59 protein-coding genes (1 of these 59 running past the window's edge) are annotated in these 57,671 nt (G+C 68.6%); 28 read left to right on the top strand and 31 right to left on the bottom strand.

All coding sequences use genetic code 11. The features are described 5' to 3' along the window. The 3 genes from A5688_RS26570 to rimP form a co-directional block, all read right to left on the bottom strand. On the bottom strand, positions 1–235 hold a 235-nt coding region (locus tag A5688_RS26570), incomplete at its 3' end, for a YlxR family protein (protein WP_431768072.1). Between the two features lie 72 nt (positions 236–307). Further along, positions 308–1,360, bottom strand: a complete 1,053-nt coding sequence (gene nusA, locus A5688_RS01245; protein WP_067912896.1) for a transcription termination factor NusA — start codon at positions 1,358–1,360, stop codon at positions 308–310. Then, a complete protein-coding gene (gene rimP / locus A5688_RS01250) occupies positions 1,360–1,893 on the bottom strand; it encodes a ribosome maturation factor RimP (RefSeq protein ID WP_067912893.1) in 534 nt (177 codons plus the stop codon). The genes nusA and rimP overlap by 1 nt, the downstream gene beginning before the upstream one ends. Positions 1,894–2,121: 228 nt before the next feature. Here rimP and A5688_RS01255 point away from each other — a divergent pair, with 228 nt between their 5' ends. Beyond that, a complete protein-coding gene (locus tag A5688_RS01255; RefSeq protein WP_067838522.1) occupies positions 2,122–2,652 on the top strand; it encodes a hypothetical protein in 531 nt (176 codons plus the stop codon). Then, entirely contained in the window at positions 2,649–3,095 is a 447-nt protein-coding gene (locus A5688_RS01260; protein ID WP_067838533.1) for a ferritin-like domain-containing protein, read from the top strand. The genes A5688_RS01255 and A5688_RS01260 overlap by 4 nt, the downstream gene beginning before the upstream one ends. Here A5688_RS01260 and A5688_RS01265 read toward each other — a convergent pair. The 8 genes from A5688_RS01265 to mqo all read right to left on the bottom strand — a co-directional run bounded on the left by A5688_RS01265 (position 3,092) and on the right by mqo (position 13,856). Further along, positions 3,092–4,849 carry a proline--tRNA ligase gene (locus A5688_RS01265; RefSeq protein WP_067912890.1) on the bottom strand — a complete coding sequence of 586 codons (1,758 nt, stop codon included), beginning with the start codon at positions 4,847–4,849 and terminating at the stop codon, positions 3,092–3,094. The two genes, A5688_RS01260 and A5688_RS01265, sit on opposite strands and share 4 nt — an antisense overlap. 171 nt (positions 4,850–5,020) lie before the next feature. Continuing rightward, a complete protein-coding gene (locus tag A5688_RS01270; RefSeq protein ID WP_067838535.1) occupies positions 5,021–6,613 on the bottom strand; it encodes an MFS transporter in 1,593 nt (530 codons plus the stop codon). 33 nt (positions 6,614–6,646) lie between these two features. Next, a complete protein-coding gene (cobA, locus tag A5688_RS01275) occupies positions 6,647–7,852 on the bottom strand; it encodes a uroporphyrinogen-III C-methyltransferase (protein ID WP_067912887.1) in 1,206 nt (401 codons plus the stop codon). 81 nt (positions 7,853–7,933) lie between these two features. Then, positions 7,934–9,325, bottom strand: a complete 1,392-nt coding sequence (locus A5688_RS01280) for a cobyrinate a,c-diamide synthase (RefSeq protein ID WP_165607444.1) — start codon at positions 9,323–9,325, stop codon at positions 7,934–7,936. Beyond that, positions 9,322–9,936 (bottom strand): cob(I)yrinic acid a,c-diamide adenosyltransferase, encoded by a 615-nt coding sequence (gene cobO / locus A5688_RS01285; RefSeq protein ID WP_067838540.1) that lies wholly within the window; start codon positions 9,934–9,936, stop codon positions 9,322–9,324. The genes A5688_RS01280 and cobO overlap by 4 nt, the downstream gene beginning before the upstream one ends. 19 nt (positions 9,937–9,955) lie before the next feature. Then, on the bottom strand, positions 9,956–11,809 hold the full coding sequence (locus tag A5688_RS01290) for a magnesium chelatase subunit D family protein (RefSeq protein ID WP_067912881.1): 1,854 nt from the start codon (positions 11,807–11,809) through the stop codon (positions 9,956–9,958). Then, positions 11,806–12,276 (bottom strand): GNAT family N-acetyltransferase, encoded by a 471-nt coding sequence (locus A5688_RS01295; protein ID WP_067912878.1) that lies wholly within the window; start codon positions 12,274–12,276, stop codon positions 11,806–11,808. Before A5688_RS01295 ends, A5688_RS01290 begins: the two co-directional genes overlap by 4 nt. A gap of 92 nt (positions 12,277–12,368) precedes the next feature. Beyond that, on the bottom strand, positions 12,369–13,856 hold the full coding sequence (mqo, locus tag A5688_RS01300; protein WP_082955158.1) for a malate dehydrogenase (quinone): 1,488 nt from the start codon (positions 13,854–13,856) through the stop codon (positions 12,369–12,371). Positions 13,857–14,003: 147 nt separating this feature from the next. Between mqo and A5688_RS01305 the strand changes: the two genes are divergently transcribed. Together A5688_RS01305 and mtr are read left to right on the top strand one after the other, a co-directional pair. Beyond that, positions 14,004–15,044, top strand: coding sequence for an alpha/beta hydrolase (locus A5688_RS01305; RefSeq protein ID WP_082951349.1), 1,041 nt, complete (start codon positions 14,004–14,006; stop codon positions 15,042–15,044). Positions 15,045–15,048: 4 nt separating this feature from the next. Beyond that, entirely contained in the window at positions 15,049–16,428 is a 1,380-nt protein-coding gene (gene mtr / locus A5688_RS01310) for a mycothione reductase (RefSeq protein WP_067912875.1), read from the top strand. Positions 16,429–16,430: 2 nt separating this feature from the next. Here mtr and A5688_RS01315 read toward each other — a convergent pair whose 3' ends face one another. Continuing rightward, positions 16,431–16,922 carry a Fur family transcriptional regulator gene (locus tag A5688_RS01315; RefSeq protein WP_067912872.1) on the bottom strand — a complete coding sequence of 164 codons (492 nt, stop codon included), beginning with the start codon at positions 16,920–16,922 and terminating at the stop codon, positions 16,431–16,433. A 157-nt stretch (positions 16,923–17,079) separates the two neighbouring features. Between A5688_RS01315 and A5688_RS01320 the strand changes: the two genes are divergently transcribed. The 22 genes from A5688_RS01320 (at position 17,080) to A5688_RS01420 (ending at position 37,072) form a co-directional block, all read left to right on the top strand. Then, positions 17,080–18,192: a HoxN/HupN/NixA family nickel/cobalt transporter gene (locus A5688_RS01320; protein WP_067912869.1), complete on the top strand. Its 1,113-nt coding sequence runs from the start codon at positions 17,080–17,082 to the stop codon at positions 18,190–18,192. A gap of 103 nt (positions 18,193–18,295) precedes the next feature. Next, on the top strand, positions 18,296–18,631 hold the full coding sequence (locus A5688_RS01325; protein ID WP_067838568.1) for a hydrogenase maturation nickel metallochaperone HypA: 336 nt from the start codon (positions 18,296–18,298) through the stop codon (positions 18,629–18,631). Positions 18,632–18,659: 28 nt separating this feature from the next. Then, positions 18,660–19,439, top strand: coding sequence for a hydrogenase nickel incorporation protein HypB (gene hypB / locus A5688_RS01330; protein ID WP_067838570.1), 780 nt, complete (start codon positions 18,660–18,662; stop codon positions 19,437–19,439). A 256-nt stretch (positions 19,440–19,695) separates the two neighbouring features. Beyond that, the gene (locus A5688_RS01335; RefSeq protein ID WP_067838573.1) at positions 19,696–20,751 is read left to right on the top strand and encodes a hydrogenase expression protein HypE; all 1,056 of its coding nucleotides are present in this window, start codon (positions 19,696–19,698) and stop codon (positions 20,749–20,751) included. Between the two features lie 95 nt (positions 20,752–20,846). Continuing rightward, the gene (locus tag A5688_RS01340) at positions 20,847–22,646 is read left to right on the top strand and encodes a nickel-dependent hydrogenase large subunit (protein ID WP_067838577.1); all 1,800 of its coding nucleotides are present in this window, start codon (positions 20,847–20,849) and stop codon (positions 22,644–22,646) included. A gap of 3 nt (positions 22,647–22,649) precedes the next feature. Beyond that, positions 22,650–23,588, top strand: coding sequence for a NifU family protein (locus A5688_RS01345; protein ID WP_067838580.1), 939 nt, complete (start codon positions 22,650–22,652; stop codon positions 23,586–23,588). Further along, positions 23,585–24,223 (top strand): DUF5947 family protein, encoded by a 639-nt coding sequence (locus A5688_RS01350; RefSeq protein WP_067838582.1) that lies wholly within the window; start codon positions 23,585–23,587, stop codon positions 24,221–24,223. The genes A5688_RS01345 and A5688_RS01350 overlap by 4 nt, the downstream gene beginning before the upstream one ends. Further along, positions 24,220–24,879, top strand: a complete 660-nt coding sequence (locus A5688_RS01355) for a DUF6084 family protein (protein ID WP_067912866.1) — start codon at positions 24,220–24,222, stop codon at positions 24,877–24,879. Before A5688_RS01350 ends, A5688_RS01355 begins: the two co-directional genes overlap by 4 nt. Beyond that, positions 24,876–26,207 (top strand): hypothetical protein, encoded by a 1,332-nt coding sequence (locus A5688_RS01360; RefSeq protein WP_067838585.1) that lies wholly within the window; start codon positions 24,876–24,878, stop codon positions 26,205–26,207. The genes A5688_RS01355 and A5688_RS01360 overlap by 4 nt, the downstream gene beginning before the upstream one ends. Before the next feature lie 12 nt (positions 26,208–26,219). After that, positions 26,220–26,339, top strand: coding sequence for a DUF6893 family small protein (locus A5688_RS28480; protein ID WP_372509891.1), 120 nt, complete (start codon positions 26,220–26,222; stop codon positions 26,337–26,339). Positions 26,340–26,354: 15 nt separating this feature from the next. After that, positions 26,355–26,852, top strand: a complete 498-nt coding sequence (locus A5688_RS01365; RefSeq protein WP_067838587.1) for a hydrogenase maturation protease — start codon at positions 26,355–26,357, stop codon at positions 26,850–26,852. Between the two features lie 3 nt (positions 26,853–26,855). Continuing rightward, positions 26,856–27,119: a HypC/HybG/HupF family hydrogenase formation chaperone gene (locus A5688_RS01370; protein ID WP_067838590.1), complete on the top strand. Its 264-nt coding sequence runs from the start codon at positions 26,856–26,858 to the stop codon at positions 27,117–27,119. Position 27,120: 1 nt separating this feature from the next. After that, entirely contained in the window at positions 27,121–29,508 is a 2,388-nt protein-coding gene (gene hypF / locus A5688_RS01375; RefSeq protein WP_067912863.1) for a carbamoyltransferase HypF, read from the top strand. Continuing rightward, positions 29,505–30,239: a HypC/HybG/HupF family hydrogenase formation chaperone gene (locus A5688_RS01380; protein WP_067838596.1), complete on the top strand. Its 735-nt coding sequence runs from the start codon at positions 29,505–29,507 to the stop codon at positions 30,237–30,239. The genes hypF and A5688_RS01380 overlap by 4 nt, the downstream gene beginning before the upstream one ends. Beyond that, positions 30,236–30,907, top strand: a complete 672-nt coding sequence (locus tag A5688_RS01385) for a D-sedoheptulose-7-phosphate isomerase (protein WP_067838599.1) — start codon at positions 30,236–30,238, stop codon at positions 30,905–30,907. Before A5688_RS01380 ends, A5688_RS01385 begins: the two co-directional genes overlap by 4 nt. Continuing rightward, positions 30,904–32,004 carry a hydrogenase expression/formation protein HypE gene (gene hypE, locus A5688_RS01390; protein ID WP_067838600.1) on the top strand — a complete coding sequence of 367 codons (1,101 nt, stop codon included), beginning with the start codon at positions 30,904–30,906 and terminating at the stop codon, positions 32,002–32,004. Before A5688_RS01385 ends, hypE begins: the two co-directional genes overlap by 4 nt. Before the next feature lie 66 nt (positions 32,005–32,070). Beyond that, a complete protein-coding gene (locus A5688_RS01395) occupies positions 32,071–32,343 on the top strand; it encodes a HypC/HybG/HupF family hydrogenase formation chaperone (protein WP_067838602.1) in 273 nt (90 codons plus the stop codon). 11 nt (positions 32,344–32,354) lie between these two features. Further along, positions 32,355–33,506, top strand: coding sequence for a hydrogenase formation protein HypD (gene hypD, locus A5688_RS01400; RefSeq protein ID WP_067912860.1), 1,152 nt, complete (start codon positions 32,355–32,357; stop codon positions 33,504–33,506). Between the two features lie 3 nt (positions 33,507–33,509). Beyond that, positions 33,510–34,250, top strand: a complete 741-nt coding sequence (locus tag A5688_RS01405) for a DUF6390 family protein (RefSeq protein ID WP_278184219.1) — start codon at positions 33,510–33,512, stop codon at positions 34,248–34,250. Positions 34,251–34,271: 21 nt separating this feature from the next. Beyond that, a complete protein-coding gene (locus A5688_RS01410) occupies positions 34,272–35,405 on the top strand; it encodes an alkaline phosphatase family protein (RefSeq protein ID WP_067912855.1) in 1,134 nt (377 codons plus the stop codon). An 85-nt stretch (positions 35,406–35,490) separates the two neighbouring features. Beyond that, positions 35,491–35,955 carry a hypothetical protein gene (locus A5688_RS01415; protein ID WP_242661544.1) on the top strand — a complete coding sequence of 155 codons (465 nt, stop codon included), beginning with the start codon at positions 35,491–35,493 and terminating at the stop codon, positions 35,953–35,955. Positions 35,956–36,106: 151 nt separating this feature from the next. Beyond that, positions 36,107–37,072 (top strand): PPE family protein, encoded by a 966-nt coding sequence (locus tag A5688_RS01420; RefSeq protein ID WP_067912852.1) that lies wholly within the window; start codon positions 36,107–36,109, stop codon positions 37,070–37,072. Here the strand turns inward: A5688_RS01420 and A5688_RS01425 are convergent. The 13 genes from A5688_RS01425 to dxr form a co-directional block, all read right to left on the bottom strand. Next, positions 37,069–37,848, bottom strand: a complete 780-nt coding sequence (locus A5688_RS01425; protein WP_067913039.1) for a 3-oxoacyl-ACP reductase — start codon at positions 37,846–37,848, stop codon at positions 37,069–37,071. The two genes, A5688_RS01420 and A5688_RS01425, sit on opposite strands and share 4 nt — an antisense overlap. 3 nt (positions 37,849–37,851) lie before the next feature. Next, positions 37,852–39,216, bottom strand: a complete 1,365-nt coding sequence (locus A5688_RS01430; RefSeq protein ID WP_067912848.1) for an aldehyde dehydrogenase family protein — start codon at positions 39,214–39,216, stop codon at positions 37,852–37,854. Next, entirely contained in the window at positions 39,213–39,971 is a 759-nt protein-coding gene (locus A5688_RS01435) for a gamma-glutamyl-gamma-aminobutyrate hydrolase family protein (protein WP_082951347.1), read from the bottom strand. Before A5688_RS01435 ends, A5688_RS01430 begins: the two co-directional genes overlap by 4 nt. Next, entirely contained in the window at positions 39,937–41,331 is a 1,395-nt protein-coding gene (locus A5688_RS01440; RefSeq protein ID WP_067912845.1) for a glutamine synthetase family protein, read from the bottom strand. The genes A5688_RS01435 and A5688_RS01440 overlap by 35 nt, the downstream gene beginning before the upstream one ends. A gap of 20 nt (positions 41,332–41,351) precedes the next feature. Then, positions 41,352–41,903, bottom strand: coding sequence for an alpha/beta hydrolase (locus A5688_RS01445; protein ID WP_067838630.1), 552 nt, complete (start codon positions 41,901–41,903; stop codon positions 41,352–41,354). A gap of 129 nt (positions 41,904–42,032) precedes the next feature. Continuing rightward, a complete protein-coding gene (locus tag A5688_RS01450) occupies positions 42,033–43,532 on the bottom strand; it encodes a cobyric acid synthase (protein WP_067912842.1) in 1,500 nt (499 codons plus the stop codon). A 10-nt stretch (positions 43,533–43,542) separates the two neighbouring features. Then, entirely contained in the window at positions 43,543–44,400 is an 858-nt protein-coding gene (gene map, locus A5688_RS01455; protein WP_067912839.1) for a type I methionyl aminopeptidase, read from the bottom strand. A gap of 32 nt (positions 44,401–44,432) precedes the next feature. Further along, positions 44,433–45,026, bottom strand: coding sequence for a DUF1707 SHOCT-like domain-containing protein (locus tag A5688_RS01460; protein WP_067838640.1), 594 nt, complete (start codon positions 45,024–45,026; stop codon positions 44,433–44,435). A gap of 152 nt (positions 45,027–45,178) precedes the next feature. Beyond that, positions 45,179–46,996, bottom strand: a complete 1,818-nt coding sequence (locus tag A5688_RS01465) for a penicillin-binding transpeptidase domain-containing protein (protein WP_067912836.1) — start codon at positions 46,994–46,996, stop codon at positions 45,179–45,181. 164 nt (positions 46,997–47,160) lie between these two features. Further along, on the bottom strand, positions 47,161–48,015 hold the full coding sequence (locus A5688_RS01470) for a GNAT family N-acetyltransferase (protein WP_067912833.1): 855 nt from the start codon (positions 48,013–48,015) through the stop codon (positions 47,161–47,163). A 54-nt stretch (positions 48,016–48,069) separates the two neighbouring features. Beyond that, a complete protein-coding gene (ispG, locus tag A5688_RS01475; RefSeq protein ID WP_067838650.1) occupies positions 48,070–49,236 on the bottom strand; it encodes a flavodoxin-dependent (E)-4-hydroxy-3-methylbut-2-enyl-diphosphate synthase in 1,167 nt (388 codons plus the stop codon). A gap of 17 nt (positions 49,237–49,253) precedes the next feature. Next, the gene (locus A5688_RS01480; RefSeq protein ID WP_067912830.1) at positions 49,254–50,477 is read right to left on the bottom strand and encodes a M50 family metallopeptidase; all 1,224 of its coding nucleotides are present in this window, start codon (positions 50,475–50,477) and stop codon (positions 49,254–49,256) included. A 19-nt stretch (positions 50,478–50,496) separates the two neighbouring features. Further along, the gene (gene dxr / locus A5688_RS01485) at positions 50,497–51,720 is read right to left on the bottom strand and encodes a 1-deoxy-D-xylulose-5-phosphate reductoisomerase (protein ID WP_165606977.1); all 1,224 of its coding nucleotides are present in this window, start codon (positions 51,718–51,720) and stop codon (positions 50,497–50,499) included. A 121-nt stretch (positions 51,721–51,841) separates the two neighbouring features. Between dxr and A5688_RS01490 the strand changes: the two genes are divergently transcribed. Beyond that, positions 51,842–52,096 carry a DUF2631 domain-containing protein gene (locus A5688_RS01490; protein WP_067838655.1) on the top strand — a complete coding sequence of 85 codons (255 nt, stop codon included), beginning with the start codon at positions 51,842–51,844 and terminating at the stop codon, positions 52,094–52,096. Between the two features lie 11 nt (positions 52,097–52,107). Here the strand turns inward: A5688_RS01490 and A5688_RS01495 are convergent, their stop codons facing one another. From A5688_RS01495 to pyrH, 6 genes are all read right to left on the bottom strand, one after another. Continuing rightward, positions 52,108–52,962, bottom strand: a complete 855-nt coding sequence (locus A5688_RS01495) for a cytochrome c biogenesis CcdA family protein (RefSeq protein WP_067912827.1) — start codon at positions 52,960–52,962, stop codon at positions 52,108–52,110. Positions 52,963–52,966: 4 nt separating this feature from the next. After that, on the bottom strand, positions 52,967–53,476 hold the full coding sequence (locus A5688_RS01500; RefSeq protein WP_067835330.1) for a protein disulfide oxidoreductase: 510 nt from the start codon (positions 53,474–53,476) through the stop codon (positions 52,967–52,969). Between the two features lie 115 nt (positions 53,477–53,591). Further along, a complete protein-coding gene (gene rlmN, locus A5688_RS01505) occupies positions 53,592–54,686 on the bottom strand; it encodes a 23S rRNA (adenine(2503)-C(2))-methyltransferase RlmN (RefSeq protein ID WP_067912825.1) in 1,095 nt (364 codons plus the stop codon). Positions 54,687–54,719: 33 nt separating this feature from the next. Then, on the bottom strand, positions 54,720–55,649 hold the full coding sequence (locus A5688_RS01510) for a phosphatidate cytidylyltransferase (protein WP_067835334.1): 930 nt from the start codon (positions 55,647–55,649) through the stop codon (positions 54,720–54,722). A 33-nt stretch (positions 55,650–55,682) separates the two neighbouring features. Continuing rightward, the gene (frr, locus tag A5688_RS01515; RefSeq protein WP_007775283.1) at positions 55,683–56,240 is read right to left on the bottom strand and encodes a ribosome recycling factor; all 558 of its coding nucleotides are present in this window, start codon (positions 56,238–56,240) and stop codon (positions 55,683–55,685) included. A 115-nt stretch (positions 56,241–56,355) separates the two neighbouring features. Further along, the gene (pyrH, locus tag A5688_RS01520) at positions 56,356–57,183 is read right to left on the bottom strand and encodes a UMP kinase (protein ID WP_067835336.1); all 828 of its coding nucleotides are present in this window, start codon (positions 57,181–57,183) and stop codon (positions 56,356–56,358) included. Positions 57,184–57,528: 345 nt separating this feature from the next. On the opposite strand from pyrH, the gene mbp1 reads away from it, so the two are divergent. Continuing rightward, positions 57,529–57,671, top strand: the 5' portion of a protein-coding gene (gene mbp1, locus A5688_RS01525; protein WP_067835338.1) for a microaggregate-binding protein 1. 97 nt of this gene lie beyond the right edge of the window; the window shows 143 of its 240 coding nt (coding positions 1–143); its start codon is at positions 57,529–57,531; its stop codon lies beyond the right edge, outside the window.

Consider the following 57,671-nt stretch of genomic DNA (forward strand, 5'->3'; position numbering starts at 1 on the left):
AAGCCCGCCGCCGGATTGCCTGTTGCGCGCACTGCGGCTCGGGGTGCAGCCATGCACCCCGCCCCGGCAGGCTATTGCCTGTGTCAACGATCACGGCGAATTCGCCGTTCCCGCTCGGCACAGCCACCACTCGAAGCAGCTCGACGGCCAACTCTCGCTTTCGGCATCCGACACACGTCCGTACGGGTCCACCCGTATGACGGTGCGCCATCGTCGAAGGCTCACGCTGGATCACGGCTAAGTCTAGCGTCACCGAATCGATGGTCAGAACCGCCCGAGGATGTGCCCGGCCGGCCGGCCGGGCCGATTAGCGGTCGTGGGCCATTCCGTGGGTGGCGCCGTGTTCGGACTGGCTCTCCGAAGGCCCCCCGGAACCCGGCGAGTCCCCGCGGATGTCGATGCGCCACCCGGTGAGCCGGGCGGCCAGCCGCGCGTTCTGGCCCTCCTTGCCGATCGCCAGGGACAGCTGGAAGTCGGGCACCACCACGCGGGCGGCGCGGGCAGCCGCGTCGATGATCGACACCGATACCACCTTGGCCGGCGACAGCGCGTTGGCGACGAAGCGGGCCGGATCGTCGTCGTAGTCGATGATGTCGATCTTCTCGCCGGAGAGCTCGCTCATCACGTTGCGGACCCGCTGCCCCATCGGACCGATGCAGGCGCCTTTGGCGTTCAGGCCGGGCAGGTTGGACTTCACCGCGATCTTGGAACGGTGGCCGGCCTCCCGAGCCACGGCGACGATCTCGACCGACCCGTCGGCGATCTCCGGGACTTCCAGCGAGAACAACTTGCGGACCAGGTTGGGGTGGGTCCGGGACAGGGTGATCAGCGGCTCGCGGGCCCCGCGGGTCACCCCGATCACGTAGCACCGCACGCGGTTGCCGTGCTCGTAGCTCTCGCCGGGGACTTGCTCGGCCGCCGGGATCACCCCCTCGGAGGCCTTCGTCTCGGTGCCCATCCGGACCACGACCAGGCCGCGCGCGTTGGCCCGGCTGTCCCGCTGGATCACTCCGGCGACGATCTCCCCCTCGCGGGTGGAGAACTCGCCGTAGGTCCGCTCGTTTTCCGCGTCCCGGAAGCGCTGCAGCATGACCTGGCGGGCGGTGGTGGCGGCGATCCGGCCGAAACCCTCGGGAGTGTCGTCCCATTCGCTGATGACGTTGTCGTCTTCGTCGGTCTCCCGGGCCATCACCCGCACGACGCCCGTCTTGCGGTCGATCTCGATCCGCGCGTCGTTCTGGTGACCCTCGGTATGCCGATAGGCGGTGAGCAACGCGGACTTGATGGTCTCGAGCAGTTCGTTGACCGAGATACCCCGATCCACCTCGATGGCATGCAGTGCGGCCATGTCGATGTTCATCAGCGCCGCTCCTCCGTACTCCGGGCCTGAACCATACTCGCCAGTTCCAGCTCCGCTTGGTTGGGGGGCGAAAACTCCACCTGGACAACAGCTTTGACGATGTCACCGAGGGAGACCTCGCGCACCGCCCAGTCCCGGCCCGCGCGGACCACCAACGCGACCGAGTCGTCATTCGTCTCACCGACACGACCGGTCAGCGTCGATCCGTCCGACAGGACGACGTCGACCTTGCGGCCGCGGGCTCGGCGGAAGTGCTTCGCGCTGGTCAGCGGGCGGTCCACGCCGGGCGAGGAGACCTCGAGCACGTACTGGTCCGCAATGGTGTCCAGGCCGTCGAGCAAGGCCGACGCCGAGCGGGACAGCGCGGCAGCCGTGTCCAGGTCCAGGCCGGTGTCGCCGTCGGCGATCACCGTGATCCGCGGTGGGCGGGTCCGGGCGTCGATGACCACGTCTTCGATTTCGAATCCGGCGCGCGCAAACTCTCCACCGAGTAGCTCGATCACCTGCGTCTGCGACGGTAGCCCGGTGGTCACGGCGAGCTCCTCATCTTGAGTTGTCCGGTCATCTGGCGGATGTCGACGCCCCGATGGTTTCGCAGGCGGCTTCCGGTGTCCCGGCGGAGGAACACCTGAGCCGAACGTTGCTGTCGGTGGCTGCCCTCTGCGAGAACCAGCTATCCACGATACGCCAGGAATTGCGGTTGACGGGGTGATCGCGTCCTGGCATCTCGGCCACCTTCGCGCCGATGGCAGGATGTCCTTGTGCCTAGCGCAGATCCGTTCGTCAACAGGCGAGACGTCCTCGCCGGTGGCGTGGCGTTGGCCGCGCTCGGGGCGGTGGTGTCCGCCTGCGGCAAGTCCGCGCCCAAGCCTCCGCCCGTCGAGCAACTCTTGGGACCGTTGGATCAGGCCCGCCACGACAGCGCCCTTGCGGGTGCCGCCGCGGCGGCCGTCGGGAACCCTCCGCAGGTCGCCGCCGCGCTGACGGTGGTGGCGAGCCAGCGCGCCGCGCATGCCCGCGCGCTGTCCTCGGAGATTTCGCGCGCGGCCGGCAAGCTCGCCACCTCCCCCACCAGCGAAACGCCGACCCCGAGCCAGGCTGGGCCCGCCGGGCCGCCACCGCCCCCGCCGCCGGTGTCCGACGTGATCGACGCGCTGCGCGCCTCGGCCGACAGCGCGAGTCGCCTGGTGGGTACGGAATCGGGCTACCGGGCGGGGCTGCTGGCCTCGATCGCCGCGTCCTGCACGGCGTCGTACATGGTTGCGCTGGTGCCCGGGGGACCGTCGATATGACCTCCGGTAAGGACGCCGACAACACGGCCCTGTGCGACGCGCTGGCCATCGAGCACTCGACGATCTACGGCTACGGCATCGTGTCCGCGCTGTCACCGCCCAGCGTGAACGACATGGTGGTGGAGGCCCTCGCCCAACACCGCCAGCGCCGCGACGACGTCATCGCGATGCTGACCGCCCGCAAGGTCACCGCGCCGACCGCCGCGGCCGGCTACCAGCTGCCCCTGGTGGTCGGCGGCCCGGCCGACGCCGCGCGGCTGGCCGCGCGGATGGAGAACGACGGCGCGGGGGCCTGGCGCGTGGTCGCCGAGCATGCGGAGACCGGCGCGGACCGCGCGTTCGCCGCGACGGCGCTGGTGCAGAGCGCGGTCATGGCCGCCCGGTGGAGCCGCGTGCTGGGCGCCTGGCCGATCACGACGAGCTTCCCCGGCGGCAACGACTAGCGCTGCTGGTCGCGCAGCGCCGCGGCGATGTCGGTGGCCAGCGACGGCCCGGTCGCCAATTCGCGGGTTTGGCCGCCGAAGCGGTCGCGCAGCTCCACCACGCCGTCGGCCCAGCCCCGGCCCACCACGACGATCCAGGGCACGCCGAGCAGTTCGGCGTCCTTGAACTTCACCCCGGGTGAGGCCTGGCGGTCGTCGAGCAGCACCTCGACGCCCAACCGGTCCAACTCGCCGGCCAGGTCGGTGGCTCCGGTGCGGGCCTCCGCGTCTTTGTTGGCGATCACCAGGTGCACGTCGAACGGTGCGACCGCCGATGGCCAGCGCAGCCCGAGCTCGTCGTGGTGTTGCTCGGCGATGACGGCCACCATCCGCGACACCCCGAGGCCGTAGGAGCCCATGGTCAGGCGGACCGGCTTGCCGTCCTCGCCGAGCACATCGACGGTGAAGGCGTCGGTGTACTTGCGGCCCAACTGGAAGATGTGCGCGACCTCGATGCCGCGCGCCGAGACCAGTGGGCCCGCGCCATCTGGTGAGGGGTCACCGTCGCGCACCTCGGCGGCCTCGATGGTGCCGTCGGCCGTGAAATCCCGGCCGGCCACCAGGCCGACGACGTGCCGGCCGGGCTCGTCGGCCCCGGTGATCCAGCTGGTGCCGTCCACCACCCGCGGATCGACTAGGTAGCGAACATCGTTGTCCTGCAATGCTTTCGGGCCGATGTATCCCTTCACCAGGAAGGGGTACTTGGCGAAGTCGGCGTCGTCGAGCAACACGTATTCGGCCGGTTCCAGCGCCGCGCCCAGCCTTTTGTCATCGACCTCGCGGTCGCCCGGCACGCCGATGGCCAACAGCTCCCAGTCCCCGCCGGGCCGGCGCACCTTGAGCAGAACGTTCTTCAACGTGTCGGCCGCGGTGACCGTGCGGCCGAGGTTCGCCTGGTTGGCCCAGTCGACCAAGGTGACGATGGTCGGGGTGTCGCCGGTGTCGTGCACCACGGCGTCGGGCAACCCGTCGATGGGTTGGGCCTCCGGACGGGCGGTGACGACGGCCTCGACGTTGGCGGCGTAGCCGGACTCCAGGCACCGCACGAAGGTGTCCTCACCGACCGCGCTCTCGGCCAGGAACTCCTCGGAGGCGCTCCCGCCCATGGCGCCCGACACCGCGGAGACGATGACGTAACGCACCTGCAGACGCGAGAAGATGCGCTGATATGCCTCCCGATGCGCGTGATAGGCGGCCTTGAGCCCGGCCTCGTCGATGTCGAACGAATAGGAGTCCTTCATCACGAACTCCCGGACCCGCAGGATGCCGGCGCGGGGCCGGGCCTCGTCGCGGTATTTGTTCTGAATCTGGAACAGCAGGACCGGAAAGTCTTTGTAGGAGCTGTATTCGCCCTTGACCGTCAGGGTGAACAGCTCTTCGTGCGTGGGGCCCAGTAAATAGTCGTTGCCGCGGCGGTCCTTCAGCCGAAAGACGCCGTCGCCGTACTCGGTCCACCGGTTGGTCGTCTCGTACGGTGCGCGCGGCAGCAGGGCGGGGAACAAGATCTCTTGCCCGCCAATGGCGTTCATCTCTTCGCGGACGATGCGCTCAATGTTGCGCAGCACCCGCAGGCCCAGCGGCAGCCAGCTGTACAGCCCGGGCGCGACGGGCCGGATGTAGCCGGCCCGGATCAGCAGCTTGTGGCTCGGGACTTCGGCGTCGGCGGGATCGTCGCGCAAGGTGCGCAAAAACAACTGGGACATCCGGGTGATCACAGCGGGCCAGCCTAACTTGTCGGGTGTGCGGGGACGCCGGGCCCAGCGGTGAGCGCAAGCGCCCAGGGGCAGTGCCAGGCTTCAGGAATGTGATATCGCCGGCGCTATCGGATCCGGCGAGCACTACTTGGTCCTCGGCCCGGTACGGCGTGCGTGATGAAACCCGGTGAGCTACAGCTCCCCGGCGTCCATCGCTTCCTTGACCTCTTGCGCGTGCGCAACCTGGTCGGGGGTGTAGCCGATCAGCAGCGCCGCGGCGCCGACGATGACGGCCACGCCGGCCAGCCAGAGCAGTCCGTAGGTGTAGCCGTTGTCCAGTGCGGCCAACTGCGCATCGTTCATGAACTTCACCGGACCGGTGGTGCCGCCCATATACAGCGTCCGCGACGTGATCACCGCCTGGATGACGGCCAGCACCAGCGGCCCACCCAGGCTCTGCAGCATCAGCGTGACCGCCGACACCGGGCCGATCTGGTCGAAGCCAACACCGGCGATGGCCGACAGCGTGAGCGGAACGACGGCCATGCCGATGCCGATTCCGCCGACCACGATGGGCAACACCAGGTTGGGGAAGTACGCAGCCCCGCGGTGCATGAACGCCCAGCCGAACAACATCGCCCAGAACAGCATGATCCCGCCGCCGATGGTCAGCACCCGCGGCGAGAACCGGGACACCAGCTGCGAGGAAACGCCGAGGCCGATGCCCATCGCGATGACGAACGGTATGAAGCCGACTCCCGCGCGCAGCGCGCTGTAACCGAGGATGTCCTGTACGTACAGGCCGATGCACACGGTCAGGCTGAACATGAGTCCGCCGGCCAAAAAGATTGCGGTGAAGGTGACCAGCCGGTTGCGGTCGCGGAAGAGATCAAACGGAACGACGGGGTTCTCGGCGGTGCGTTCCACGATGATGAAGGCCAGCGCGGCACCCAGCGCGACCACACCGGATCCGATGGTGGTGATCGACACCCAGCCCTTTTCCGGCCCCATCGAGAAGGCGAACACGGCCGCGGTGCAGGCCAGGGTGGCCAGTATGGCCCCGGTGGCGTCGAGCTTCATCCGCTCGCGGTTGGTCTCCCGCAGCGCGGTGCGGGCCAGGTACATCATCACCAGGCCGATCGGCACGTTCACCAGGAACGCCAGCCGCCACGACACCTCGGTGAGCGCTCCACCGACCACCAGCCCCATCACCGAACCAACAGCCGTCATCGCGGCGAACACCGCGGTCGCGAAGTTACGGGCCGGGCCCTTGGGGAAGGTGGTCGCCACCAGCGCCAGACCGGTCGGTGAGGCGATGGCCGAGCCGACGCCCTGCGACAGCCGGGCGATCACCATGGTGGCCTCGTCCCAGGCGACCGCGCACAGCACGGAAGAGATGGTGAACAGCGCGACACCGACGATGAAGGTGCGCTTGCGCCCGATGGTGTCGCCGAGGCGGCCGCCCAGCAGCATTAGGCCGCCGAACGTCAGCACGTAGGCGGTGATCACCCAGCTGCGCCCGGCGTCGGACAGGCTGAGCTCGTTTTGAATCTTGGGGAGCGCGACGATGGCGACGGTGCTGTCCATCGTCGCGAGCAGCTGCATACCACCGATGGCGATAACGGCCGCGATGAAGCGTCGAGAAGGCAGCCACGCCGGGTAGTACTTGCTGATGCGCTTGGAGGCGGTCTCCGCCGGGAGCGCAGCGCTCACCGGGGCCGGACGATCGGGGCGCGCCGAGGCCAGTTTCTGCACCGCGCGCTCTGCATCGTTGAGAGCCGTCATAAAGGGTTACCTTACAGTAATCTTAAGAACCGTTTAAAGCCCGAAAGCCGCCACGGCCCCGATCACGATGATCGCGGGAGGTCGGATACCCTCGGCGCGGATCTTTTCGGGCGTGTCGGCGAGGGTAGCCCGCAAAGTGTGTTGGGCGGCGGTCGTTCCATGCTGAACGACCAGCACCGGCGTATCCGCAGGTCGGCCTCCTTTGAGGAGGGCGTCAGCGAAAAGCTCGATGCGTTCGACGGCCATCAGCAAAACAATCGTGCCTGACATCGCGGCCAGTGCATCCCAATTTACTAACGATTCGGGGTGACCGGGTGGGAGATGGCCGCTGACCACCACGAACTCGTGATTTATGGCCCGATGAGTGACGGGAACGCCCGCCAAAGCGGGCACTCCTATGGCACTTGTCACACCTGGCACCACCGTCACCGGGACACCGGCCTCGACGCACGCCAGCACCTCCTCGTAGCCGCGGGCGAAGACGAAGGGGTCCCCGCCTTTGAGGCGCACGACGAAGCTGCCGGCGCGGGCGCGCTCGATCATGACGTCGTTGATCGCGTCCTGGGCCATGGCCCGCCCGTAGGGGATCTTGGCGGCGTCGATGACTTCTACGTGCGGGGGCAGCTCGGCCAGCAGTTCCGGCGGTGCGAGGCGGTCGGCGACCACGACGTCGGCCTGGGCCAGCAGGCGGCGGCCGCGCACGGTGATCAGTTCGGGATCACCGGGCCCGCCGCCGACCAGCGCGACGCCGCCCTTGACGACGTCGGAGCCCACCGGGCTGTCGGGCGTGATGAGCCCGGTCTGCAGCGCCTCGCGGATGGCCGAGCGGATCGCCGCCGATCGTCGGTGTTCGCCGCCGGCCAGGACTCCGACGGACAGCCCCGCGTAGTCGAACGACGCTGGCGTCACTGCGGTCCCCTCGACGGCGATGTCGGCCCGGACGCAGAAGATGCGGCGGCTTTCGGCCTCGGCGACCACGGCCGCATTCACCTCGGGGTCATCGGTGGCCGCGATCGCGTACCAGGCTCCGTCGAGGTCGCCGTCGCGGTATTCGCGCAATGCCAGGGTGATTCCCGTCATCGCCTCGACGGACCTGGTGGCGCTGCGGGAGATGACGTGGACGTCGGCGCCGCTGGAGATGAGCAGGGGCAGCCGGCGCTGGGCAACGGTGCCGCCGCCGACCACGACGACCTTTTTGCCGGTCAGCCGCAGCCCAGCGAGGTAGGCGCTCTCGGTCACCCGGCAAGCCTAGTGGTTGTCGATGCTGGCACCGCGAGCGTAAGCACACTGCGATTTTCGGTGGGCTTTTTCACAGTGAGATTACGCTCGCGGACTGGCTCGCCGGGCGCCCGCGTGTGCGACGAACCGCGCCACTGCCTCCGGCGCGGCGGCCGGATGGGTGTGCAGATACGACGCGTGCACACCGGCGTGCACGACGCCGTCACGGGCGGGGCCGTCGTTGCGGTGCGCGTCGTGGACCTGGTACATCCATGCGGGCTGATAGTCGTCGTTGAATGTGACTGTGGTGCGGTGGAATTCATGCCCCACCGTCCGCTGGCCGGCGGTATACACCGACGAATCCGCGACGGCGACGGCGTCGCGGTACGCCAGGGTCAGGTGCGAGGTGAACCGCGCCTCCCCCGCCAGCACGCCGCACATCGGGTGGCCGTCGAGCTCGGAGACCAGATAGATCAGCCCGGCGCACTCGGCGTGGATAGGCGCCCCCGCGGCGGCCAGCTCGTTGATCTGCCCGCGCACGACGTCGTTGGCCGACAGCTCCGCGGTGAACTGTTCGGGAAAGCCGCCGGGCAGCAGCACCCCGTCGGTGCCGTCGGGCAACGCGTCGGTGAGCGGATCGAATTCGACGACGTCGGCACCGGCGGCCGCCAGCAGTTCCGCGTGTTCCGCGTAGCCGAAACTGAACGCCTTTCCGGCCGCCACCGCCACGGTGGCGCTCCCCCCGGGCGTCTCCCCCACTGCCGCAACGGGATCCCACGGCGGCTGCGCGGCCCGGCCTCCGGCAATTGCGACGATCGCCGCCAAGTCGACATGACGAGCGACCAAAGCGGTCATCGCCTCCACCGCGAGCCGCGCCCGTTGCCCATACTCCACCGCGGTGACCAGACCCAAATGCCTTGACGGCAGTTCCAATTCGGCGGTGCGGGGAATGGCGCCCAGCACCGGGACACCGGCCTGCCCGCAGGCCTGCCGCAGCACCTGCTCATGCCGGGCCGACCCGAGCCGGTTCAGGATCACACCGCAGACGCGGGTCGCGGTGTCGAAGCTCGAAAAGCCGTGCAGCAGTGCGGCGATGCTCTGGCTTTGCCCTCGGGCATCGACGACCAGGACGACGGGCGCACCCAGCAGGCCCGCGACGTGGGCGGTCGATCCCGGCGCAGGGGTCGTGGCGGCGGGCCCGATCCGCCCGTCGAACAGGCCCATCACCCCTTCGACCACGGCGATGTCCGCGCCACGCGCGCCGTGGGCGTACAGCGGACCGATCAGGTCCTCCCCCACCAACACCGGGTCGAGGTTGCGGCCGGGACGCCCGGCGGCCAGCCCGTGGTAGCCGGGATCGATGAAGTCCGGGCCGACCTTGAACGGCGCCACCGTGTGCCCCGCCCGACGCAGGGCACCGATCAAACCCGTTGCCACCGTGGTCTTTCCGCTGCCCGACGCGGGAGCGGCGACGACCACCGCGGGAACACTCACCATTCGATGCCCTTCTGGCCCTTACGCCCGGCGTCCATCGGATGCTTGACCTTGGCCATCTCGGTCACCAGGTCGGCCGCGTCGATGAGGCGCTGCGGGGCGTCGCGCCCGGTGATGACCACGTGCTGGTGACCGGGACGGCCCGCCAACACCTCCACCACCTCGTCGACGTCGACCCAGCCCCACTTCAGCGGGTAGGTGAACTCGTCCAGCACGTAGAAGTCGTGACGCCGATCGGTGAGCCGGCGCGCGATCTCCGCCCAGCCGTCGGCCGCTGCCGCCGCGTGGTCAACCTCGTTGCCCGCCTTGCGGGTCCAGGACCAGCCCGCACCCATCTTGTGCCATTCGACGGGTCCGCCGATCTGGCGCTGGTCGTGCACCTGACCCAGCTGGGCGAAGACCGCCTCCTCGCCCACCTTCCACTTGGCGCTTTTGACGAACTGGAACACCGCGACCGACAGCCCGGCATTCCAGGCCCGTAGCGCCATTCCGAATGCGGCCGTGGACTTTCCCTTGCCGGCGCCGGTGTGCACGGCCAGCACGGGCGTGTGGCGGCGCGCCCGCGTGGTCAGGCCGTCATCGGGGACTTGCAGTGGAACGCCTTGTGGCATCAGCGCTTATCCTTTCCGATCAGGCCGCGTCGCGCACCGCACGCGTCAGGGAATCCGCGTGCAGCTGCTCTAGCCGGATGGCCGGGGCACCGAGCTGGCGGGCGAGTTGCCCGGCCAGACCCAGCCGTACAAAGGACGTCTCGCAGTCGACGACCACGGCGGCGGCACCCTCGGCGACCAGCCGGGCTGCGGCGGTTCTGGTGCGGCCCAACGGATCCGGACCCGCGGTGGCACGGCCGTCGGTCAGCACCACCACCAAGGCACGCCGCGCCCGGTCACGCGCCTTCTCCCGCACGATCAGTTCACGCGCGGCCAGCAGGCCTTCGGCCAGTGGGGTCTTGCCGCCGGTGTCGAACCGGGCCAGTCGCCGCCCGGCGATATGCGCCGACGACGTCGGCGGCAACAACAGCCGCGCCTGGTGTTGACGGAAGGTGATCACCGCAACCTTGTCGCGGCGCTGATAAGCGTCACGCAGCAGGGACAACGTGGCGCCGCTGACCGCCGCCATGCGATCGCGTGCGGCCATCGAACCCGACGCGTCCACGACGAAGATCACCAGGTTGCCTTCGCGCCCCTCTCGCACGGCGCGGCGCACATCGTCGGGCTGGGGCCGCAACGGCCCGGCGCCGGCGCGCTCGGCTGCCGACAGCAGGGTGGCGAACAGGTGCAGTCCGTGCCCGCCGCAACTCGCGTCGTCCGCGTCGGTGGCGGCGATGACGCTGCCACTGGCGTTGCGGGCCCGCGACCGCCGTCCCGGCGCCCCCTCCCCGACACCCGGAACCCGCAGCGCGCGGGTTTGGAAGGTCTTCGACGGCGGCGCGCTGGGCCTGGTCTTCGGCCGTTGCGGCTCGCCGTTCTCCGATGAGTTCTGTTGCGGCGCATCCTGTTCCGTATCGGTGGACTGACCGCCACCGGGTGGGTCGGGATCGGGATCGGGGTCCGCATCCTGGTCGGCCCTCGCCTGGGCCAGGGCTTCGTCCAGCTGGTCGCGGTCGATGCCCGGATCGTCGAACGGATCGCGGCGGCGCCGGTGCGGCAAGGCCAGCTCGGCGGCCACCCGGATGTCCTCTTCCCCGACGCTGGGCGCACCGCGCCAAGCGGCGTGCGCGACGGCGGTCCGGGCCACCACCAGGTCGGCGCGCATGCCGTCGACGTCGAACGCCGCACACAGCGTGGCGATGCGTCGTAATTCGTTGTCGGGCAAGGCCACATCATCGACGAGCTCGCGCGCCGCGGCGATGCGCCGGGCCAGCTCGGCATCGGCGTCGGCATAGCGCTCGGCGAAACCGTCCGGGTCGGCCTCGTAGGCCATCCTCTGCCGGATGACCTGCACCCGCACCTCGACGTCGCGCGATGCGTGCACGTCGACGGTGAGCCCGAACCGGTCCAGCAGCTGCGGACGCAGTTCGCCCTCTTCGGGATTCATGGTGCCGATCAACACGAACCGGGCCTCGTGCGAATGCGAGATGCCATCGCGTTCGATGTGCACCCGTCCCATCGCCGCGGCGTCGAGCAGCACATCGACGAGGTGATCGTGCAACAGGTTGACCTCGTCGACATACAGCACACCGCCGTGCGCGCGGGCCAGCAGGCCCGGTGAGAACGCATGCTCGCCGTGGCGCAGCACCCGCTGCAGGTCCAACGAGCCGATCACCCGATCTTCGGTTGCCCCGAGCGGCATTTCGACCAGGCCGGCGTCGCTGCCGGTGGCGTCGGACAGCAACGCCGCAAGGCCGCGCACCGCCGTGGACTTGGCGGTGCCCTTCTCACCGCGGATGAGCGCGCCGCCGATCTCCGGGCGCACGGCGCACAGCAGCAGGGCCAGGCGCAGCTGGTCGTGGCCGACGATCGCGCTGAACGGGTAGGGCTTCACGGCTTCCCCGCCAAACCCGAACCGGGACGCAGCATGGGCACGTGCGGAACGCCGTCGTCAAGGAAATCGTCTCCGTCGCGGACGAATCCGTGCTGGGCGTACATGTCGGCCAGATAGGTCTGCGCATTGATCCGGCACGGGTAATCGCCCACCTCGGCCAGCGCCGCGCGCAGCAGCCGGGTGGTGTGGCCCTGGCCGCGCGCGGCGCGCTTGGTGCACAACCGTCCGATCCGGAACACCTTCTGGCCCCCGGCGTGTTCCTCCATCAACCGCAGCGTGCAAATCACCTCGCCGTCGGGGGTTTCCAGCCAGAAGTGCCGGGTCTCGGCGAGCAGGTCCCGCCCGTCGAGCTCCGGGTACGGGATCGCCTGTTCGACGACGAACACCTCCACCCTCAACTTGAGTAGCTCGTAAAGCGTCTGGGCATCAAGGTCTTTGGCCCAAATACGTCGCAGTGCTTCACTCAATTGCGCGACTCCTCCTCATCGCTTCGCTCTGCATCGTCGTCGGCGCGACTCAATTGCGCGACTCCTCCTCATCGCTTCTTCGTCGGCGCCGGTCATGACACGCCCAACCCCAGCACCTTCGTTCCCCATGAAAAAACCTCGTCGTACAGCGCGGGCTCGTCCGACAGCGTCGTCCCTAGCGACGGAACCATCTCCTTGAGCGCGGGCAGCCACGATTGAAAGCGGTTGGCAAAGCTGCGTTCCAGCACCCCGAGCATGATCGGCACCGCCGTCGAAGCTCCCGGGGAGCCGCCGAGCAGCCCGGCGATGCTTCCGTCGGCGGCCCCCACCACGGTGGTGTCGAAGTCGAGCACCCCGCCTTTGCGTTTGTCCCGCCGGATCACCTGCACACGCTGGCCGGCCACCGTCAGCTCCCAGTCCGAACCCACCGCGGTGGGGGCGAATTCGCGCAGCATGCGAATCCGGTCCGGTTCGGAGAGCCGCAGCTGGCCGACCAGATATCTGAGCAGCGTCAGCTGCGTGGCGCCCACCCCGAGCAGTGACGCCAGGTTGTCCGGTTTCACCGAGCGGAGGAGATCGGTGAAGTGCCCGTGTTTCAAGAACTTCGGTGACCAGCCGGCGTACGGGCCGAACACCAGCCACGGCCTGCCGTTGACGTAGCGCAGGTCCAGATGCAGCGCGCCCAGCGGCGGGGCGCCCGGTGCGGGAACGCCGTACACCTTGGCCCGGTGCGCGGCGGTGAGCGCCGGGTTGCCGGTGCGCAGGAACCGGCCGCCGATCGGGAATCCCGCGAAACCCTTGACCTCGCCGATGCCGGACTTCTGCAACAGCGGCAGCGCATCACCGCCGGCCCCGACGAAGACGAATCTGGCGTTCAGAGTGCGGTTTTCGCCGGTGCGCCGGTTGCGGATCGACAGCGTCCAGCTGCCGTCGGACTGACGCGACAGGTTGCGCACCTCGTGACCGAACAGGGCCGTCGCGCCGGCGTGCACACAGAACCCGATGAGCTGTCGCGACAGGGCACCGAAGTCGACATCGGTGCCGTGGGCAGCCCAGTTGAGCGCCGTCGGTTCGGAGAAGTCGCGGTTGGCCGCCATGAACGGTAGCCGGCGGGCGAACTCGTCGTGGTCGTCGATCAATTCGATGCCGGCGAACAGCGGATTGGACGCCAGCGCCCGTTGCCGGCGACGCAGATAGTCGACGCGCAGCGCGCCGCGCACGAAGCTCGCGTGCGGGATCGCGGTGAGGAAGCGCCGATCGGTCAGGATGCCGTTCTCGACGGCGTAGGCCCAGAACTGACGGGTCACCTGGAATTGCTCGTTGATGCGCACCGCTTTGCCGATGTCGATCGAACCGTCGGGGCGCTGCGGCGTGTAGTTCAGCTCGCACAGCGCCGAATGCCCGGTGCCCGCGTTGTTCCAGGGGCTGCTGCTCTCGGCGGCGACGGCGTCCAGGCGCTCCACAAAAGTCATCGACCAATCCGGCTGCAACCGGCGCAGCAACGCTCCCAGCGTCGCGCTCATGATGCCCGCGCCCACCAGCACGACGTCCGTCCGCGTGGTTCTGGCTAGCGATGACACCGGCGTGTTGATCCTTCCCTCGACTCGGCCGATCCCCAGGTTATCCCGAGGCAAAGCGGCCGCGAACGACGTGCGGCGCCCCGTGGCCAGCAAAAGCTCTAAGCTGGCCTCGTGACTGGCAGGGTGACCGGCGGAGTGACCGGCTGGGTGCCCGATGTCCTTCCCGGTTATTGGCAGCGCACCCTCGCGCTCGGCCCCGATCCGGCCGGTGAGGGCGACATCGTCGCGACCCTGATCCGACGCGGACCCGAACCGGGACGGCCGGGCCGCGGGGCGGCGTCGCCCGGGCACGCGGTGCTGGCGGTGCACGGCTACACCGACTACTTCTTCCACACCGAGCTCGCCGACCATTTTGCGGCTCGCGGCTTCACCTTCTATGCGCTGGACCTGCACAAGTGCGGCCGGTCGCGGCGCGACGGACAGACGCCGCACTTCATCACCGACCTCAGAAACTACGAGACCGAACTCGATCACGCGCTGGCCGTCATCGGGGCGCACACGGCAGACGGCCGGCCCGGCAATCCGGGGAAGGTGCTGATGTACGCGCATTCCGCGGGCGGACTCATCGTGTCGTTGTGGCTGGACCGATTGCGTCGGCGAAACGCGGCCGCGCACGCCGGCATTGGCGGACTGGTGCTCAACAGCCCGTTTCTGGAGCTGCCCGGCCCGTCCATTCTGCGGCACTCGGCGACCGTGGCGCTGATCGCCGGCCTGTCTCGAGTGCGGTCCAAGGGCGTGGCCCGGTCGCCGGGCGAGGGTGGCTACGGCACCACGTTGCACCGCGACTATGGCGGCGAATTCGACTACAACCTGCAGTGGAAACCCGTTGGCGGCTTCCCCATCACCTTTGGCTGGCTGCACGCCGTCCGCCGCGGCCAGGCCCGACTGCATCGCGGTCTCGACGTCGGCGTGCCGAATCTGATCCTGCGATCGGATCACAGCGTGCACGAAAACACCGATTCCGCGTCCATGCAGTGCGGTGATGCGGTTCTCGACGTCACCCAGATCGCCCGCTGGGCCGGCTGTGTCGGCAACCGCAGCACCGTGGTTCCGGTGGCCGACGCCAAACACGACGTGTTCTTGTCTTTGCAGGGGCCGCGCAAAACCGCTTATCGGCAGCTGGATCTCTGGCTCGACGGCTACCTGCGCACCGACAACGACGCCTCGGCGTCGCTGCGAAAGGGGTGACGGCTTGGAGACCTACGACGTCGCGATCATCGGAACCGGTTCGGGCAACAGCATTCTCGATGACCGCTTCGCCGAAAAGCGGGTGGCGATCTGCGAACAGGGCACATTTGGTGGCACGTGCCTGAACGTCGGCTGCATCCCGACCAAGATGTTCGTCTACGCCGGCGAGGTCGCCCAGACCATCCGGGATGCGGCGCGCTTCGGCATCGACGCGCGCATCGACCGGGTGCGGTGGGACGACATCGTCTCGCGCGTCTTCGGGCGCATCGACCCGATCGGGGTCGGCGGTGAGGACTTTCGGAGCTCGGAGCCCAACATCGACGTGTACAAGCAGCACACCCGGTTCGGTCCGGTGCAGGCCGACGGGCGCTACCTGCTGCGCACGGATGCCGGCGACGAGTTCACCGCCGACCAGGTGGTGATCGCCGCCGGGGCGCGGGCGGTGGTGCCGCCGGCGATCCTCGAGTGCGGCGCCCGCTACTACACCAGCGACACGGTCATGCGGATCGCCGAGTTACCAGAGCATCTGGTGATCGTCGGGGGCGGTTTCGTGTCGGCCGAATTCGCCCACATCTTCTCCTCGCTGGGCTCGCGGGTGACCCTGGTGGTCCGCGGATCCGCGTTGCTGCGGCATACCGATGACGTCCTGTGCAAGCGCTTCACCCGCATCGCCTCGAGCAAGTGGGAGCTGCACACCCACCGCAACGTCGTGGGCGCCGAGAACCGCGGTTCGGGCGTCGCGGTGCAACTGGACGACGGCCACACCATCGAGGCCGACGCGCTGCTGGTGGCGACCGGGCGGGTCTCCAACGCCGATCAACTCGACCTCGAGCAGGCCGGTGTCGCCGTCGAGGACCGTCTGGTGGTCGTGGACCAGTACCAGCGAACCACGGCGCGCGGGGTTTTCGCCCTCGGCGACGTCTCGTCGCCGTATCAGCTCAAGCACGTCGCCAACCACGAGGCGCGCGTCGTGCAGCACAACCTGCTGTGCGACTGGGACGACACCGGCGCGATGGCCGTCACCGACCATCGCTACGTGCCGTCGGCGGTGTTCACCGATCCCCAGATCGCCTCCGTCGGATTGACCGAAAATGAAGCCATCGCACAGGGTTTCAAGATAATGACGAAGATCCAGGACTACGGTGACGTCGCCTACGGCTGGGCGATGGAGGACACCACCGGGATCGTGAAGCTCATCGCCGAGCGCGGAACCGGGCGACTGCTGGGTGCGCACATCATGGGCCATCAGGCCTCGTCGATCATCCAGCCGTTGATCCAGGCGATGAGTTTCGGGCTCACCGCGCACCAAATGGCCCGCGGCCAGTACTGGATCCATCCGGCGCTGCCCGAGGTGGTGGAGAACGCGCTGCTGGGTCTGCGCTGAGTTCAGCGCCGGCGCGGCCGAGCGTCGGACTTGCCGCTCTGGCACTGCGGGCACAGGCCGTGCAGCGTCAGCCCGGCGGCCTCCGACAGCGCGAAGGAACTGCCCGCCATCGCGTGTTCGAGCGCCGAACTCAACCGCCGGGCGGGCACTTCGATGATGGTGCCGCACTTGATGCATACCGCGTGGTGATGCGGCGCGGTGGCCAGGCCGTAGGTCGTCACGCCGCCGTTGAGCGCCAGCGCGTGCAGCACGCCCTGATCGACCAGGGTGGTGACCGTGCGGTAGACGGTCGCCACGTCGGGCGCATGGGCACCGGGAGGCATGCACTCCCGCATCCGCTGGTGGATCTCGGCGACCGGCAGGTGACCGTTGACGGGCTCCAGCACGGCCAGCACCTGGATCCGCGACGACATGCGCCGCAACCCCCGGGCGCGCAGAAGCTCGCCGATCCTCTCGGTGACCGACGCATCCGGTGCCGACGGCTTGGGCGTCACCGGTTCAGTGTCGCGCCGCGGCGGCGGGATCGCCAGTCCTCGACCCGATCGGGGCCCGGGATTCCTGCAACTCGCTTGCATCTGGCGAGCCGCGGAATTTACAGTCATGCCGGTTGCTCTCAGCCCGATACCGCAAGGACGCGCCGGAAGGACCCCAGTGGCCGATACCGAGATCGACTGGCGGCCGTCACGGACGACCAGACTTCTCGGCGCCCTGAGTCCGGCGGAGTGGTGGCGGCTGGCGGCGATGCTGACGGTCATCGTCGCGCTGCACCTGATTGGCTGGTTCACCATGATCTTCTTGGTGGCGCCGGCGCAATACAGCTTGGGCGGCAAAGCTTTTGGCATCGGTATCGGGTTGACGGCCTACACCCTGGGCATGCGCCACGCCTTCGACGCCGACCATATCGCCGCGATCGACAACACCACCCGCAAGCTGATGAACTCTCGCCAACGGCCGATGGCCGTCGGCTTCTTCTTCTCGCTGGGCCATTCCTCGGTGGTGTTCGGGCTGGCGGTGCTGCTGGCGTGCGGTGTGAAGACGGTCGTCGGCCCGGTCAGCGACGACTCCTCGGCGCTGCACCGCTACACCGGGCTGATCGGCGCCGGCGTCTCGGGCGTGTTCCTCTATGCGATCGCCTTGATCAACGTCATCGTCCTGATCGGCATACTTCGCGTCTTCGCGCGGCTGCGGCGGGGCGAATACGATGCCGAAACCGACGCGGCCGAGCTCGAGCGTCACCTCGACAACCGGGGGCTGATGAGCCGGCTTCTCGGGCGCTTCACCAAGTCGATCACCAAGTCGTGGCACTGCTATCCCGTCGGGTTGCTGTTCGGGCTCGGCTTCGACACCGCCACCGAGATCGCGCTCCTGGTGCTGGCCGGCACCAGCGCCGCGGCCGGGCTGCCCTGGTACGCCATCATGTGCCTGCCGGTGCTGTTCACCGCCGGCATGTGCCTGCTGGACACCATCGACGGCTCGTTCATGAATTTCGCCTACGGCTGGGCCTTTTCCAATCCGGTGCGCAAGATCTACTACAACATCACCATCACCGCGCTGTCGGTGGCGGTCGCGTGGGTGATCGGCAGTGTCGAACTCCTGGTCCTGTTCGCCGACCAGTTCCGTTGGCGGGGTGCGTTCTGGCGCTGGGTCGGCGGGCTGGACCTCAACGCGATCGGCTACGTGATCGTCGGCATGTTCGTCCTCACGTGGGCGGTGGCGCTACTCGTCTGGCGCTACGGGCGCATCGAAGACAAGTGGAGCTCGTGAGCCCAAACGGCTAGAGCCTGACCGCTGACCGCCGTTCGGGTGTAGAACAGTGCTCATGGGCTCCTCGGCTCGCGCCCTGCTCGCGGATCGCCGGTGATCGGCGATGCACGAGCTGTCGCTGTGCGAAGCGATCGCCGGTGTCGTCAAGAATCACGCCGACGGCCGGCACGTCGACGTGGTGCGGGTGCGGGTCGGCGCCCTTCGTCAGGTGGTGCCGGAGTCGCTGTCCTTCTGCTGGACACTGGTACGCGACGCCGAGGACATGCCCGACGCCGAACTGGAACTCGAATGCGTCAGCGCCGAAGTCAGGTGCCGCGCCTGCGGTGGGCAATCGGAAATCACCTCGCCGTGGTCGATCTGGTGTCCGCAATGTGACAGCTCCGACGTCGAGGTGCTGCGCGGCAACGAATTCTTGGTGACGTCCCTGGATGTTTCGTGAAAGAGATGTCTCGTGAAAGGCGTTGACGATGGGTAGATTTCATCGGCACGACGACGGAACCGTGCACGCCCACGAGCACGATCACCTTCCGCATGAGCACGAGCACGAGCACGGCGATCACAGCAGCTATCAGACCGGCAGTCAGCGCATCGACGTGCTGGAGGCGATCTTCGCCGAGAACGATCTGCTCGCCGACGCCAATCGGGCGGCGTTCGAGCGCAACGGGGTGCGAACCCTCAACCTGATGAGCTCGCCGGGATCGGGCAAGACCACCATCCTGCAGGCCACGCTCGACGAACTCGCCGGCGAGCTGGCGATCGGGGTGATCGAGGGCGACATCGCCACCGACCTGGACGCGGCCAAGCTCAGCGGCCGGGGCGCCCAGGTGTCACTGCTCAACACCAGCAACGGGTTTGGCGGCGAGTGCCATCTCGATGCGCCGATGGTCAACCGCGCACTGCCCGGCCTCGACCTTGCCGCACTGGACCTGGTGGTCATCGAGAACGTCGGCAACCTGGTCTGCCCGGCCGAGTTCGACGTCGGCGAGCACGCCAAGGCCATGGTGTATTCGGTGACCGAGGGCGAGGACAAGCCGCTTAAGTATCCGGTGATGTTCCGCTCGGTGGATGTGGTGCTGCTCAACAAGATTGACCTGGTGCCGCACCTCGACGTGGACGTCGACGCGTACATCGCGCACGTGCGCAAGGTCAATGCGGCGGCAACGATTCTGCCGCTGAGCGCCCGCACCGGGGACGGTATGGGCGCCTGGTTCGGCTGGCTGCGGCGCTTCGCCGCGGACGGGGCCTGAACGGCGCCCGACACGGATCCGTCCTGCGAAGCGTTCGCAAGACGACCACCGCGGCGGTGGTCGGTCGGAGACGGCGAATCAACCAGCTAATACATGGGATTTCGATGCTATGCAACACGTGACTACTAGTGGGTAACGGCGAACCGTTGACAACGCACGATAGCGGGAGTAGACCCAAAAAATAGCGCTGCGCAAGTGGGCCGACGGTCGACTCCGGCGGCGCAGGAGCCCCAGCCCGGCTCCGGAAAGCTGCAGCATGCCAACAGAAGCAGCAGTCAAGGCAGAACAAACATTGATCCATGTTCTATGGATTAACGCGGGCCTCAGTTGTGACGGTGATTCGGTGGCGTTGACTGCCGCCACCCAACCCAGCGTCGAGGAGATCGCCCTGGGAGCCCTGCCCGGACTCCCCCAGGTCGCGGTGCACTGGCCCCTGATCGACTTCGAATGCGGACCCAACGGGGGGGCAGACGACTTCCTGGAGTGGTTCTTCAGAGCGGACCGCGGCGAGTTGGAACCCTTTGTGCTCGTGGTCGAAGGATCGATCCCGAACGAGAAGATCAAGGACGAGGGCTACTGGTGCGGCTTCGGCAACGACCCGGCCACCGGCCAGCCGATGACCACCAGCGAGTGGCTCGACCGGTTGGCGCCCAAGGCCACCGCCATCGTGGCGGTCGGGACCTGCGCCACCTACGGGGGAATCCACGCCATGGCCGGCAACCCGACCGGCGCCATGGGCGTGCCCGACTACCTCGGCTGGGACTGGAAGAGCAAGGCCGGCATTCCGATCGTGTGCGTGCCCGGCTGCCCGATCCATCCCGACAACCTGTCGGAGACGCTGACCTACTTGCTCTACATGGCGACCGGTCAGGCGCCGATGATTCCGCTCGACGACGCGTTGCGCCCGCAGTGGTTGTTCGGCAAGACCGTGCACGAAGGCTGCGACCGCGCCGGCTACTACGAGGAGGGCGACTTCGCCACCGAGTACGGATCCCCGAAATGCATTGTCAAACTCGGTTGTTGGGGACCCGTCGTCAAGTGCAACGTGCCCAAGCGTGGGTGGATCAACGGCGTGGGGGGTTGCCCCAACGTCGGTGGCATCTGCATCGGCTGCACGATGCCCGGATTCCCGGACAAGTTCATGCCCTTCATGGACGAGCCGCCCGGCGGCAAGATCTCGAGCACCGCATCGGGTCTGTACGGAGCCGTGATTCGGAGTCTGAGGGGTATCACGGAACGCACCGTCGACAAAGAGCCGCGGTGGCGTCATAACGGCAACCAACTCACCACTGGAGCGCGCCGCACCTGGTAGTCAGCTACCGGGTCGGCGCGCTTCCTTTTCCAGACGAAAAGCCGTCGCCGCATCAGCCAATGCTGACAGCAGCCAAAGCGGGAAGAAGTAGCGCGATGACAACCATCATTCCTGAACCCACACATGCCAAGCGGGAACCCGGCCAACTGGTCGACATGGCCTGGGATCCCATCACCAGGATCGTGGGCAGCCTGGGCATCTACACCAAGATCGACTTCGAGAACCGGGAAGTCGTCGAGTGCCACAGCACTTCGTCGATCTTCCGGGGCTACTCGATCTTCATGAAGGGCAAGGATCCTCGCGACGCCCATTTCATCACCAGTCGCATCTGCGGTATCTGCGGTGACAACCACGCCACCTGCTCGTGCTACACGCAGAACATGGCGTACGGGGTCAAACCACCACACCTCGGCGAGTGGATCGTGAACCTGGGTGAGGCCGCGGAATACATGTTCGACCACAACATCTTCCAGGAAAACCTGGTCGGCGTGGACTTCTGCGAGAAGATGGTCTCCGAGACCAACCCGAGCGTGCTGGCGCTGGCCGAGAAGACACCCGCCCCGCACGCGGACGCCCACGGGTACAAGACGATCGCGGACATCATGCGCTCGCTCAACCCGTTCAGTGGTGAGTTCTACCGCGAAGCGCTGGTGGTCAGCCGCTGGACGCGGGAGATGTTCTGCCTCATGGAGGGCCGCCACGTGCATCCCTCCACGCTGTACCCCGGCGGGGTCGGCACCGTGGCGACCATCCAGCTGATGACCGACTACATGACGCGGCTGATGCGCTACGTCGAGTTCATGAAGAAGGTCGTGCCCATGCACGACGACCTGTTCGACTTCTTCTACGAGGCGCTGCCCGGGTACGAGAACGTCGGGCTGCGCCGCACCCTGCTGGGCTGCTGGGGCTCCTTCCAGGACCCCGAGGTGTGCAACTTCGAATACAAGGACATGGAGCGCTGGGGTAACGCGATGTTCGTCACCCCGGGCGTGGTGGTGGACGGCAAGCTGGTCACCCACTCGCTGGTGGACATCAACCTCGGCATCCGAATCCTTTTGGGCAGTTCATATTACGACGACTGGACCGACCAGGAGATGTTCGTCAAGACCGATCCGCTGGGTAACGCGGTGGACCGGCGCCACCCGTGGAATCAGCACACCAACCCCCACCCGCAGAAGCGGGACCTGGAGGGCGGCAAGTACAGCTGGGTGATGTCGCCACGCTGGTTCGACGGCAAGGACCACCTGGCGCTGGACACCGGCGGCGGCCCGCTGGCCCGGCTGTGGTCGACGGCGCTGGCCGGCCTGGTCGACATCGGCTACGTCAAGTCGACCGGCACCAGCGTGAAGATCAATCTGCCCAAGACGGCACTGAAAGGGCCCGTCGAGTTGGAGTGGAAGATCCCCCAATACGGCAGCAACACGATCGAGCGCGACCGCGCGCGCACCTATTTCCAGGCCTACGCGGCGGCCTGCGCCTTGCACTTCGCCGAGAAGGCCCTGGAAGAGATTCGTGCCGGGCGCACCAAGACGTGGGAGAAGTTCGAGGTACCCGACGAGGCCATCGGTTGCGGCTTCACCGAGGCGGTGCGCGGCGTGCTCAGCCACCACATGGTGATCCGGGACGGCAAGATCGCCAACTATCACCCGTACCCGCCCACGCCGTGGAATGCCAACCCGCGCGACAGTTTTGGCACCCCGGGCCCGTATGAGGATGCGGTGCAGGGCCAACCGATTTTCGAGGAGAACAGCCGGGAGAATTTCAAGGGCATCGACGTCATGCGCACGGTGCGCAGCTTCGATCCTTGCCTGCCGTGCGGCGTGCACATGTACCTGGGAAAGGGCAAGTCCCTGGACAGACTGCACACACCGACCCAGTCACCCGTCGGGGAGTGACACATGGCGGATCGCCCGGACAAGACCCTCGAACCTCGTCCAGAAACTTCAGACAGAGAAGCACAGTGGCGTGAGGCGGGCGATCGAATCCAGACCTTGCTGGACTCCTGTGCGGCAAGCGGACCCGCCGCCCATGACCGTGCGCAGCAACTGGTTCGCGAGGTCGTCGGACTTTACGGCGCCGGGCTGGAGCGGATCATGCGGATGGCCGGCGATGCCGGTCCCGGCGGGGGCCTAGCCGAGCGGCTGGCCACCGACGACCTGGTGGCCAGCCTGCTCCTGGTCCACGGCCTGCATCCGCACGACGTGCACCGCAGGGTCTCCGACGCGCTGGATCGGGTGCGGCCCTATCTGGGTTCGCACGGTGGAGACGTCGACCTGCTCGAGGTCGTTCCGGGCGGAGGCCCGGACGAGTTCACCGTACGGCTGGCCTTCACGGGCAGCTGTAAGAGCTGCCCGTCGTCGGCCGTGACGCTGGAGCTGGCCGTGCAGGACGCGGTCCGCGCGGCCGCGCCGGAGATCTCTTCGATCGAGGTGGTGACCCCGCCGGTGCAGAAGGCCGCCGCCGTGATCCCGGCCGAATCGCTGATGGCGCACGTGAAGTCGAATGGGCACGCGGCCGGCTGGCACCCGGTGCCCGGGGTGGCCGACCTGGCGCCCGGCGACGTGGCGGGCTTCCTGGTTTCGGACGTCCCGCTGCTGGTGTGCAGGGTCGGTGACCTGCCGCTGGCATACCGCGACCATTGCCCGGTGTGCGATGACTCGCTGGCCGGTGCACACCTGCGCGCGACGCAGCTGGGCTGCCCGCGCTGCGGCACGCAGTTCGACGTCGTGCACGCCGGTGCCGGCCCGAACGGAACCCATCTCGAGCCGCTGCCCCTGCTGCTTCGCGATGGGGTGCCGTCGGTGGCGCTGGGCGAACCGATGGGGGCTCCGGCATGAGTACTCCTTTCGACGTGCTCAGCCGGATTCGGAGCAACCGGGCGGCGCGGGCGGGCGAACGCTGTGAGATGTGCGCGGAGCCGATCGCCGACGAGCATCAGCACGTGGTGAACGTAGCCGGCCGCCAGCTCATGTGCGTCTGCCGCGCCTGTTATCTGCTGTTCACCGACTCGGCGGCCGACCTGCGCTACCGCGCGGTTCCGGACCGGTACCTGTCGTTTCCCGACTTCGCGCTGGATCGCCTGGTCTGGGAGGCGCTGCAGATTCCGGTCGGCGTCGCCTTCTTCTTCACCAACTCCGCTCTCGGGCACACCGTCGCGTTCTACCCCGGGCCGGCCGGGGCGACCGAATCCGAACTGGACATGGACGTGTGGGACACCATCCGCGGCGCCGACCCGCGGGTCGGCCTGCTGGCCGACGACGTGGAAGCGTTGCTCGTCCGGGTCGCCGACGGCCGCCAGGACGGCGAATTGGCCGAGCCGCAAACCTATCTGGTGCCGATCGACGCCTGTTACGAATTCGTCGGGCGCCTGCGCCTGCTGTGGCACGGATTCGACGGCGGCCAGCAGGCACGCGAATTCATCGACGGCTTCTTCGACCGGCTCGCCACCCGCGCCGTGAGGACGCCGCGATGAACGGCCCGCCGATGAACGTGGATTTCGCGGTTCGCGACGTGACGGCCGAGCCGTACACCGTCAGCCCGCTGCTGACCGCCCGCATCGACGTCACCAGCAACGGCGACGAGCCGGTGCACGCCATCGCCCTGCGCTGCCAGGTCCGGATCGAGCCGCTGCGCCGGTCCTACTCCGACGACGAAGCGGCCGGGCTGACCGACCTGTTCGGCGGCCGCGAACGCTGGGCGAGCACCCAACGCACCTTTCTCTGGCAGCATTGCGCCGCGATGGTGCCGGGATTCACCGGCAGCACCACCGCGGCGCTGCCACTGGACTGCACCTACGATTTCGAGGTCGCCGCCGCCAAATATCTGCACGCGCTGCGCAGCGGCACGGTGCCGCTGCAGTTCTTGTTCAGCGGAACGATTTTCGTCAACTCCGAGCGCGGCTTCTCGGTTCAACAGGTGTCGTGGGACTGCGAAGACCACTACGACATGCCGGTGACGGTCTGGCGGGACCTGATCGCGCAGCACTATCCCAACAGCGGTTGGATCCGGCTGAGCCACGAGACCATCGCGGAACTGGCCGGTTACAAATCGGCGCACGGCATGCTCGACTTCGATCACGCGATCACCTCGTTGCTGGACGCCACCGTGGATCAGGGGGTGACGCGATGACATCGAGCTGGGACCGGGCCCGCGCCGTCGCGGACGCCGTCCTCTACGAGGGATACCTGCTCTACCCGTATCGGGGAACATCGAGCAAGAACCAATCCCGTTGGCAATTCGGTGTTTTGGGCCCGCCGGGCGCCGCCGAGGCCGGGCTCGGCGAGGACGACACGCTGTCCGCGGACTTCGTGGTCGACGGCGCACAGGCGGTGACGCTGGTGGTGCGCTTCCTGCAGCTACAGCACCGGCGGGCCGAGCGGGCAACCGGTGACGGCGACTTCGAACCCGTCGACGAGCTGAGGACCCCGGCCGGGTCGTGGCTGACCTGGGACGAAGCGGTGGAGTGTGAAAGGTCCTTCGGCCCTATCGCGCTCGACGGCCGGCAACGGACGCTGTCGGTGGCGGCGGACGCGTCGAGCGACGTCGAATACCTAGACGGCGGACGTCTGGTGCGCCAACGGCAGGAGGTGCGGGGCGCGATGACCGTCGCCAGCGAGCCCGACGGCGACCTTCAGCGGGTCTCGGTGCGAATCAGCAACGCCGGCGCGCCCGCCCGCGACAAGGAGGACGCGATCGCGCGATCGATGATCGGAACGCACATCCTTGCCGAAGTGGTTGGTGGCCGGTTCATTTCGTTGCTCGAGCCGCCGCAGGCGGCGACCGAAGCGGTGTCGAAGTGCCGCCAGCAGCGCTGCTTCCCGGTGCTGGCCGGCCCGCCGGGCGCTGACGACATGCTGCTGATCTCACCGATCATCCTCTACGACCATCCCGAGGTCGCCGAGCAGAGCGACACCGCACTGTACGACTGCACCGAGATCGACGAGATCCTCACCCTGCGCGTCATGACCATGACGGACGAAGAGAAGGCGCAGGCCCGGGCGACCGACCCGCGGGCCGCGCGCATCATCGACGAATGTGACGCCATGTCACCCGAGGCGATGGCGCGGCTGCACGGCGTGCTGCGCGATCCGCACTCGCTTGGGACCGCCGCCGGCCTGGTACCCGAAATTCCCGCGGGGGTCGATTGGTGGGATCCACTGGCCGACAACGCCGTCCGCCCCGAAATCGACGCCGTGCTGGTGAACGGGGTCCGGATAGCGCGGGGCAGCAAGGTCCGATTGCGGCCACTGCGCAACGCCGACGCGCAGGACATTTTCGTCGCCGGCAAGACCGCCCGCGTCACGTCGGTGCACGAGGACGTCGAGGGCAACAAGCACGTCGGCGTCGTCGTCGACGAGGACCCGGCGGCGGACCTGCACGACTGGTACGGCCGATACCTGTACTTCTCCCCCGACGAAGTCGAGCCGCTGCAATCGCAGCACAGCAAAAGCCCCTGAAAGGAGTTCAACATGGAAATCCTAGGTTGGATCTTCATCGCCATCATCGCGCTGGTGGCAGCGGTCGCGCTGGCACTCGGCGTGGTGTCAGTGCCGGATGCGCGCCGCTATCTCAAGTTGAGGCGGATGTAACCGACGGGTGTCACCATGACAGCGCGCATCCTGGTAGCCGGGATAGGCAACATCTTTCTGGGGGACGACGGGTTCGGCTCCGAAGTGGTCCGTAATGCCGAACTGCCCCCGGATGATCCGACGGTCCAGGTCATCGACTACGGGATCAGGGGCATGCACCTGGCCTATGACCTGCTCGAGGAGTGGGCCGCGCTGGTTCTCGTCGACGCCGTGCCCAGCCAGGGCCACCCCGGCACGTTGCACGTCTTTCAGGCCGACCACGATTCGTCACCCGGGAACAACGGGCTGGACGGTCACAGCATGGATCCGGCCGCGGTGTTCGCCAGCCTACGGGCGCTGGGCGGCCATCCGCCCTACACCGTGGTCGTCGGTTGCGAGGCGGGCAGCGTCGAGGAGGGCATCGGCCTGACCGAACCGGTCGCGCAGGCGGTGCCCCGCGCGGCGCGGGCGGTCGAAGAGATTGTCGCGGCGTTACACGGGGCGACACCTGCGGCGACCGGAAAGGGGTGCTGAACCATGTGTTTGGGCATACCCGGGCGGATAATCGGAATGCTGGACGGTTTCGAAGGGCAGCTCGCACTGGCCGACGTCACCGGCGAACAGCGCAAGGTCAACGTCGGCATGCTGCCGGAGGAGACGTTCGCGCCGGGTGACTGGGTGATCATTCACATGGGCTTCGTCGTGGAGAAGACGGATCAGGCCGGGGCCGAACAGGCCATGGCCGGCCTCGAGCTGATGGGCCGGGGCCGCACCGACACCGCTTCCCCGGAGGCGGGTTGACATGACCAAAGTGGCCGAATCCCCCCCGCTGTTGCGGGTCGGCTCCGCTGAAACCACTGTGCGGCAGCGCATCACGGTCACCGGCGTGGTCCAGGGGGTCGGCTTCCGTCCGTTCGTGCATCGGATCGCGACCGAGCTGGGGCTGGCCGGATTCGTCGGTAACGACTCGGGTGCGGTTTTCCTCGAGGTACAGGGCCGGCCCGGCCAAGTCGCGGAGTTCGGCCGGCGGCTACGCGCCGAAGCGCCGCCCCTGGCACGGATCACCGGGGTTCGCGTCGCCGACATCGCGGCCGACTCCGGCTGCCCAGCCCAATTCGCGATCGCGGCAAGCCAATTGGCTGCGGGTGCCACCACCCCGATCCCGCCCGACGTCGCGGTGTGCGACGACTGCGTCGCCGAACTGTTCGACCCGCTCAACCGGCGTTACCGGCACCCGTTCGTGACCTGCACCAACTGCGGGCCGCGGTTCACCATCATCACGGCCTTGCCCTACGATCGGCCCGCCACAACCATGTCGGCGTTCGCGATGTGTGCGCGCTGCGCCGACGAATATCACGATCCGGCGAATCGCCGGTTCCACGCGCAGCCGATCGCCTGCCCGGACTGCGGGCCGAGCCTGTGGTTCGAATCGCCGGCCGCGCGGGTCAACGGCACGGATGCGGCCCTGGCCGCCACCCAGGCCGCGCTGGCAGCCGGCGCGGTGGTGGCCATCAAGGGAATCGGCGGCTACCACCTGGCCTGCGCCGTCGATGCCGCGACGGCGGTCACTACCTTGCGGGCGCGGAAAGCGCGCGGCGCCAAACCCTTTGCCATGCTGGTGCGCGATCTCGATGTGGCGCGCCGCTACGCCCACGTCGACGACACCGAGGCCGCGGTGCTGTCCGGTCCGCCCCGCCCGATCGTCTTGCTGCGCCGCCGCACCGACGCTCCGGTCGCCGAGGCCGTCGCGCCCGGCAGCCCGCTACTGGGGCTGATGATGCCGTACTCCCCCATCCATCACCTGCTGCTGGCGCCGGTGCCCGGCAGCGCCGGACCGATACCCGACGCGCTGGTCCTGACCAGCGCCAACCGCTCCGACGAACCCATCTGCTTCACCGATAGCGATGCCGCACAACGACTTCCGGCGCTGTGTGACGCCGCCCTCGACCACGACCGCGGGATCCACGTGCCGTGCGACGACTCGGTGGTGCGCGTGGTCCGGGATGACCAAGGGGCGCACGAACTGCCGATCCGCCGGTCCCGCGGGTATGCGCCGCTGCCGGTCGACTTGAGCCTGGGGTGGCCGCCGGCCCCCGCCGTGCTCGCCGTGGGCGGCGAACTGAAGAACACCTTCTGCCTCACCGACGGCGACCGGGCCTACCTGTCCGGCCACATCGGCGACATGGCCACCTGGGAGACGCTGCGCGCGTTCGATCGTGCGGTGACCCAGCTCAGCGAGATCCGCGGCCGGCCGATCCGGTTGGCCGCCGACCTGCATCCGGGCTATCACACCCGAAGCTGGGCCGAGCGCCACGCGGACGAGCGCCCGTTGGACCTTGTCCAGCACCACCACGCCCACGTGGTGTCGCTGCTGGCCGAGCACGGACGCATCGGCGAACCCGTCATCGGGGTCTCCTTCGACGGCACCGGTTACGGCTGCGACGAGACCATCTGGGGCGGCGAGATCCTCGCCCTCGGAACACGAAGCCACCGTTTCGTTCGGGCCGGTCACCTGTTGGCGGTGCCGCTGCCCGGGGGCGACGCGGCGGTGCGCAACCCGTGGCGGATGGCGCTGTCCCAGTTGTGGACGGCCGACATCGACTGGACCCCCGACCTGGCGCCGGTGGCCGCCGCGACGGCCGACGAACTGCGCCTGGTCCGTTCGCAATTGGAGACCGGGGCGGGCTGCGTGCCGTGTTCGAGCATGGGCCGCCTGTTCGACGCCGTCGCGTCCCTGCTCGGGGTGCGGCACCGCATCGACTACGAGGGGCAGGCCGCGATCGAGCTCGAGGCGCTGGCGCAGTCCGCCGGGCGGACGGGCACGCTGCCGTCGTTGCCGCTGGCGGTGCGTCCCGACGGGGTGATCGATCCGGCCCCGATGGTGCAGACCATGGTCTCGGCGCTGGACGCCGGGACACCGCCGGCGTTGCTGGCCGCGGCTTTTCACCAGGCGGTCGCCGTCGCGGTCGCCGAGGTGGTCACCAAGGTGGCGGACGACACCACCCTGGTGGGCCTCACCGGCGGGGTGTTCCAGAACGTCCTGTTGCTCGACGCCTGCCGTACCAGACTGCAGCGGAAAGGTTTTGAGGTGCTCACCCATCACATCGTGCCGCCGAACGACGGCGGTCTGGCCCTGGGCCAGGCCGCGGTCTCGGCGCTGATCGCGCAGGAGGAGGGGTTGACACGATGATCACCACCGCCATCGATCGCGGGCTGAGCGCCGAACTTGCCGAAGACCTCGCCGCCACCGCACTGACGCTGGCCAAGCGATTCGCGGCGGGCGCCACCATGTGGTCCATCGCGCCGTCGTGGGAACCCCACGCGCTGCACATCGCCGTCGAATTCGTCCATCCGGTGATCATGGGCAAGCGGGCCCTGCCGGCCGTTGCGCTGACCGGACCGGATCTGGTGGACCTGGTGCGTGTCTCGGTGCGACCCGGCGACATCGTCGTCGCGATCGCGGGCGCGGACAACGCTCAGGTGCGTTCGGTGATGCGGCGCTCCCCGGCCTGGGGGGCCACCACGATCTGGATCGGCAGCGGCGATCCACCCGCGGCCGCGATGGCCGATCACGTGCTCTGGCTCGACGATCCCGATCCGCGCGTGCCCGCCACCGGCGGCTTCGTGCTTTTCTACCACCTGCTGTGGGAGCTGACCCATGTGTGCTTCGAGCATCCCGGGCTGCTCAAACCCCAGCGCTGCGACGACGAGGTGTGTGTGACGTGCAGCGACGAAGGCCGGCTGGGCGAAGTGATGAGCGCCGCGGTCGACGGCCAGGCACGGGTGCGCACCGCCCGGGGAGCCGAGGACGTCATCACCACACTCCTCGACCCGGTGGCGCCCGGCGAGCTGGTGCTGGTGCACGCCGGCATGGCGATCAGCCGCGTTCCCGACGATGAAGAGCGAGAAGGTGTTTCATGAGTCCGACCGACGAGCCCACCAACTTTTTGTATCCGTTCATCGACGCCGAAGAAGACGACCCCTCCGCGCTGCTCGCCGACCTGGCCACGTCCGCACAAGCCAAGGCATCCGAAAGCCTGGCGCTGCGGCGCTCCACGCTGGACGCCAACGCCGACCTGCTGGCGGCGGCCGCCGCCGAGATGGCGCGCCGATTCGCCGCCGGCGGACGGATGTTCACCTTCGGCAACGGCGGCAGTTGCACCGACTGCACCACGCTGGCGGGATTGTTCGCGCGGCCGCCGCTCGGCGAACCGCTGCCGGCGTGGTCGTTGACCGCCGACCAGGCGATCCTGACCGCGCTGGGCAACGACGTCGGGTTCGAGCTGGTGTTCGCCCGGCAGCTGATCGCCCGCGCGCAGGACGGCGACATCGCGATCGCGATGTCGACCAGCGGCAATTCGCCCAACCTGCTGACCGCGCTCGCCGAGGCACGCCGGCGCGGCCTGTACACCATCGGTTTCGCCGGTTACGACGGTGGCGCGTTCGCGAACAACCCGGACGTGAACGCCTGCTTCATCGTTCGTTCGCAGAGCGTGCACCGGATTCAGGAATCGCAAGCGCTGCTCGGCTATCAATTGTGGCTGACGGTTCACGAACGACTCGGTGATCAAGATTTGGGGGCCGCATGAACAAGTACCTGTCGTCGGGGCCGCGGTTCGGCGAAGGCGACGTGATCGAACGGATCGAGTCGTTTCGCCGGCGGCGCCCCCGACTGCTCGACGACCACGTGACCCTGGCGCACGGCGCGGGCGGCAAGGCGTCGGCCGCGCTGGTGGACGCGGTGTTCGTGGAGGCGTTTCGTAACCCGCTGCTGGAGTCGCTGGGCGACGGCGCCGTGCTGCCCCTGCCCAGCGGCGAACGGGTCGCGCTGTCGACGGATTCGTTTGTGGTGCAACCCCGCCGGTTCCCCGGCGGATCCATCGGTGAACTCGCCATCCACGGCACCTGCAACGACCTGGCGGTGGCCGGCGCCGTTCCGTCCTGGATCTCGGCGGCGTTCGTGCTCGAAGAGGGTTTCCCCATCGCCGAATTGAAGGAGATCGTCGCCGACATGGCCGCGGCGGCCGCGGCCGCCGGTGTGCAGGTCGTCACCGGCGACACCAAGGTGGTGCCCAGGGGTGCGGCCGACGGCCTGTTCATCACCACCGCCGGGACCGGCGTCATCCCCGCGGGCCGCACGCTGTCGGCGCAGTCGGTGCGCGCCGGAGACAGGGTGCTGCTGTCGGGGTCGATGGGTGATCACGGCATGGCGGTGATGCTGGCCAGGGGCGACCTGGCGATCGAGGCCGACATCGTCTCCGACACCGCATCGGTGAGCCCATTGGTGGAATTGCTGATGGCCGCCGCCCCGTCCACCCGATGGATGCGCGATGCGACGCGGGGCGGGGTGGGCACGGTGTGCAACGAGTTGGCCCAGGCCTGCGGCCTCGGGGTGCTGCTGCACGAGGAGCGACTCCCGGTGGCGCCCATGGTCAATGGCGCCTGCGAACTGCTCGGCATCGACCCGCTCTACGTCGCCAACGAGGGCAAGTTCGTCGCCGTCGTCGACCCGCAGGAGGCTCAGGCCGGGCTGGACGCTTTGCGTTCACATCCGTTGGGTGCCGACGCGGCCGAGGTCGGGGAAATCGTCGCCGAACCCGCCGAGAGTGTGGTTCTGCGAACAGGATTCGGTGGAACACGGATCGTCGACATGCTCGTCGGGGACCCGCTGCCGCGGATCTGCTGACGTGGCGATCGCAAGCGCGGCGAAGCCGGGCGCAGCGGGTCGCCACGAGAAGGAAGGAGCAATTCCATGTGTCTTGGAATTCCGGGCCGGATAGTCGAAATCACCGACGCCGCAAACTACTTGGCGAAGGTGGACGTCAGCGGCGTCCAGCGCACGATCAGCATCCGGCTGCTGGACGACGATATGCCCGAGCCCGACGAATGGGTGCTGGTGCACGTCGGGTTCGCGATGGCCAAGATCGACGAGACCGAGGCGTTGCTCACCCTGGCGGCGATCAAGAAACTCGGTGACGCCTACGCCACCGAAATGCAAGCCTTCGACTCGTCAGCCATCGTCTAGAGGGGGCGCACATGAAATTCGTCGATGAGTTCCGCGATCCCGCCGCGGCACGCAAGCTGCTGGGCGCCATCGAGCACCTGGCCGGAGACCCCGCTTCCCGACAAAGCGAGACCTTCAAGTTCATGGAGGTGTGCGGCGGACACACGCACACCATCTACCGGCACGGCATCGAGCACCTGCTGCCCGACAACGTCGAACTGGTGCACGGCCCGGGCTGCCCGGTCTGCGTGATCCCGATGGGCCGCATCGACGACGCGATGTGGCTGGCCGGTCAGCCCGACGTGATCTTCACCTGCTTCGGCGACATGATGCGGGTGCCCGGTTCGCACGGCAGCCTGCTGGACGCCAAGGCCCGCGGGGCCGACGTGCGGTTCGTCTACTCGCCGCTGGACGCATTGAAGATCGCGGTCGACAACCCCGACAAGCAAGTGGTGTTCTTCGCCATCGGTTTCGAGACGACCGCCCCGTCGACCGCGGTGACGCTGGTGCGGGCACGCGACCTGGGCCTGCCCAACTTCAGCGTCTTCTGCAACCACGTCACCATCGTGCCGCCGATCAGGGCCATCCTGGAGTCACCGGATCTGCGGCTGTCGGGGTTCATCGGGCCCGGGCACGTGTCCACCGTGGTGGGCAACCGCCCCTACCGGTTCGTACCGGAGGTGTATCGAAAGCCGTTGGTGGTAGCCGGTTTCGAGCCGCTGGACATCCTCGCGTCGGTCGCGATGCTGCTGCGTCAGATCCGCGAGGGCCGCTGCGAAGTGGAGAACCAGTACAAGCGCGTGGTACCCGAGCACGGCAACCCCGCCGCTTTGGCGTTGATGGGCAAGGTGTTCGCGCTGCGTCCGCACTTCGAATGGCGCGGGCTGGGCTTCATCTCGCAAAGCGCCTTGCGGCTGCACGACGACTTCGCCGAGTTCGACGCCGAACTGCGGTATGCGATGCCCGGCGTGCGGGTCGCCGACCCGAAGGCCTGTCAGTGCGGTGAGGTGCTCAAGGGTGTGCTCAAGCCTTGGGAATGCAAGGTTTTCGGCACCGCATGCACCCCCGAGACCCCGATCGGGACGTGCATGGTGTCCCCGGAAGGGGCCTGCGCGGCCTACTACAACTTCGGCCGCATGCACCGTGACGCCGTCAAGCTCGTGGGCCAGGCGGGGCGGGGGTGATCCTTGGCCGATCCGGGTGCCCGCGGTGCGGAGATGTTCGCCCGCTACGCCTACGCGCCCAACGCGCTCGGCTATTGCGGTCCGCCGTTGGGCGCCACCCTGCGTGACGGGTCGGTCGCCGACGTGCGCCGGGCGGCGACGACGTTCTCCGGCGCGTGGCCGTATCTGCGGGTGCTGTCGCAGCTGACGGGTATCGACGACCCCCTGGATTACCGGCTGGTCGAATCGTATTGGCTCGGCGGTGGCGTGGCGGCCGGCCTCGACCCGCAGGAGTTCTTCGACGCGCTGCTGGCGATCATCGGCGCGCAGGCGGGCCACTATTGGTCGCACCTCACCGCGGATCTGGCATGCGAGGCCGCCGGCAACCACTGCTTTCACGTGTTCGGCGTATATCCGTGGACGCGGTTTCTGGGTAGGGGTACCGACGAGCAGCCGCTGAGCGTGCTGGACAACTGCCGAATCACGTCGGGCACAGTGCTTTCCCGCGACGGCGACCGCGTCGAGGTGTTGTGCCGAAGGCTGGCCTGGGACGGTCACGCACTCACGCTGTCGAAACCGTCGGCACGCGTGCTCGAGGTGTGGGCCGACGGCCACAGCGCGGTGCCCGACGTGGCCGCCGGCGACGTGGTGGCGATGCACTGGGGCCGGTTGTGCGGCCGCCTGTCGCCGGCGCAGCTGTGTGCGCTGACCGACAGCACGGATCGGCAGCTGGCGGTGACCGACCGCCGACTGGCGCGCGTCTGACTTCGCAGCCAGACTGACCCCGTGTCCGGTTCTCTGTGCGACGTGCTGCCCGCCGCGGCCGCCCTGCTCGGGGTTTCGGACGCCTCGAAGGAGCCGGACACGCTGGCGGTGGCCGACTGGGTCGGCGCCGACCGGATCGACCGGGTGCTGGTCGTGCTGGTGGATGGATTGGGCTGGCACCTGCTGCCGCAGCTGGCCGGCAGCGCGCCGCTGCTCGCCTCCGTGCTGGCCGGTAACACCGGGCGGCTGACCCGGCTGGACTGCACATTCCCGTCGACCACGCCGACCAGCCTGGTGTCGCTGGCCACCGGCGCGTCGCCGGGCGAGCACGGGATTCTGGGGTTCACGCTCAGGGTGCCCGGCACCGATCGGGTGCTCAACCACGTCCGGTGGCGCGATGATCCGTCCCCCGCCCTGTGGCAACCGGTGCCGACCTGGTTCGAGCGGCTCGAAGACACGGGCGTCAGCGCCCGCGCGGTGCTGCCGGCGCTGTTCATCGGCAGCGGACTGACCGAGGCCGCGTACCGCGGCGCCGAATTTCACCCGGCCAACCCCACCGACGACTACGCGTCGCTGGTGGCCGAGCAGCTGCGGGCGGCGCCCGGGCTGGTGTACGCCTACACCGCCGAGCTGGACACCGCCGCCCACGTGTTCGGCGTCGGCTCAGAGCAGTGGCATACCGCGGCGACCAACGTCGATGCGCTGCTGTCCCGCCTGCTCGAGGCGCTGCCGGCGAACGCGGCGGTGCTGGTCACCGCGGACCACGGCGGCCTCAATGTCCCACCCGAGACGCGGGTCGACCTCGATGCGGACCCCCGGCTGGGCGAGGGGATCCGGGTCGTGGCCGGCGAGCCGCGGGTGCGGTACCTGCACACCGAAGACGGCGCCGCCGCCGACGTGCAAGCCGTGTGGGGCGAGCTGCTGGACGGCCGCGCCGCGGTGTACAGCCGCGAGCAGGCGGTGGCCACCGGCATGTTCGGACCGGTCGCCGCGCAGCACCTGGAGCGGCTCGGCGACGTGGTGGTCGTCTGCTCCGGCGACACCGCGGTGCTGGCCAGCGCGCATGAACCCCCGGAAACGTCTCGCCTGGTCGGCTTTCACGGCGGACCCACGCGAGAGGAGATGGCGATCCCGCTCCTCGTTTACCGGTCTTAGCTGCGCAAATACACACCGGATTCGGACCGAGTTCACAGCTCGCTGGAACCGTTGACCGATCTTCGCGCGGTACATTCGGTTCACTGTGACATCCCGGCGCGTTGGCGGCACTCGACGATGGCAGCCGGCCATCGCGATGGTTGCGGCCCTTGGCGTATTCGTCGCGCTGATCGTCGGGTCGGCGTCGCGGCCCATTCTCGCCGCGGCGGCGCCGCCGGAGCCGGCGGCGTGGACTGCGGGGACCGCCGACATGGGTGCGCACGCCGGCCCGATGCCCGGTGGCCCCTCCGCCATCAGCCAACCCGGGCCGGCCGCTTCGCGGTCGCCGGTACCGGCGAACAAGACCAACCAGAAGCCGTTCCGCCACGCCTGGTCGACGAAGGAACGGCCCCTGACGTGGGACCGCCTGTCGCCCCACTCGGTGCTGACGCCGGTGCCGTCGTCGTTCAGCCCGACCGGGTGTGCGTCCGGTGCAGCCCAATCCCGTTCGCTTACAACCGTTATCGCCGACCGAGATATCCTCGCCCGGCTCTGCATCGCCCGCCGCTGACCGGGGCGCCGGGGCCGCGCGTGTCCTGCCGACCTGCTTTTGCGCGACACGTAAGCCCTCAACGGCCTGTAACCCCCGTGTCTATCTCTGGGAAAGAAGACCTCATGTTTTCGGTCACCACTCAAACCGCCACAGTCAGGCGGAGGCTGTAATGGATTTCGCAACGCTACCTCCGGAAATCAATTCCAGGCTGATGTATTCGGGTCCCGGCCCGGGATCGATGATGCAGGCCGCCGCGGCGTGGGAAACGTTGGCCGCGCGGCTGCGCACCGCCGCCGCCGACTACCGGGCGGTGATCGCACAGCTGGCGGCGGGCGGCGAAGGCCCGGCACCGGCGGCACTCACCGAAACCGCGGCTTGTTACGTCGACTGGCTCGACGCTGTCGCAGTCCGAAGCGAGCACACGGTCACCCAGCTCAAGGCGGCGGCCGGCGCGCACCAGACTGCCTTCGCGGCGACGGTGCCGCCACCGGAGGTCGCCGGCAACCGCACGCGGCGACTGTCGCTGGTGTCGGCGAACTGTCTGGCTCAGCGGAGCACGGAGATCGCCGACGTCGATGCCGAATACGACACGATGTGGTGCCACAACGCCGACGCCATGCACGCCTACGCCGAGGCCGCATCCGGCGCCGTGACGATGGCTCCCTTCCCCGCCCCTCCCGGCAATCCCGTTGTAAAGAAGCGCAATTGGGCCCTGCAGTCCGCGCCGGACGTCATATCGGCCGGCTGCGACGTGATGTCGGTGATCCCCGGCGCCCTCACCCGGCTGTCGTCGTCGCCGCTGACAACGATCGACGCGTCCCTGTCCAGCGTCACCTCGTCGCTGTCGAAACTGAATTCGGTGACCGCGCCGTCGGATTTCGCGATCGGCCACCTGAACTCCATGAACAAGACGGCGGCTCTGCAGTCGCTCTTTCCCAAGCCGGCCACCACCAACGGCGTGAACGCCGGCTTCGGTCGCGCCGCCCCGGTCGGCCCGCTGTCGGTGCCGCACACGTGGGCGGCGGCCGCACCGATGATGGAGCGGTCGCAGGCGGACCGGGCCGGCGAGCCCGTCCGGCTGGTCGCGGTCAGCGAACCGCCCGGCTCGCATCCGGCCGACAAGTATGGCGGCTAAAGCGGGGTGACGTAGGCCGCGCTGATGCCGCCGTCGACCATGAACGTCGACGCGGTGATGAAGGACGCGTCGTCGCTGGCCAAAAATGCTACCGCCGAAGCGATTTCGTCGGGATCGGCGAACCGGCCCACAGGGACGTGCACCAGCCGGCGAGCGGCCCGCTCGGGGTCTTTGGCGAAAAGCTCCTGCAGCAGCGGGGTATTCACCGGTCCCGGACACAGCGCGTTCACGCGGATGCCCTGCCGGGCGAACTGCACACCCAGCTCGCGCGACATGGCCAGCACCCCGCCCTTGGAGGCGGTGTAGGAGATCTGCGACGTCGCCGACCCCAGGACGGCGACAAACGACGCCGTGTTGATGATCGAACCCCGCCGCGCGGGCACCATGTGCCGCAACGCCGCGCGGCAGCACAGGTAGACCGACTTCAGATTGACGTCTTGAACGCGTTGCCACGCCGGCAGTTCGGTGTTTTCGATGAGGTCGTCGTCGGGCGGTGAGATGCCGGCGTTGTTGAATGCGATGTCGATGCGCCCGTGCGCCTGCGCCGCGGTATCGAACAGCGCATTGACCGCGGCCTCGTCGGAAACGTCGGTGGGCACGAACAACCCGGACATTTCATCGGCCGCCGCGCCACCCGCGTCACCGTCGATGTCGCCCACCACGATGGTGGCGCCCTCCGCATGCATCCGTCGAGCCGTCGCCAGCCCGATACCGCCGCCCGCGCCGGTGACGACGGCCACCCGGCCCGCCAATCGTTGGGTGAGATCGACCGCCACCACCTAGTCCTCTCCGATCGCGATGAAAACGTTTTTGGTCTCGGTGAAGTGCAATGGTGCATCCGGACCCAGTTCACGGCCCAGCCCCGACTGCTTGAAACCGCCGAACGGGGTGCTGTACCGAACCGACGAGTGCGAATTCACGGACAGGTTGCCGGATTCGACCGCCCGGGACACGCGCAGCGCGCGGGACAGGTCGTCGGTCCAGATCGATCCGGACAGCCCGTAGCTGGTGTCGTTGGCCAACGCGACGGCATCGTGCTCGTCGTCGAAGGTCAGCACCGTGACGACTGGGCCGAAGATCTCGTCGGTGACGCACCGATCGGTGCGCTGCGGAGTCAGAACCGTTGGCGGGAACCAGAATCCGGGGCCGGACGGCGCCGTGCCGCGGAACGCGACGGGCGCGTCGTCGGGCACGTACGACGCCACCTTGTCGCGGTGCGCGGCCGACACCAGCGGACCCATCTCGGTGTCCCGGGATGCCGGGTCGCCGACGACGACGCCGGTGACGGCGGGCTCGAGCAACTCCATGAACCGGTCATAGACGTTGCGCTGCACCAGGATCCGGCTGCGGGCACAGCAGTCCTGCCCCGCGTTGTCGAACACCCCGGCCGGCGCGCTGGCGGCGGCACGCTCGAGGTCGCAGTCGGCGAAGACGATGTTTGCGCTCTTGCCGCCCAGTTCCAGCGTCACCCGCTTGACCTGAGCGGCCGCACCGGCCATCACCTTCTTGCCGACGTCGGTGGACCCGGTGAACACGATCTTGCGGATGTCGGGATGGGTGACGAACCGTTCCCCGACCACCGCGCCCCGCCCCGGCAGCACCTGCAGCAGGTCCGCGTCGAGTCCGGCCTGCGCCGCCAGTTCCCCGAGTCGGATGGTGGTCAGCGGCGTCGCCTCGGCGGGTTTGATCAGCACGGCGTTGCCCGCGGCCAGTGCCGGCGCGAAACCCCACGACGCGATGGGCATCGGGAAATTCCACGGGGTGATCACGCCGACCACACCCATCGGCTCGTTGAAAGTGACGTCCAAACCACCGGCCACCGGAATTTGCTTCCCGGACAAGCGTTCCGGGCTGGCCGCATAGAAGTTCAGCACGTCGCGGACGTGACCGGCCTCCCACTCGGCCGCCGCGATCGGATGCCCCGAGTTGGCGACCTCGAGGGCCGCCAGCTCGCCGACGTGCGCGTCGACGGCGGCGGCGAAGGCCCGCAGACCCGCGGCCCGCTCGGCGGGGGCCAGCCGCGCCCACCGCCGCTGGGCCGCCCGCGCCCGGCCCACCGCGTCGTCGACCGCCGCGGCGTCGGCGTGCTCCACCGAGCGCAGCACCTCCTCGGTCGCCGGGTTGATCAGCCGCGCGGTGCTCACCTGACGCGTCCCGCGTACGACCGGGCCGCGTCCACGATCGCGGCGAACAACCGCAGGTCTTCCAGAGACTGTTCCGGATGCCATTGCACCGCAAGCACAAACCTGTCCCCCGGCAGCTCCAGCGCCTCGACGACGCCGTCGGCGTCCCGCGCGCTGACCACCAGGCCGTCCCCGACCCTGTCGATGGCCTGGTGGTGATAGCTCGGCGCATCGGCGGACTCCCCCACCAGCGCGGCCAGCCGGGTGCCCGCCACGGTGCGTACCGGCAATCTGGTGAACACCCCGTTGCCCGCCCGGTGACCGCTGTGCCCGAGCACGTCGGGCAGGTGCTGGTGCAGCGTGCCGCCCAGCGCGACGTTGAGCACCTGGGCGCCGCGGCAGATCCCCAGCACCGGCAGGCCCCGCCGCAGCGCCCCGCGCAACAGCGCGAACTCCCACGCGTCGCGGTCGGTGCGCGGCTGGTCGGTGGTCGGGTGCGGTTGCTGGCCGTAGCTGGCGGGATCCAGGTCGTACCCGCCGGTGATCACCAGCGCGTGCAGGCTGTCCAGTACCGAGTCGACGATCGCGTCGTCCAGCGGCTGCGGCGGCAGCAACACCGCGATCCCGCCGGCCAGGATGACGCCTTCGAAGTAGTCGGCGGGCAGGTACCCGGCGCGGATGTCCCAGACGCCGGTCTGCACCTGCTCGAGATACGACGTCAGGCCGACCACCGGGCGCGAACTAGAGGCGTTCAAACCCGCGCATCCTCTCCCAATCGGTGACCGCCGCGTTGAACGCCGCCAACTCCACCCGGGCGTTGTTCAGGTAATGGGCGACAACGTCGTCGCCGAACACGTCCCGCGCGAGCGTCGAGCGCTCGAACACCGAGGCCGCCTCGGCCAGCGTGACCGGCAACCGCTCGGCGCCGGGAGCCTGATAGGCATTTCCCGCGCAGGGCTCCGGTAGCTCCAGGCCCCGTTCGATACCGTACAGCCCGCCGGCGACCATTGCCGCCACCGCCAGATACGGGTTGACGTCCCCGCCGGGGACCCGGCACTCGACCCGGGTGTTGGGCCCATGCCCGACCACCCGTAACGCGCACGTGCGATTGTCCAGTCCCCAAGCCAGCGCGGTGGGCGCGAAACTGCCGTCAGCGAATCGCTTGTAGGAGTTGATGTTCGGCGCGTAGAACAGTGTGAGCTCACCCAGAGTCGCCAGCAGCCCGGCCAGGAAACTGCAAAACGCCGACGACATGCCGTGCGGGCGGCTGGGATCGGCGAACACCGCGCCGCCCTGGAGGTCGCGCAGCGAGAGGTGGATGTGACAGCTGTTCCCTTCTCGCTCATCGTATTTCGCCATGAACGTCAGGCTCTTGCCGTGCTGGTCGGCGATCTCCTTGGCGCCGTTCTTGTAGATGACGTGGTTGTCGCAGGTGACCAGCGCGTCGGCGTACCGGAAACCGATTTCCTGCTGGCCCCTGTTGCATTCGCCCTTGACGGCTTCGAAGCGCAGGCCGGCGCCGATCATCCCCCGCCGGATATCGCGCAGCAGCGGCTCCATGCGCGACGATGCCGAGATCGCGTAGTCGATGTTGTAGTCGCTGGCCGGGGTCAGGCCGCGGTACCCGTTGGCCCACGCCTGGCGATAGGGCTCGTCGAACACGATGAATTCCAGCTCGGTCGCGACGTCGGCGGCCAGGCCGCGCCCGGTCAACCGGTCCAGCTGCCGGCGCAGGATCGCCCGCGGCGACACCGCGACCGGGCTGCCGTCGGCCCAGCCCACGTCGGCGATCACCAGCGCCGTCGCGGGCAGCCAGGGGACGCGCCGCAGGGTGGACAGGTCGGGCCTGGCCACCGTGTCGCCGTAGCCGGTGTCCCAGCTCGACATCGCATAGCCGCTCACGGTGTTCATGTCGACGTCGACGGCGAGCAGATAGCCGCAGCATTCGGCGCCGTGGGCGGCCACGTCGTCGACGAACAGCCGGGCGTCGATCCGCTTCCCAACCAGTCGGCCCTGCATGTCGGCGAACGCCACGATGACGGTGTCCACCTCGCCGGTGTCAACCAGTCGGTGCAGCGCGGTCAGCGACAGCATCGCGGTATTCGGATCGGTCACAGCGTTTTCTTCACCGGCCATGACCGTCAGTCAACCAGGCGCTACCAGGTGCTGGTGCGCAAGATGATCTCGGCGGCCAGTTGTGCAGTCGACTCCTGCACGGTGCGCCGCCCCAGGTGCACCACCCGGTATTCGGCATAGACGTAGCGCTGGCTGGCCTGGGCCACCGCCCGAGCGGCCGGCGAGCTGACCAACACGGTGGTGCCGATCTCGACCGGCGGGCAGTGCCCGTCGGTGATGGCGCCTTCGTAGTTGCCGGCCCGCGGATGGCCGCGGTCGATCACCACCAGCCCGACGAACCGGCCCAGCCGGGTTGCGGTCAGTTCCCAGGCAAGCTCGCCGCCGGCCCGGTCGCCCATGACCACGGCCCATCCGATGCTCAGCGCGTCGAGGATGCCGATCACCGACTTAGGGGTCAGGCGCGAATCGAACCCGATCACGACGGTCCGGAGCGATGCGGTGTGCAGGCGCTCGCAGACCGCGTCGTACGCCGCCGGGACCCGGTCCTCGTCGCCCAATATGACGACGACGACGCCGTTGTCTGGACCGGCTACAACAACCGGGACGGGGAACCCGTCCAGGGTGGTCATCATCGAGGACACCCAAGCACGCTACAGCCAAACGGCCTGCGTGCGCGAGGATTCTGGGCATCTGGTACGCAAATCCAAATTTTTGACCGTACCGTCAGCAACGCTGATCATCGCGGTTTTGCGGCGACTTTGCTACGGCTGCAAGCGATTTGAGAGATACGGTCGACGCGGCGGAGGACCATCAAGCAGGTTGAGAACGGCGTCGAGGTCGAGATGGGACGCCAGCAGATCCGCTGCGAGATCGAGCTGGGCATCGCGTCGCGCGGCGACGTTGATGTCGCCGGCCATGAAGCCGCCGCGGCCCGCAGCGTCGGCGACCCGGGTGAGCCACGCGCGCCGGAAGTCGTCGTTGTCCAGCAAGCCGTGCCAATGGGTCCCAAAGACCGCGCCGCGCACCACACCCTGGGAATCCGCACCGGCTGCGAACCAGCTCTCCTCGTCACAGCGGGTGACCCGCCCGTGGTGGATCTCGTAGCCGGTGAGCGGCTGCTGCCAGCGGCGCAAGGTCTTGTCGGGATGGAAGGCGATGTCGACGTCGAGCAGTCCCAGGCCGGGCACGGCCGACGCCCCGGATTCCACCGGATCGTCTAGGCGACTGCACAGCATCTGAAATCCTCCACAGATTCCCAGCACCGGCTTGCCGGCACACGCGTGTGCCGTGATCGCGTCGGCCAGGCCGAAATCGCGCAGCCACGCCAGGTCGGAGACGGTGGCTTTGCTGCCGGGAATGACGATTAGGTCGGCGTCGGCGAGGTCGGCGGGGTCGGTGACCCAGCGCACTAACACCCCGGGTTCGCAGGCCAGCGCCTCGACGTCGGTGGAGTTGGAGATCCGGGGCAACCGGATGGCGGCCACCCGCAGCCACTGCTCGCCGCGCGGAGGCGTGGGGGTGCCGATGACGCGGCGAGCGACCACCGACAGCGAGTCCTCGGCGTCCAGCCACAGCTCGTCGGCGTACGGCAGCACGCCGTAGGTCGGGCGGCCGGTCATGTCGTGCAGCCGGCGCAAGCCGGGTTCGAGCAGCGCGGGGTCGCCGCGGAATTTGTTGACGATGAATCCGGCGATCAGCGCCTGGTCGTCGGGTTCGAGCACCGCGACCGTCCCGAACAGATGCGCCAGCAGGCCGCCGCGGTCGATGTCCCCGACCAGCAGCACCGGCAAATCCGCGGCCCGGGCCAGCCCCATGTTGGCCAGATCCGTGGCGCGCAGATTGATCTCGGCCGGCGAGCCGGCCCCCTCACAGATCACCACATCGAATTCGTCACGCAGGCAGGTCAATTCGTCGAGCACGATGCTGGACAGCCGATCGCGATGCCGCACATAGCTTTTCGCGGTGACCGAGTCGGCGACCTGACCCTTGATCACCAGCTGCGAGGTGCGGTCACTGCCCGGCTTGAGCAGGATCGGGTTGAACCGCACGCTGGGTTCCAGCCCCGCCGCGCGCGCCTGAATCGCCTGGGCGCGCCCGATCTCACCGCCCTCGACGGTGACCACCGAGTTGTTGGACATGTTCTGCGCCTTGAACGGGGCGACGCGTACCCCGCGGCGCGCCAACAACCGGCACAGGCCCGCCACCACCACCGATTTCCCGGCGTCGGAGCTGGTGCCCGCGACCAGCAGCGCTCCGGTCATCCGGCAAACGTCATGGCAAGGTGAGGATTTCGACGCCGGAGTCGGTGACCAGCAGGGTGTGCTCGAACTGCGCGGTCCACTTGCGGTCCCTGGTGACCACCGTCCAGCCGTCGTCCCAGATCTCGTAGTCCAGGCTGCCGAGGTTGATCATCGGTTCGATGGTGAACGTCATCCCGGGCTGCATGACGGTGGACACCGACGGCTGATCGTAGTGCAAAACGACCAGGCCGTTGTGGAACGTGGTACCGATGCCGTGACCGGTGAAGTCACGAACAACGTTGTAGCCGAACCGGTTTGCGTACGACTCGATGACGCGGCCGACCACCGAGAGCGCACGCCCGGGCTTGACGGCGTTGATGGCGCGCATCGTCGCCTCCCGAGTGCGCTCCACCAGCAGCCGGTGTTCCTCGGAGACGTCGCCGGCCAGGAAGGTCGCGTTGGTGTCGCCGTGCACCCCGTCGATGTAGGCCGTGACATCGATGTTGACGATGTCGCCGTCGGCGATCACCGTCGAGTCGGGGATGCCGTGGCAGATGACCTCGTTGAGCGACGTGCAGCACGACTTCGGGTAGCCCTTGTAGCCCAGCGTGGAGGGGTAGGCGCCGTGGTCGACCATGTACTCGTGGGCGATGCGGTCCAGTTCGTCGGTGGTCACCCCGGGGGCGACGGCTTTGCCCGCCTCCACCAGCGCGCCGGCCGCGATCCGGCCGGCGACGCGCATCTTCTCGATCACCTCGGGCGTCTGCACCCACGGTTCGCTGCCCTCTTGGGCGGTGGACTTGCCGACGTATTCCGGGCGCGGGATACGGCCGGGCACCGGCAGAGTCGGGGACAACTCTCCGGGAGAAAGCGCGGTGCGAGCAGGCATGCGATCAGCTTAACCGCGGTGCCGCGAGCCGCTCAGAGACGCTGGCGGCGCAGCAGCGAGCGGCGCGGTCCCCGGATGACCACCGAGCCGCACACCACCCGCCCGGTCAGCACGACGTGCGGCCGGCCCTCGCCGGGCGGGTCTTTGCGACGGTCGCTGGCGCTGCCCACGTAGACCTCCACGTCGTCGATCGACGCGCTGGCGCCCTCGGGCAGTCGGACCTCCACCGAGCCGAACCTCATGTCGAGTTCGATCACCACCACCGGCCCGGCGAACCGGGCCTTGGTGAGGTCGAGTTCCACCGAGCCGAGCCGGCGGACCAGGGCCAGGCGGGTGGGCACCGTCCATTCGCCGTGGCGCTTGAGCGAACCCGCCCAGCCCCGCAGTTCCACCCGGTCGGCGGCGGAGGTGACGATGGCGCCCGGTCCCGGCAGGTCGCCGACCAGGCCGTCCAGCTCACCACGCGTGCGCGCGTAGGACACCTGCGACGAGCGCTGCTCGAACTCGTCGATATCGATCAGCCCGAGCGCGACGGCGTTGTGCAGTCGCCGCATCGTGCCGTTTCGGTCGGCGTCGGAGACACGCAGGGACACTGGGGCCACCATGTCGCCGCCGGTATCCGTCATGTTCGCAATTTACCGCCGATGCGCCCCCTGGGGGCACTCGGCGCCGGGGCGATCGCAAGCGCGGCACAGCCGGGCGCGGCGGGTCGCCGCCATCGGACCAGGGGCGATCGCAAGCGCGGCACAGCCGGGCGCGGCGGGTCGCCGCCATCGGACTACGCCAGGAAATCCGGCGGGAGCGATTCGAACATCACCTTGGTCATCCGGACGGCGTACTCCGAGCTGCCACCCCCGACGATCAGCGCGGCGAATGCCAGATCGCCGCGGTAGCCGGCGAACCAGGAATGCGAACCGCCGGGGAACTCGGCCTCACCGGTCTTCCCGTACACCGCGCCGCAGCCCGCGATCTCCTTGGCGGTCCCGTTGGTCACCACCAGCCGCATCATCGGCCGCAGCGCGTCGACCATCTTCGGGCTGATCGGCGTGGTGTCGCCCTGGACGGCGGTCTGCCGCCCCGCGATCAGCTGCGGCACCGGCGTCTTACCGGCGGCGACCGTCGCCGCCACCAGGGCCATGCCAAACGGGCTGGCCAGCACCTTGCCCTGGCCGAAACCGTCCTCGGTGCGCTCGGCGAGATCCACCGTCGGCGGCACCGACCCGGTCACGGTGGTGATGCCTTCGACGTCGTAGTCCAGCCCGATGCCGTAGCGGGTGGCCGCCTGCGTCAGGCCACGCGGCGGCATTCTGCTGCTGAGCTCGGCGAAGGTGGTATTGCACGAGCTGGCGAACGCGCGCGACATCGGCACCACACCGAGATCGAAGCCGCCGTAGTTGGGGATGGTGCGGTGCCCGATGTCGAGATGGCCCGGGCAGCCCAGCATGGTGTTCGGGGTGGCCATGTCGCGGTCGACGGCCGCGCCGGCAGTGATCATCTTGAACGTCGATCCCGGCGGGAAGAGGCCGTTAGTGGCCGGCAGGCCGTCGGCGTCGGCGCCCCCGTTCTGCGCGATCGCGAGGATCTCCCCGGTCGACGGCTTGATGACGACCATCATCGCCTTGCCGCCGCGGGTGTCCACCGCGTGCTGGGCGGCGTTCTGCACGGCGCGGTCCAGGGTGATCGACACCGACGGCGCCGGCGACCCTTCGACCTCGTGCAGCACCTCGACCTCGACGCCGTTCTGGTTGACGCTCACCACCCGCCAGCCGGCCTGGCCGTCGAGTTGGTCGACGACGGCCTTCTTCACCGCGGAGATGACCGCGGGAGCGAAATGCGGGTCGGTGGGCAGCATCTCGGGCTGCGGCGTGACGATGACGCCGGGCAGGTGCCCGACGAGCGGGGACACCTTGTCGTTGTCGTCGGGGTACAGCGTCACCCCAAGATCCACAGGGTGGGGCGTCGAGCTGGCTTGTTCGGCGAGCAGCTGCGGGTCGTTGAGGGCGCCGTTGAAGGGGTGCAGAACGTCGACGATCGCGTGCGCCGTGCCGATCAGCGCGGCTCCGGAGCCGGCTTGCGTGGCGTCCAGCGTGTAGTGGTACAGGTAGCCTGGCACCAGCACGTCGCTGCCGCCGAGCTCGTTCACCGAGGCGCGGTGCGGTCGGTCGGCCCGCAGCGCGAAGGTCTGGTGTTCGCCGAGCTTGGCGTGCAGCGCGGTGGTGGTCCACCGCACCGCCCAGCGCCCCTCGTCGCGGGCCATCTTCAGTTGGCCGTCGTAGGTCCAGGTCCGGTTCTTCGGCAGGTGCCACGTGAACCGGTAGCCGACCGTGCCGCTGTCCTCGGCGTACTTGGCGTTGAGGATCTGCGCGTCGAGGTGGGAGGCCTGCAGGCCAGACCAGGCCGCGTTGAGGGCTTCGCGGGCCTCGTTGGGGCTGTCGCTGAGCTGCGCGGCGGCCGTGGTGTCGCCGATGGCCAGGGCGCGGAAGAATTTTTCCGCGGCCGGCCCCGGGCCGTCGGGCCGCGGCGTGCATCCGGACATCGCGACGGCCGCGAGCAGCAACCCGGCCGCGACGACTACCAGTGGGGTTTTTGTGACCATTGGTACAGATGTTATGAAGCGTGACTGTCGCACCGGCGCCGACACACCGAGACGCAACCGTTATGCGGGGATTCGGGGGGAGCCAGCCTGCCGAGTGTGCGGCCAGCCGCACGTTCGCTGGTGGGTGTGCGGCTGGCCGCACACTCGCGTCGGGGCTGGTGAGCTCAGTCGAGCAGCACCGTCGCGAAGGTGCCGATCTCGGTGAAGCCCACGCGGGCGTAGGCGGCGCGGGCCACCGTGTTGAAGTCGTTGACGTACAGGCTGGCGGTTCGCCCGGTGCCGACGATCACCGCGGCGACCGTCGCGGTGCCGGCGGTGCCCAGACCCAACCCGCGCCACTCCGGGTGCACCCACACCCCCTGGATCTGACCCACGCTCGGGGATTGCGAGCCCACCTCCGCCTTGAAGACGACCTGGCCGCGCTCGAACCGCGCCCAGGCGCGCCCCGCCGTGATCAGGCTGGCCACCCGCCGTCGGTAGCCGCGGCCGCCGTCGCCGAGCCGCGGGTCAACGCCCACCTCGCCGATGAACATGTCCACGGCGGCCACCAGGTAGGCGTCCAGCTCTTCGGGCCGGACCTGGCGCACACCGGGGTCGAGCTCGCAGCTGGGGTGGTTGGACAACGCCAGCAGCGGCTGGTGGTCGCGCACGTCACGAGCCGGGCCCCACGCCGCCTCGAGCCGCTCCCACATCGGCATCACCAGCTCGGCCCTGCCGACCAGCGACGAGCAGCGCCGCGTCCCGCGCATGGCCTCGTCGGCGAACGCGCTCAGATCGGCCGGCGCGCCGCGCAGCGGGATCAGGTTGGCGCCGGCGAAGCACAGCGATTCGTCGGCGCCGCGCAGCGTCCACAGTTCGCCACCGATCGAATTGGGGTCGATGCCGTGGTCCGCCACCCGGGCCGCGACCATGCAGGACGCGACGGGGTCGTCGTCGAGCACCCGCCAGACCGCGGCCGCGTCGCGCACCACCGACACCCGTCGCTCACCGACAAGGCGGAACAGGGGCGGAGCCGACATCTGGCGAACTCTCTGTGGTGCGAACTCAAGACCAGTACGGGGCGCTGGCCTTCATCAGCTTACGGTCACGATCGGCGAACCGCTCGATGTTGTATCAGGACCGTGATCGGCCCCCATCTCCGAGGCGATTCGCATCGCCTCCTCGATCAGCGTCTCGACGATCTGGGCTTCGGGCACCGTCTTGATCACCTCGCCGCGAACGAAGATCTGCCCCTTGCCATTTCCCGACGCGACGCCCAGGTCGGCCTCACGGGCCTCCCCCGGACCGTTGACGACGCAGCCCATCACCGCGACGCGCAGCGGGACGTCCAGCCCGTCCAGGCCGGCGCTGACCTCGTTTGCCAGGGTGTAGACGTCGACCTGCGCGCGGCCGCACGACGGGCACGAGACGATCTCCAGCCCGCGCGGCCGCAAATTCAGCGACTCGAGGATCTGGATGCCGACCTTGACCTCCTCGACCGGGGGCGCCGACAGCGACACCCGGATGGTGTCGCCGATGCCGCGCGACAGCAGCGCGCCGAAGGCGACCGCGGACTTGATGGTGCCCTGGAAGGCCGGACCGGCCTCGGTGACGCCCAGGTGCAGCGGGTAATCGCACTGTTCGGCCAGCTGCTCGTAGGCGGCGACCATCACCACCGGATCGTTGTGCTTGACGCTGATCTTGATGTTGCCGAAGCCGTGCTCCTCGAACAGCGAGGCCTCCCAGAGCGCCGACTCGACCAGCGCCTCAGGCGTGGCCTTGCCGTACTTCTCCATGAATCGCTTGTCGAGCGAGCCGGCGTTGACGCCTATGCGGATCGGGATCCCCGCCGCACCGGCGGCCTTGGCGACCTCGCCGACGCGGCCGTCGAACTCCTTGATGTTGCCCGGGTTCACCCGCACCGCGGCGCACCCCGCGTCGATGGCCGCGAAGATGTACTTGGGCTGGAAGTGGATGTCGGCGATCACCGGAATCTGGCTGTGGCGGGCGATCTCGGCCAGCGCGTCGGCGTCCTCCTGACGCGGGCAGGCCACCCGGACGATGTCGCAGCCGGCCGCGGTCAACTCGGCGATCTGCTGCAGCGTCGTGTTGACGTCGTGCGTCTTGGTGGTGCACATCGACTGCACGGAAATCGGAGAGTCGCTGCCCACCCCGACATCGCGGACCATAAGTTGCCGCGTCTTGCGCCGGGGGGCGAGCGTGGGCGCCGGAGCGTCCGGCATGCCCAGGCCAATGCTCACAGTTTCAATTCCTTCTGCTATTGGAAGATCCTGATCGGGTTGACCAGATCGGCGGTCACGGTCAGCAGCATGTAGCCGACCACGAACACCAGCACGACGTACGTCGCGGGCATCAGTTTGAGGTAGTTCACCGGGGCGGCCGCCACCATGCCCCGGGCCGACCGGACCAGGTTGCGGAGCTTTTCGAACACCGCGATGGCGATGTGGCCGCCGTCGAAGGGCAGCAGCGGCACCAGGTTGATCGCGCCCAGAATGAGATTCAGCTGCGCCAGGAAGAACCAGAACGCCACCCACAACCCGTGATCGACGGTGTCGCCGCCGATGATGCTGGCCCCGACCACGCTCATCGGCGTCTGCGGGTCGCGCTGCCCGCCGCCGATCGCGTGCACGAGCGCCCCGACCTTCGTGGGGATCGACACGAGCGCCTTGCCCACCTCGCCGGTGAGGTCACCGGCGAAGGCGACGGTGGCCGGGATCGCCGTGAACACCCCGTAGTGCGCGGGCGCGACCCTGACGGCGCCGACGCCGATGGCGCCGACCGTCGACGGTTGCGGCTGACCGCCCTGCCCGCCGGCCCCGTTCGCCAGGTAGCGCTGGGTGGGGGTGACATCGACGTAGGTGGTGATCGTGGTGCCGTTGCGCTCGGCGACGATCGGGACGTTGCCGTGCGCCTTGCGGATGGCCGCGGCCATGTCGTCGAAGGTCGACACCGGGGTGTCACCCACCTTGACGATGACGTCGCCGGCGCGGATTCCGGCGAGCGCCGCCGGGCCCGGGCCGGTGCACTCCGCGATCTTGCCCGGAGCGACTTCCGGTGCCACACAAGCGGTTTCGCCTACGACCGCCTGGGTCGGCGGATGCAGGTTCGGCAGCCCCCAGATCAGGGCGATGCCGTAGAGCAGCACCAGGCAGATGACGAAGTTCGCGGCGGGGCCCGCGAACAGCACCGCGACCCGCTTCCAGGCCGCCTGCTTGAACATGGCGCGGTCGGTCTCGTCGGGAGCCAGCTCCTCCACCGAGGTCATGCCGGCGATGTCGCAGAAGCCGCCCAGCGGGACGGCCTTGAGGCCGTACTCGGTCTCGCCACGCCGCGTGGACCACAGCGTGGGCCCGAACCCGACGAAATACCGGCGGACCTTCATGCCGGTGGCGCGGGCGACCCACATGTGGCCGCACTCGTGCAGGGCCACCGAGATCAGGATGGCCAGTGCGAACAGCACAATGCCGATAACGAACATCATCAGGCTGGGGGGACCTTTCTCACACCACTCCAGAGGCTTTTGCGGACACCGTGGCGGGCTGGGCTTGTGCGACGGCACGCCGCGCCCGCTCACGTGCCCAGCGCTGCGCGTCGAGTACCTCATCCACGGTAGCGGGTGAAACGCTCCATTGGTCTGCGGCGTGCAGCACGTCGGCGATGGTTTTGACGATGGCGGGGAACCCGACCCGGCCCGCGAGGAAGGCCTCGGCCGCCTCCTCGTTGGCCGCGTTGTAGACGGCGGTCATGCAGCCGCCGGCCTGTCCGGCGTGCCGGGCCAGCTCGACCGCGGGGAAAACGGCGTCGTCCAGCGGCTCGAAGTCCCAGCTAGACGCCGTGCTGAAGTCGCAGCTGGCGGCCGCGCCCGGAACCCGCTGCGGCCAGCCCAGGGCCAGCGAGATCGGCAGCTTCATGTCCGGGGGGCTGGCCTGGGCGAGGGTCGACCCGTCGACGAAGGTGACCATCGAATGAACAATCGACTGGGGGTGCACCACCACCTCGATGCGGTCGTAGGGAATGCCGAACAGCAGGTGGGTCTCGATGAGCTCCAGCCCCTTGTTGACCAGCGAGGCCGAGTTCAGCGTGTTCATCGGGCCCATCGACCACGTCGGGTGGGCACCCGCCTGCTCGGGGGTGACGTCCTCGAGTTGGGCGGCCGTCCAGCCGCGGAACGGACCGCCGGAGGCGGTCAGCACCAGCTTGGCGACTTCGTCGGGCTCCCCGCCGCGCAGGCATTGCGCCAGCGCGGAATGTTCGGAATCGACCGGCACGATCTGGCCCGGCTTGGCGGCTCGGAGCACCAGCGGTCCCCCGGCGATCAGCGATTCCTTGTTGGCCAGCGCCAACCGGGCACCCGAGTTGAGCGCGGCCAGCGTGGGCCGCAGGCCCAACGCACCCACCAGCGCATTGAGGACGACGTCGGCCTCGGTCTCCTCGACGAGCCGGGTGACCGCCTCGGGCCCGCTGAACGGGATGGCCCCGACCTGGTCCGCGGCCCGCTGCGCGGCGCGTTCGTCGGCGACGGCGATGTTGGTCACACCGGTCTCGGCCCGCTGCCGCAACAGCGTGTCCAGGTTGGCGCCCCCCGCGGCCAGGCCGACGACCTCGAAGCGGTCCGGGTTGGCCGCGATGACGTCCAGCGCCTGGGTGCCGATGGAGCCGGTGCTGCCCAGCAGCAGCACGCGCAGCCGGTCCCGCGTTTGCCCGTCGGTCGTCGGGTTGGTCACCCATTCATTGTGCCGCCCGGCACCCGCGGGGGCCATGTGCCGGGCCATGCCCCGCGGGCCGGGCGGCGGGTGTGCCAGAATTTGGGTTCGACAAGCCAATCCGATCCGAAGGGGATTCGCCGTGGCCAGTACCGAGGTGGAGCACTTCACCGGCGTCGACGCAGTCGAGGTGCCGTCGGCAGCGTGGGGTTGGAGCAGGATCAACCACCGGACCTGGCATATTGCCGGCCTGATCGGCTTCGGATTCCTGCTGGCGATGCTCCGCGGCAACCACGTCGGCCACATCGAGAACTGGTTTTTGATCGGGTTTGCGGCGCTGACCCTCGTGGTGCTGATCCGCGACCTGTGGGGCCGCCGCCGCGGCTGGATCAGGTAGTCACCGCCGCCCTAGCGTTGCGCCCGGCGATGCCAGGCGCCGGCGATCACCACGACCCCTAACGCGAGCACTGCCGCCACCCACGGCCACCATCCGTGCTGATGCACCCAACCGGCCACGGCGCCCTGCAGGCGTCCGGCCGCGGTGATCACCGCGTCCTGCGGGTTGCCGTTCGCGCCGAACAGGCGCACCTCGTAGCGGCCGTAATAGGCCACATACACCCCGACCAGCAGAAGCAGCACACCACCGATCCGGTTGACGAACGGCAGCATTCGGCGCAGCCGGTCCACCATCGCGGTGCTCGCCGTCGCCGCCGCGACGGCAAGCACGCCCACGACCAGGGTCAACCCCGTGCCGTAGGCGAGGTAGATCGACGCGCCGGTGACGATCGATCCCCCGCGCAGGCCTGCCGCGGTGACCGCCAGGAACGGCCCGACGGTGCAGGACAGCGAGGCGATCGCGTAGCTGATTCCGTACCCGTACATGGAGCCCAGCCGCACCGTCGGGGCCCACCGCGGGCCCAGCGGCCGCGGGGCCAACCCCGACAGCTGCCGACCCGACAGCAGCCATGCCCCGAGCAGGATCAGCACGGCGCCGACAATCACAGTGGCGTACGGCAGATACCGCTGCACGGTCGTGGCCGCCGACACGGTCAGCACGCCGAACAGGCCGAACACCGTCAAGAAACCCAGCGCCATCCCCACGGTGGCCGCCAGAGCCCGCGCGGCTGCTGCCACACCCGACGCCCCCGACCCCTGGCCGCGCACCACCAGCAGCAGGTAGGCGGGCAGCATCGCGAACCCACACGGGTTCAGCGCGGCGACCAGCCCGGCCGCGAAGGCCAGGCCGACCAGACCCCGGTCCACGAAGTCAGGACCTCAGCGCTGCGACCCGGTCGGAGAGCTCCTGCTGCGACATCGCCGAGGTCGGGTTGTTGACGAACGTCGAGCTGCCGTCCGCGCGGTAGAACACGTAGGCGGGCTGCCAGGGGACGTTGTAGCGGGCCCAGATGGACCCGTCGGCATCGTTGAGGTTGGTGAAGTTCAGGCCGTATTTGGAGACGAAGGTCTGTTCCGCGCCGACGTCCGAGTGTCCGGCGACCCCGACGAAGGTGACACCGGGATTGGCGGCCGCCACCCGGCTGACGCCCGGGGCTTCGGCGTTGCAAAACGGGCAGAACGGTGCCCAGAACCACAGCACCGCGGGCTTGCCCTGCAAGCTGGCGCCGTTGAACGGCGCACCGCTCAGCGTCGTCCCGGTGAACTGCAGGCGGTCATCGGCGGCCAGAGCGCGCGGCGCGCTGCCCACGGCGGCTATCACCGTTGCGGCGAGCAGCACCGCGGCGCACGCTTTGCTCAGGGCCGACAAGCGAATACTCATGGCACACCTCATTTGCTGGAGTTATGCCTTGATCGACGGGACAGCCCCGCCTCCGGTTCATCCGCCCTCGGCGGCCAGCTGTCCACAGGCCCGTGCCGAATCGCCTGCGCTCCAGCTACCCGCCCTCGGCGGCCAGCTGTCCACAGGCGGCGCTGATCTCGCGGCCGCGGGTATCGCGCACCGTGCACGAAACCCCCTTGGCGCGGACCCGGCGGACGAACTCTCGCTCGACCGCCTTGGGGCTGGCGTCCCACTCACTTCCCGGGGTCGGGTTGAGCGGGATCAGATTCACGTGCACCAACGGCCCGAGCGCGCGATGCAACCGCTGTCCCAAAAGATCTGCGCGCCAAGGCTGGTCGTTGACGTCGCGGATCAACGCGTACTCCACCGACACCCGCCGGCCGGTGACGTCGGCGTAATACCGTGCGGCGTCGAGTGCCTCGGTGATTTTCCACCGGTTGTTGACCGGCACCAGGGTGTCCCGCAGCTCGTCGTCTGGCGCGTGCAGAGACAACGCCAGCGTCACGCCGAGGCCTTCGTCGGCGAGTTTGCGGATGGCCGGGGCCAAGCCCACCGTGGACACCGTCACCGAACGGGCCGAGATGCCGAAACCGTGTGGCGGCGCGGCGATGATGCGCCGCACCGCGGCCACCACACGGGCGTAGTTGGCCAACGGCTCCCCCATCCCCATGAACACCACGTTGGACAGCCGGTCCCCGAAGTCGTCGCGCAGGGCCGCGGCGCCGGCGCGCACCTGCTCGAGGATCTCGGCCGTCGACAGGTTGCGGCTCAACCCGCCCTGACCGGTCGCACAGAACGGGCACGCCATGCCGCACCCGGCCTGCGACGAAATGCACACCGTGTTGCGTTGTGGATAACGCATCAGCACCGACTCGACGGTGACCCCATCGAGCGCCCGCCACAACGTCTTTCGCGTCTGGCCCGCATCACACGTCACCTCGGACACCGCGGTCAGCAGGATCGGGAACATCGTCTCGGCGATGGCATCGCGCAATCCCGCCGGGAGATCGGTCATCTGCCGCGGGTCGGCGATCAGCCGGCCGTAGTACTGATGCGCCAGCTGCTTGGCGCGAAACGCAGGCAAGCCCAGCTCTGCGACTGCGGACGCGCGGCCTTCCTCGTCGAGGTCGGCGAGGTGCCGCGGCGGCTTGCCGGGGCGCGGCTCGGAGAAAACCAGTTGTTGAACCATGACCTGTCCAGTATCGGTCACGTTCGCGCCGGCCTAGGGAACGAGTGTCAGCACGGTCCAGGCCGCGACCGCCGACGGCAGGACGCCGTCGAGCCGATCCATCAGGCCGCCGTGGCCGGGCAGCAACCGGCCCATGTCCTTAATGCCGAGGTCGCGCTTGACCTGCGATTCCACCAGGTCGCCGAGCGTGCCGGTCAGCACCAGGACGACACCCAGCAGCACGCCGATCCACCACGGTTTGTTGGCCAGGAGGGTCGCCGTCAGCGTCGCCGCGGTGATTCCGAACACCAGGGAACCGGCGAATCCCTCCCAGGACTTCTTGGGGCTGATCGCCGGGACCATCGGGTGCTTGCCGAACAGCGCCCCCACGGCATATCCGCCGGTGTCGGAGGCGACGACGGTGACCATCAGGCAGAACACCCGCCCGGCGCCGTCGTGCGGGTAGACCAGCAGCACGCCGAAGGACGCGAACAGCGGCACCCACGCGGCCAGGAACACGGTGGCCGAGGCGTCCCTGAGGTAGTTAGCCGACGGCGAGCCGGCGAACGGCTCGGGCCGTTTGCTGTTGTCCTGCATGAACAACCGCCACACGTTGCAGACCACCACGGTGATCCCGAACCCGGCCAATGCGCCCGCGGCGTGGAACGGCCACGTCAACCATACGGTGAGCTGGCCCCCCGCCAGCAGCGGGATAAGGGCTATGACGTAGCCGGCCTCGCGCAAGCGCCGGACCACCTCGTGCGTGGCCACCAGGATGGCGAGCGCGACGATGGGAACCCAGAGGCGCGGTGCGAATACCAGCGTGACGATCAGAACGCCGCCGATACCGACCCCCACCGCGATCGCGGCGCCCAGGTTGCGCCCGGCCCGGGAGGTCTTCTTGGCCGGCTTTTCCACCGGTTCCTCGGCGGGGCGCGCGAAATTGTCGGGCGGGTTGCCTGCGCCGGGATCTGGGGTTGCCACTGGCCTGAATGAACTTAGCTGCTGAATGGGTCGTCAGACCTCCAGCAGTTCGCCTTCTTTGTGCTTGACCAACTCTTCGATCTGGGTGGTGTATTGATGCGTGGTCTTGTCCAGGTCTTTTTCGGCCCGGCCGACCTCGTCCTCGCCCGCCTCGCCGTCCTTGCGAATGCGATGCAGCTCCTCCATCGCCTTGCGGCGGATGTTGCGCACCGAGACCTTGGCATCCTCACCCTTGCTCTTGGCCTGCTTGACCAGTTCGCGGCGGCGTTCCTCGGTGAGCTGCGGCACGGCCACCCGGATCAGGGTGCCGTCGTTGGTGGGATTGACGCCGAGGTCGGAGTTGCGGATCGCCGTCTCGATCGCACCCACCTGGCTGGCCTCGTAGGGCTTGATGACGACAAGGCGCGCCTCGGGCACGTTGATGCTGGCCAGTTGTGTGATGGGGGTGGCCGTGCCGTAGTAGTCGATCACGATCCGCGAGAACATGCCGGGGTTGGCGCGCCCGGTCCGGATGGTCGACAGGTCGTCGCGGGCAACCGCTACGGCCTTCTCCATTTTCTCTTCCGCATCGAAGAGAGCCTCGTCGATCATGTGCGCCGCTCCTCCTCATCGATTCGCTCTGCATCGTCGCCGCCGCGGATCATCTGCGCCGCTCCTCCTCATCGCTGCGCCGCGGATCCTCGCAAACGCACATCGCGTCTTCCCCTCAGGTGGTGACCAGCGTCCCGATCTTCTCACCAGCGACCGCTCGGGCGATATTGCCATTGGTCAGCAGGTTGAACACCAGGATCGGCATGCCATTGTCCATGCACAGGCTGAACGCGGTGGCATCGGCCACTCGTAGCCCGCGGTCGATGACCTCACGATGGCTGATCGCGGCAATCAATTCGGCGTCGGGATGCTGCCGCGGATCCGCGGAGAAGACGCCGTCGACGGCCTTGGCCATCAAGACGACCTCGGCGCCGATCTCCAGGGCACGCTGGGCCGCCGTGGTGTCGGTGGAGAAGTACGGCAGTCCCATGCCGGCTCCGAAGATCACCACACGCCCCTTCTCCAGGTGGCGCACGGCGCGCAACGGCAGATACGGCTCGGCCACCTGGCCCATGGTGATCGCGGTCTGGACCCGGGTCACGATGCCTTCCTTCTCCAAAAAGTCTTGCAGCGCGAGGCTGTTCATGACCGTGCCCAGCATTCCCATGTAGTCCGAACGGGTGCGTTCCATGCCGCGCTGCTGAAGCTGCGCACCCCGGAAGAAGTTGCCCCCGCCGATGACGACGGCAACCTGGACACCTCCGCGAACCACCTCGGCGATCTGTCGCGCCACGCGCGCCACGACATCGGGATCCAAGCCGACCTGGCCGCCGCCGAACATTTCGCCGCCGAGCTTGAGCAGCACTCGCGAATACCTGGCCCGACTCGGCGACTGGCCCGCACCGTTTTCCGGTGCGGATGTCGGCACGCCGTTGCTGGTGGTTGTCGGCTGCGGCCTCGGAGCCGCCGAGCCGGCGACGTGGGGCTCCCTGGACTCCGTCATCAGACTCCTCGCATGAGAGTGCCATCCCGGGCGGTCTCCGTCCGGAACGGCATTTCACATCCTGCCTCATCGCAGCACAATGCGGCGTCGGCGGGGTGCATTATGCGCATAGTTGGCGCGGCGGGCCAATTTTCGAGTCTGCCGGTAGTGGAATATGCCGGCGCCAATGCGGTTTATTCGGGCTCGCGTTTGAGCGATGTGTGGCATGGGAATCCGGATCAACGCGGCAGAAATATTGCGGTCTTAAGCAATGAGGACCGGCCTCGCCGTATGACCGGGTGGATCGCTCGCGATCGCCGTTGAGCATGGATCGCTCAAAGTACGCCAACGAGGAGGAACACTTCCATGGCTGAAGAAAACAAGTCGGGACCTGCCGAAGCTGTTAAGGGCGTCGTCGAGGACGTCAAGGGCAAGGCCAAGGAGGCCGTCGGCGCGGTGGCCGGTCGTGATGACCTCACCCGCGAGGGCCAGGCCCAGCAGGACAAGGC

The sequence above is a fragment of the Mycobacterium mantenii genome (assembly GCF_001667865.1).
Taxonomy (GTDB): domain Bacteria; phylum Actinomycetota; class Actinomycetes; order Mycobacteriales; family Mycobacteriaceae; genus Mycobacterium; species Mycobacterium mantenii_A.

Bases quoted from the DNA above. Each gene is read 5' to 3' on its own strand.
- nusA (WP_067912896.1), bottom strand. From the start codon at position 1,360: ATGAACATCGACATGGCCGCACTGCATGCCATCGAGGTGGATCGGGGT.
- A5688_RS01260 (WP_067838533.1), top strand. From the start codon at position 2,649: ATGACCTCCGGTAAGGACGCCGACAACACGGCCCTGTGCGACGCGCTG.
- A5688_RS01270 (WP_067838535.1), bottom strand. From the start codon at position 6,613: ATGACGGCTCTCAACGATGCAGAGCGCGCGGTGCAGAAACTGGCCTCG.
- cobO (WP_067838540.1), bottom strand. From the start codon at position 9,936: ATGCCACAAGGCGTTCCACTGCAAGTCCCCGATGACGGCCTGACCACG.
- A5688_RS01325 (WP_067838568.1), top strand. From the start codon at position 18,296: ATGCACGAGCTGTCGCTGTGCGAAGCGATCGCCGGTGTCGTCAAGAAT.
- hypB (WP_067838570.1), top strand. From the start codon at position 18,660: ATGGGTAGATTTCATCGGCACGACGACGGAACCGTGCACGCCCACGAG.
- A5688_RS01335 (WP_067838573.1), top strand. From the start codon at position 19,696: ATGCCAACAGAAGCAGCAGTCAAGGCAGAACAAACATTGATCCATGTT.
- A5688_RS01340 (WP_067838577.1), top strand. From the start codon at position 20,847: ATGACAACCATCATTCCTGAACCCACACATGCCAAGCGGGAACCCGGC.
- A5688_RS01345 (WP_067838580.1), top strand. From the start codon at position 22,650: ATGGCGGATCGCCCGGACAAGACCCTCGAACCTCGTCCAGAAACTTCA.
- A5688_RS01350 (WP_067838582.1), top strand. From the start codon at position 23,585: ATGAGTACTCCTTTCGACGTGCTCAGCCGGATTCGGAGCAACCGGGCG.
- A5688_RS01355 (WP_067912866.1), top strand. From the start codon at position 24,220: ATGAACGGCCCGCCGATGAACGTGGATTTCGCGGTTCGCGACGTGACG.
- A5688_RS01360 (WP_067838585.1), top strand. From the start codon at position 24,876: ATGACATCGAGCTGGGACCGGGCCCGCGCCGTCGCGGACGCCGTCCTC.
- A5688_RS28480 (WP_372509891.1), top strand. From the start codon at position 26,220: ATGGAAATCCTAGGTTGGATCTTCATCGCCATCATCGCGCTGGTGGCA.
- A5688_RS01365 (WP_067838587.1), top strand. From the start codon at position 26,355: ATGACAGCGCGCATCCTGGTAGCCGGGATAGGCAACATCTTTCTGGGG.
- A5688_RS01370 (WP_067838590.1), top strand. From the start codon at position 26,856: ATGTGTTTGGGCATACCCGGGCGGATAATCGGAATGCTGGACGGTTTC.
- hypF (WP_067912863.1), top strand. From the start codon at position 27,121: ATGACCAAAGTGGCCGAATCCCCCCCGCTGTTGCGGGTCGGCTCCGCT.
- A5688_RS01380 (WP_067838596.1), top strand. From the start codon at position 29,505: ATGATCACCACCGCCATCGATCGCGGGCTGAGCGCCGAACTTGCCGAA.
- A5688_RS01385 (WP_067838599.1), top strand. From the start codon at position 30,236: ATGAGTCCGACCGACGAGCCCACCAACTTTTTGTATCCGTTCATCGAC.
- hypE (WP_067838600.1), top strand. From the start codon at position 30,904: ATGAACAAGTACCTGTCGTCGGGGCCGCGGTTCGGCGAAGGCGACGTG.
- A5688_RS01395 (WP_067838602.1), top strand. From the start codon at position 32,071: ATGTGTCTTGGAATTCCGGGCCGGATAGTCGAAATCACCGACGCCGCA.
- hypD (WP_067912860.1), top strand. From the start codon at position 32,355: ATGAAATTCGTCGATGAGTTCCGCGATCCCGCCGCGGCACGCAAGCTG.
- A5688_RS01420 (WP_067912852.1), top strand. From the start codon at position 36,107: ATGGATTTCGCAACGCTACCTCCGGAAATCAATTCCAGGCTGATGTAT.
- A5688_RS01440 (WP_067912845.1), bottom strand. From the start codon at position 41,331: ATGGCCGGTGAAGAAAACGCTGTGACCGATCCGAATACCGCGATGCTG.
- A5688_RS01445 (WP_067838630.1), bottom strand. From the start codon at position 41,903: ATGATGACCACCCTGGACGGGTTCCCCGTCCCGGTTGTTGTAGCCGGT.
- A5688_RS01450 (WP_067912842.1), bottom strand. From the start codon at position 43,532: ATGACCGGAGCGCTGCTGGTCGCGGGCACCAGCTCCGACGCCGGGAAA.
- map (WP_067912839.1), bottom strand. From the start codon at position 44,400: ATGCCTGCTCGCACCGCGCTTTCTCCCGGAGAGTTGTCCCCGACTCTG.
- A5688_RS01460 (WP_067838640.1), bottom strand. From the start codon at position 45,026: ATGACGGATACCGGCGGCGACATGGTGGCCCCAGTGTCCCTGCGTGTC.
- A5688_RS01465 (WP_067912836.1), bottom strand. From the start codon at position 46,996: ATGGTCACAAAAACCCCACTGGTAGTCGTCGCGGCCGGGTTGCTGCTC.
- A5688_RS01470 (WP_067912833.1), bottom strand. From the start codon at position 48,015: ATGTCGGCTCCGCCCCTGTTCCGCCTTGTCGGTGAGCGACGGGTGTCG.
- A5688_RS01480 (WP_067912830.1), bottom strand. From the start codon at position 50,477: ATGATGTTCGTTATCGGCATTGTGCTGTTCGCACTGGCCATCCTGATC.
- A5688_RS01500 (WP_067835330.1), bottom strand. From the start codon at position 53,476: ATGAGTATTCGCTTGTCGGCCCTGAGCAAAGCGTGCGCCGCGGTGCTG.
- rlmN (WP_067912825.1), bottom strand. From the start codon at position 54,686: ATGGTTCAACAACTGGTTTTCTCCGAGCCGCGCCCCGGCAAGCCGCCG.
- frr (WP_007775283.1), bottom strand. From the start codon at position 56,240: ATGATCGACGAGGCTCTCTTCGATGCGGAAGAGAAAATGGAGAAGGCC.
- pyrH (WP_067835336.1), bottom strand. From the start codon at position 57,183: ATGACGGAGTCCAGGGAGCCCCACGTCGCCGGCTCGGCGGCTCCGAGG.